Annotated in this window: 51 protein-coding genes and 1 pseudogene (1 of these 52 running past the window's edge); 24 read left to right on the forward strand and 28 right to left on the reverse strand. The window is 53.5% G+C overall.

Going from position 1 to position 57,671, the window contains the following annotated elements; translation table 11 throughout:
• The first annotated feature begins 62 nt into the window (after window positions 1-62).
• Window positions 63-716 (forward strand): annotated as a pseudogene (locus tag VE954_RS40835) (tyrosine-type recombinase/integrase).
• A 412-nt stretch (window positions 717-1,128) separates the two neighbouring features.
• Here the strand turns inward: VE954_RS40835 and VE954_RS40840 are convergent.
• Entirely contained in the window at window positions 1,129-1,698 is a 570-nt protein-coding gene (locus tag VE954_RS40840) for a hypothetical protein (protein ID WP_324964082.1), read from the reverse strand.
• Between the two features lie 185 nt (window positions 1,699-1,883).
• On the opposite strand from VE954_RS40840, the gene VE954_RS40845 reads away from it, so the two are divergent.
• Together VE954_RS40845 and VE954_RS40850 are read left to right on the forward strand one after the other, a co-directional pair.
• Window positions 1,884-2,465: a PilZ domain-containing protein gene (locus VE954_RS40845; RefSeq protein WP_324964084.1), complete on the forward strand. Its 582-nt coding sequence runs from the start codon at window positions 1,884-1,886 to the stop codon at window positions 2,463-2,465.
• Window positions 2,466-2,515: 50 nt separating this feature from the next.
• The gene (locus tag VE954_RS40850; RefSeq protein ID WP_324964086.1) at window positions 2,516-3,724 is read left to right on the forward strand and encodes a hypothetical protein; all 1,209 of its coding nucleotides are present in this window, start codon (window positions 2,516-2,518) and stop codon (window positions 3,722-3,724) included.
• A gap of 127 nt (window positions 3,725-3,851) precedes the next feature.
• On the opposite strand, the gene VE954_RS40855 is transcribed toward VE954_RS40850, so the two are convergent.
• The 5 genes from VE954_RS40855 to VE954_RS40875 form a co-directional block, all read right to left on the reverse strand.
• Window positions 3,852-4,433, reverse strand: coding sequence for a hypothetical protein (locus VE954_RS40855; RefSeq protein ID WP_324964088.1), 582 nt, complete (start codon window positions 4,431-4,433; stop codon window positions 3,852-3,854).
• Complete coding sequence (locus VE954_RS40860; protein ID WP_324964090.1) at window positions 4,433-5,335, reverse strand: hypothetical protein; 903 nt, start codon at window positions 5,333-5,335, stop codon at window positions 4,433-4,435. Before VE954_RS40860 ends, VE954_RS40855 begins: the two co-directional genes overlap by 1 nt.
• A 15-nt stretch (window positions 5,336-5,350) precedes the next feature.
• Window positions 5,351-6,715, reverse strand: coding sequence for a 16S rRNA (cytosine(967)-C(5))-methyltransferase RsmB (gene rsmB / locus VE954_RS40865; RefSeq protein ID WP_324964092.1), 1,365 nt, complete (start codon window positions 6,713-6,715; stop codon window positions 5,351-5,353).
• 99 nt (window positions 6,716-6,814) lie between these two features.
• Complete coding sequence (locus tag VE954_RS40870; protein WP_324964094.1) at window positions 6,815-7,150, reverse strand: hypothetical protein; 336 nt, start codon at window positions 7,148-7,150, stop codon at window positions 6,815-6,817.
• Between the two features lie 243 nt (window positions 7,151-7,393).
• Window positions 7,394-9,154: a 30S ribosomal protein S1 gene (locus VE954_RS40875; protein ID WP_324964096.1), complete on the reverse strand. Its 1,761-nt coding sequence runs from the start codon at window positions 9,152-9,154 to the stop codon at window positions 7,394-7,396.
• Between the two features lie 157 nt (window positions 9,155-9,311).
• Between VE954_RS40875 and VE954_RS40880 the strand changes: the two genes are divergently transcribed.
• Window positions 9,312-10,481, forward strand: coding sequence for a DUF3108 domain-containing protein (locus VE954_RS40880; protein WP_324964098.1), 1,170 nt, complete (start codon window positions 9,312-9,314; stop codon window positions 10,479-10,481).
• Window positions 10,482-10,495: 14 nt separating this feature from the next.
• Here the strand turns inward: VE954_RS40880 and VE954_RS40885 are convergent, their stop codons facing one another.
• Entirely contained in the window at window positions 10,496-11,392 is an 897-nt protein-coding gene (locus VE954_RS40885; RefSeq protein WP_324964099.1) for a DnaJ C-terminal domain-containing protein, read from the reverse strand.
• Window positions 11,393-11,525: 133 nt separating this feature from the next.
• Here VE954_RS40885 and VE954_RS40890 point away from each other — a divergent pair, with 133 nt between their 5' ends.
• The 4 genes from VE954_RS40890 to VE954_RS40905 all read left to right on the forward strand — a co-directional run bounded on the left by VE954_RS40890 (window position 11,526) and on the right by VE954_RS40905 (window position 16,753).
• Window positions 11,526-12,002: a hypothetical protein gene (locus tag VE954_RS40890; RefSeq protein ID WP_324964101.1), complete on the forward strand. Its 477-nt coding sequence runs from the start codon at window positions 11,526-11,528 to the stop codon at window positions 12,000-12,002.
• Window positions 12,003-12,097: 95 nt separating this feature from the next.
• Window positions 12,098-14,764, forward strand: coding sequence for an ATP-binding protein (locus VE954_RS40895; RefSeq protein ID WP_324964103.1), 2,667 nt, complete (start codon window positions 12,098-12,100; stop codon window positions 14,762-14,764).
• 85 nt (window positions 14,765-14,849) lie between these two features.
• Complete coding sequence (locus VE954_RS40900) at window positions 14,850-15,908, forward strand: COX15/CtaA family protein (protein ID WP_324964105.1); 1,059 nt, start codon at window positions 14,850-14,852, stop codon at window positions 15,906-15,908.
• Between the two features lie 8 nt (window positions 15,909-15,916).
• Window positions 15,917-16,753 (forward strand): hypothetical protein, encoded by an 837-nt coding sequence (locus VE954_RS40905; protein WP_324964107.1) that lies wholly within the window; start codon window positions 15,917-15,919, stop codon window positions 16,751-16,753.
• Window positions 16,754-16,823: 70 nt separating this feature from the next.
• On the opposite strand, the gene VE954_RS40910 is transcribed toward VE954_RS40905, so the two are convergent.
• From VE954_RS40910 to VE954_RS40920, 3 genes are read right to left on the reverse strand one after another with little or no spacing between them, the layout of a single operon-like run.
• On the reverse strand, window positions 16,824-19,361 hold the full coding sequence (locus VE954_RS40910; RefSeq protein ID WP_324964109.1) for an ABC transporter permease: 2,538 nt from the start codon (window positions 19,359-19,361) through the stop codon (window positions 16,824-16,826).
• Window positions 19,362-19,376: 15 nt separating this feature from the next.
• Window positions 19,377-20,045 carry an ABC transporter ATP-binding protein gene (locus tag VE954_RS40915; RefSeq protein WP_324964111.1) on the reverse strand — a complete coding sequence of 223 codons (669 nt, stop codon included), beginning with the start codon at window positions 20,043-20,045 and terminating at the stop codon, window positions 19,377-19,379.
• A 26-nt stretch (window positions 20,046-20,071) separates the two neighbouring features.
• Window positions 20,072-20,695 (reverse strand): arylesterase, encoded by a 624-nt coding sequence (locus VE954_RS40920; RefSeq protein WP_324964113.1) that lies wholly within the window; start codon window positions 20,693-20,695, stop codon window positions 20,072-20,074.
• Between the two features lie 137 nt (window positions 20,696-20,832).
• Between VE954_RS40920 and lysA the strand changes: the two genes are divergently transcribed.
• Both lysA and VE954_RS40930 read left to right on the forward strand, forming a co-directional pair.
• Window positions 20,833-22,071, forward strand: a complete 1,239-nt coding sequence (gene lysA, locus VE954_RS40925) for a diaminopimelate decarboxylase (RefSeq protein ID WP_324964115.1) — start codon at window positions 20,833-20,835, stop codon at window positions 22,069-22,071.
• Between the two features lie 59 nt (window positions 22,072-22,130).
• Entirely contained in the window at window positions 22,131-23,114 is a 984-nt protein-coding gene (locus tag VE954_RS40930; protein ID WP_324964117.1) for a YhdH/YhfP family quinone oxidoreductase, read from the forward strand.
• Here the strand turns inward: VE954_RS40930 and VE954_RS40935 are convergent, their stop codons facing one another.
• The 4 genes from VE954_RS40935 to VE954_RS40950 form a co-directional block, all read right to left on the reverse strand.
• Window positions 23,115-23,534 (reverse strand): hypothetical protein, encoded by a 420-nt coding sequence (locus tag VE954_RS40935; RefSeq protein ID WP_324964119.1) that lies wholly within the window; start codon window positions 23,532-23,534, stop codon window positions 23,115-23,117.
• Window positions 23,535-23,661: 127 nt separating this feature from the next.
• Window positions 23,662-26,274: an aminopeptidase N gene (gene pepN / locus VE954_RS40940; protein ID WP_324964121.1), complete on the reverse strand. Its 2,613-nt coding sequence runs from the start codon at window positions 26,272-26,274 to the stop codon at window positions 23,662-23,664.
• 31 nt (window positions 26,275-26,305) lie between these two features.
• Complete coding sequence (locus VE954_RS40945; protein WP_324964123.1) at window positions 26,306-27,718, reverse strand: CFI-box-CTERM domain-containing protein; 1,413 nt, start codon at window positions 27,716-27,718, stop codon at window positions 26,306-26,308.
• A 161-nt stretch (window positions 27,719-27,879) separates the two neighbouring features.
• A complete protein-coding gene (locus VE954_RS40950) occupies window positions 27,880-28,899 on the reverse strand; it encodes an MBL fold metallo-hydrolase (RefSeq protein ID WP_324964125.1) in 1,020 nt (339 codons plus the stop codon).
• 262 nt (window positions 28,900-29,161) lie between these two features.
• On the opposite strand from VE954_RS40950, the gene rpsP reads away from it, so the two are divergent.
• From rpsP to trmD, 3 genes are read left to right on the forward strand one after another with little or no spacing between them, the layout of a single operon-like run.
• Window positions 29,162-29,431 carry a 30S ribosomal protein S16 gene (gene rpsP, locus VE954_RS40955; RefSeq protein ID WP_324964127.1) on the forward strand — a complete coding sequence of 90 codons (270 nt, stop codon included), beginning with the start codon at window positions 29,162-29,164 and terminating at the stop codon, window positions 29,429-29,431.
• A gap of 6 nt (window positions 29,432-29,437) precedes the next feature.
• Entirely contained in the window at window positions 29,438-29,968 is a 531-nt protein-coding gene (gene rimM / locus VE954_RS40960; RefSeq protein ID WP_324964129.1) for a ribosome maturation factor RimM, read from the forward strand.
• Window positions 29,965-30,654: a tRNA (guanosine(37)-N1)-methyltransferase TrmD gene (gene trmD / locus VE954_RS40965; RefSeq protein ID WP_324964131.1), complete on the forward strand. Its 690-nt coding sequence runs from the start codon at window positions 29,965-29,967 to the stop codon at window positions 30,652-30,654. The genes rimM and trmD overlap by 4 nt, the downstream gene beginning before the upstream one ends.
• 134 nt (window positions 30,655-30,788) lie before the next feature.
• Here trmD and VE954_RS40970 read toward each other — a convergent pair whose 3' ends face one another.
• Window positions 30,789-32,144: a class I SAM-dependent methyltransferase gene (locus VE954_RS40970; RefSeq protein ID WP_324964133.1), complete on the reverse strand. Its 1,356-nt coding sequence runs from the start codon at window positions 32,142-32,144 to the stop codon at window positions 30,789-30,791.
• On the reverse strand, window positions 32,137-33,282 hold the full coding sequence (locus VE954_RS40975) for an ABC transporter substrate-binding protein (RefSeq protein ID WP_324964136.1): 1,146 nt from the start codon (window positions 33,280-33,282) through the stop codon (window positions 32,137-32,139). The genes VE954_RS40970 and VE954_RS40975 overlap by 8 nt, the downstream gene beginning before the upstream one ends.
• 28 nt (window positions 33,283-33,310) lie before the next feature.
• On the opposite strand from VE954_RS40975, the gene VE954_RS40980 reads away from it, so the two are divergent.
• The 5 genes from VE954_RS40980 to galE are packed head-to-tail and all read left to right on the forward strand — an operon-like array spanning window position 33,311 to window position 39,461.
• A complete protein-coding gene (locus tag VE954_RS40980) occupies window positions 33,311-34,039 on the forward strand; it encodes a methyltransferase domain-containing protein (protein WP_324964138.1) in 729 nt (242 codons plus the stop codon).
• Between the two features lie 2 nt (window positions 34,040-34,041).
• Window positions 34,042-35,970: an NAD-dependent DNA ligase LigA gene (gene ligA, locus VE954_RS40985; RefSeq protein WP_324964140.1), complete on the forward strand. Its 1,929-nt coding sequence runs from the start codon at window positions 34,042-34,044 to the stop codon at window positions 35,968-35,970.
• A gap of 6 nt (window positions 35,971-35,976) precedes the next feature.
• A complete protein-coding gene (locus VE954_RS40990) occupies window positions 35,977-36,819 on the forward strand; it encodes a prephenate dehydratase (protein ID WP_324964142.1) in 843 nt (280 codons plus the stop codon).
• Window positions 36,820-36,857: 38 nt separating this feature from the next.
• A complete protein-coding gene (locus VE954_RS40995; RefSeq protein WP_324964143.1) occupies window positions 36,858-38,447 on the forward strand; it encodes a thioredoxin family protein in 1,590 nt (529 codons plus the stop codon).
• A gap of 21 nt (window positions 38,448-38,468) precedes the next feature.
• A complete protein-coding gene (gene galE, locus VE954_RS41000; RefSeq protein ID WP_324964145.1) occupies window positions 38,469-39,461 on the forward strand; it encodes a UDP-glucose 4-epimerase GalE in 993 nt (330 codons plus the stop codon).
• Between the two features lie 52 nt (window positions 39,462-39,513).
• Here galE and aguB read toward each other — a convergent pair whose 3' ends face one another.
• From aguB to VE954_RS41030, 6 genes are all read right to left on the reverse strand, one after another.
• Window positions 39,514-40,401, reverse strand: coding sequence for an N-carbamoylputrescine amidase (aguB, locus tag VE954_RS41005; protein WP_349263873.1), 888 nt, complete (start codon window positions 40,399-40,401; stop codon window positions 39,514-39,516).
• A gap of 17 nt (window positions 40,402-40,418) precedes the next feature.
• Window positions 40,419-41,477, reverse strand: coding sequence for an agmatine deiminase family protein (locus tag VE954_RS41010; RefSeq protein WP_324964150.1), 1,059 nt, complete (start codon window positions 41,475-41,477; stop codon window positions 40,419-40,421).
• 170 nt (window positions 41,478-41,647) lie between these two features.
• A complete protein-coding gene (locus VE954_RS41015; RefSeq protein WP_324964152.1) occupies window positions 41,648-42,079 on the reverse strand; it encodes a hypothetical protein in 432 nt (143 codons plus the stop codon).
• Window positions 42,080-42,100: 21 nt separating this feature from the next.
• On the reverse strand, window positions 42,101-44,395 hold the full coding sequence (locus VE954_RS41020; RefSeq protein ID WP_324964154.1) for a bifunctional (p)ppGpp synthetase/guanosine-3',5'-bis(diphosphate) 3'-pyrophosphohydrolase: 2,295 nt from the start codon (window positions 44,393-44,395) through the stop codon (window positions 42,101-42,103).
• Between the two features lie 68 nt (window positions 44,396-44,463).
• On the reverse strand, window positions 44,464-45,117 hold the full coding sequence (gmk, locus tag VE954_RS41025) for a guanylate kinase (RefSeq protein WP_324964156.1): 654 nt from the start codon (window positions 45,115-45,117) through the stop codon (window positions 44,464-44,466).
• Window positions 45,118-45,152: 35 nt separating this feature from the next.
• Window positions 45,153-46,073, reverse strand: a complete 921-nt coding sequence (locus tag VE954_RS41030) for a YicC/YloC family endoribonuclease (protein ID WP_324964158.1) — start codon at window positions 46,071-46,073, stop codon at window positions 45,153-45,155.
• 209 nt (window positions 46,074-46,282) lie between these two features.
• Here VE954_RS41030 and VE954_RS41035 point away from each other — a divergent pair, with 209 nt between their 5' ends.
• Together VE954_RS41035 and VE954_RS41040 are read left to right on the forward strand one after the other, a co-directional pair.
• Window positions 46,283-46,708, forward strand: a complete 426-nt coding sequence (locus VE954_RS41035) for a hypothetical protein (RefSeq protein ID WP_324964160.1) — start codon at window positions 46,283-46,285, stop codon at window positions 46,706-46,708.
• A 14-nt stretch (window positions 46,709-46,722) separates the two neighbouring features.
• Complete coding sequence (locus tag VE954_RS41040) at window positions 46,723-47,742, forward strand: hypothetical protein (RefSeq protein WP_324964162.1); 1,020 nt, start codon at window positions 46,723-46,725, stop codon at window positions 47,740-47,742.
• Here VE954_RS41040 and VE954_RS41045 read toward each other — a convergent pair whose 3' ends face one another.
• The gene (locus VE954_RS41045) at window positions 47,743-48,657 is read right to left on the reverse strand and encodes an alpha/beta fold hydrolase (RefSeq protein WP_324964164.1); all 915 of its coding nucleotides are present in this window, start codon (window positions 48,655-48,657) and stop codon (window positions 47,743-47,745) included.
• 87 nt (window positions 48,658-48,744) lie between these two features.
• Here VE954_RS41045 and VE954_RS41050 point away from each other — a divergent pair, with 87 nt between their 5' ends.
• Both VE954_RS41050 and VE954_RS41055 read left to right on the forward strand, forming a co-directional pair.
• On the forward strand, window positions 48,745-49,188 hold the full coding sequence (locus VE954_RS41050) for a hypothetical protein (RefSeq protein ID WP_324964165.1): 444 nt from the start codon (window positions 48,745-48,747) through the stop codon (window positions 49,186-49,188).
• Between the two features lie 101 nt (window positions 49,189-49,289).
• A complete protein-coding gene (locus VE954_RS41055) occupies window positions 49,290-50,228 on the forward strand; it encodes a serine/threonine-protein kinase (RefSeq protein WP_324964167.1) in 939 nt (312 codons plus the stop codon).
• 3 nt (window positions 50,229-50,231) lie between these two features.
• Here the strand turns inward: VE954_RS41055 and VE954_RS41060 are convergent, their stop codons facing one another.
• Both VE954_RS41060 and VE954_RS41065 read right to left on the reverse strand, forming a co-directional pair.
• A complete protein-coding gene (locus VE954_RS41060) occupies window positions 50,232-51,845 on the reverse strand; it encodes an ArnT family glycosyltransferase (RefSeq protein WP_324964170.1) in 1,614 nt (537 codons plus the stop codon).
• 15 nt (window positions 51,846-51,860) lie between these two features.
• A complete protein-coding gene (locus tag VE954_RS41065) occupies window positions 51,861-54,077 on the reverse strand; it encodes an ATP-dependent RecD-like DNA helicase (RefSeq protein ID WP_324964172.1) in 2,217 nt (738 codons plus the stop codon).
• A gap of 269 nt (window positions 54,078-54,346) precedes the next feature.
• Between VE954_RS41065 and hpf the strand changes: the two genes are divergently transcribed.
• Both hpf and mobA read left to right on the forward strand, forming a co-directional pair.
• The gene (gene hpf, locus VE954_RS41070; RefSeq protein ID WP_324964174.1) at window positions 54,347-54,757 is read left to right on the forward strand and encodes a ribosome hibernation-promoting factor, HPF/YfiA family; all 411 of its coding nucleotides are present in this window, start codon (window positions 54,347-54,349) and stop codon (window positions 54,755-54,757) included.
• A 115-nt stretch (window positions 54,758-54,872) separates the two neighbouring features.
• A complete protein-coding gene (gene mobA, locus VE954_RS41075; RefSeq protein ID WP_324964176.1) occupies window positions 54,873-55,496 on the forward strand; it encodes a molybdenum cofactor guanylyltransferase in 624 nt (207 codons plus the stop codon).
• Here the strand turns inward: mobA and VE954_RS41080 are convergent.
• The 3 genes from VE954_RS41080 to VE954_RS41090 all read right to left on the reverse strand — a co-directional run.
• Window positions 55,450-56,097: a hypothetical protein gene (locus VE954_RS41080; protein ID WP_324964178.1), complete on the reverse strand. Its 648-nt coding sequence runs from the start codon at window positions 56,095-56,097 to the stop codon at window positions 55,450-55,452. The two genes, mobA and VE954_RS41080, sit on opposite strands and share 47 nt — an antisense overlap.
• A gap of 138 nt (window positions 56,098-56,235) precedes the next feature.
• Window positions 56,236-57,159 (reverse strand): DMT family transporter, encoded by a 924-nt coding sequence (locus VE954_RS41085; RefSeq protein WP_324964180.1) that lies wholly within the window; start codon window positions 57,157-57,159, stop codon window positions 56,236-56,238.
• Between the two features lie 7 nt (window positions 57,160-57,166).
• Window positions 57,167-57,671, reverse strand: the 3' end of a protein-coding gene (locus VE954_RS41090; protein ID WP_324964182.1) for a pitrilysin family protein. It continues 902 nt past the right edge of the window; only the last 505 of its 1,407 coding nucleotides appear in the window; its start codon lies off the right edge, out of view — the gene reads right to left on this strand; the stop codon is at window positions 57,167-57,169.

Below are 57,671 nucleotides of genomic sequence, written 5' to 3' on the forward strand. Positions count from 1 at the left end.
ACGTTGCTGTTCAATGGGAGTATCTAAAACAGAATCCAGCTGAAGGTATCCCTCAAATTAGGGTGCCTGAGCAAGATTTTCAATTCTGGACTTTTGAGGAGAGAGACAAATTTCTTTCTTGGGCCAAAACCCACGACCCAGAATTATACGATATCATTGCAACCGCTGTTTACACAGGTCTGCGCCGTGGTGAAATGGAAGCGCTGAGGCGGGATTGTATCGATTTGGAACGACGCTTCATTATTGTGAAGCGCAGCTACTGCAGCTCAACTCGAAAGTTTAATGAATACACGAAGAGCAAGAAAATCCGACGGGTTCCTATGAACGACTGAGTGTTTCGGATTATGCAGCAACGGGCTTTTTATCCATTGGAGCGACTCGTACTTGAAGCTGACTACAGACACATCGTGCAGGAATGGTTTGGACCAGCAGAAAATGATGCTGGCGTGTCGCAGATAACATTCCATGATTTACGTCATACCTTTGCATCGCATATGGCTATGTCGTCGGTAAGTCCTTTTGATATTCAAAAACTGATGGGGCATAGCGATATCAAAACCACAATGCGCTATATGCATTTGGCTCCAGATCATCTTTCAGGTCTGACTGACGTGCTTTTAGCGCAAAAACAGCGCATTCAATTTTCTTCAACAACACAGCCTGAACAGTCAGCTGTTCAAGGGAACCAGCTAGTGTTCACTCAAAGTTCATTCTGATTGATTTGAAATAGAATTTCTTAGTGATTTCAGAGGCTTAAAAAGCGATCGCGCCAGGATTCGAACCTGGGACCACAGGATTAGCGTACACACTTCGACTTTCGCCGCCCCCGAGGGGTTCGTGGTCTGGACTATACCTTCACCGTATCCGAAGACTTAGGTGCACCCCGTCTAGTCTCTACACCTTCCTTGTTGCCAAGGCTTGGCTCGGGATTGCCAGGGACCATGGTCCCGAAGGGTTCCCCGAATTTGAGGTGAGCAGCTCAAAACCTTTCAGCCTTGAGAGTCCTATTTTGGGCCTATTCAGCCCGGCTATCAAATCCTGTGCTCTATCCAACTGAGCTACGCGACCGTTGGAGCGGGCATACTATCCATTGTCACCCCTTTGGTCAACATCTTCACAGTCGCGTCTTTATCGCATGGCGAGTCGTGTCCAGTACCGCGCGGTGGCGGGCGAGGTGTGGGCGAGTTTGTGGCCCAGGGTCCGGCTTTCGGTGCCACCGATCTGTTGGATCGCGTGGAGAATACGAAATTGCACGTAAAGTGGGTCTTTGCCCTTTTTGTTCTGTTGAACGGCGTAGGCTGTGGCCAGGAGGCGCAGGGCTGGGGCATGGCCGGTGTTGGCAAAGCGTTCGCCCATGCTGCTCGCGGCCTCGGCGCGGACCACCAGAGCGCGATCAAAGAGCCCATGCTGCAGAATATGCCCACAGAGTTTCGAGGACCGGCGTGTGCAAACCTGAATCCAACCCGTTCGCCATTCCCAGCTGAGCTTTTCAAAGGTGTAGCCGCTGGTTTTCAGGCTTTTCCAGGCCGCATTGTGCTCAACCTCGCTCATTTTCATGAAGGTTTGCCAGTCCCTTTTCGCAGGACTTTGGCTCCAATTCCAGGTGGCACGCGAGGCCGCCTGGGCCTCCCAGGACCCGATAATCAGGACAAGAATTAAGCCGATTTGGTAAAACTTGGCAAAACAGCTGAATACCATGGTTCGACTCCATCTTAAAGGGGTAGGCTAAGCTCCTATAATCCCTATAGGTTTTTCTGTAACTTTAAGCTTGGTCTAAAGCGCCTTGGTTAAAATGCCGATCCACTTTCATGTCCCACCCATATTTCCCTGGGGGGGCTTGTCAGGGTGCCCGAGGCCGGGTGCCTAGGAGTTGAGGAGTCGCTATGAGCGAACAGGTTTGGTACCTCTATCAAAACGGACAACAGGTTGGACCGTTTGAAACACAGCAGGTTTCCCAGCTGTTCCTGAATAACATGATCGCTAAAGATGGCTACATTTTCAAGGTGGGTTGGAAGGATTGGCGACCCATTGAAGAAGGTTATGAAGCCCTCGGGATTCCCAATCCCAACAATCCTGCACCCGTTTCGCAGGATGAGTACAAGAAACAGGTCGAGAAACGACTGGAAGGGGCCCCACGTGCTTCGATCAATGGTCGAGTGGTGGTGCACAACAACGGTCAGCTCACGATCGGTCAGGGCGTGAATATCTCTGTCGGCGGTATCTTCGTGGAAACCGGCGATCAGATCTTCACCATCGGCGAATCGCTGAAACTTTCCGTGCGCTGTGATGGTCTTCCCAAAGCGTTTAACGCGGAAGCATCCGTTATCCGGTTTAATCAGGATACCCGTTTTCCAGTGGGCTATGGGCTTAAATTTACCAAGATTGAAACCCAGGCTCAGGGCACGATCCAGCAGTTGGTGGACGACGCCAACAAACGCGGGGACCGTGGCCGCTTTGTGAAGTAAGACAGATCAATTAGAGGCGCTGCAAACGTCGAGAGAAGTGAGGGAGAGGTATGTCGGAAGTTGTCCAGGAAAACTCCAGCAGTTGGAAAACGGTGGAATCTTTGGAGGAAGCCAAACATCTGGTGGATCTGGGGGCCCTTCTTATCTGGAAGGACTTTAAACAGTTGCGCAAAGTGCTGGATGACAACCAGCTAAAAGACCTCGTGCGCTACTGTGCAGGACGTTTGTCGGAACGAGTGGAAAGCCGCTTGCCGGAAGAAATTCTGATCGAAACGCTGCTCGTGATGTTCGCCAACTGTCAGAACGAAGATATTCTGGTGGCCTTCCTTCAGGAAATCCTGGAGCAACCCAACCGAATGGAAGCATGCACAACGTTGGTTGAGCTGGCGATCACGGCCGAGGTTTCCGATGCGGAGCACTCCGAGGAAATCTTCGCCATCGCGGTGGCTCTGATCTGCGAGCTGGGCAATATGGTTCGCCAATTTCAGCAGGAAAGTCCTCGTGAAATGGGTGTGCCGGCCCTCCGACTTCTGGATCGGATCTCGACCTACCTTTTGTCGGTCAGCAACAGCAACGACAACTGCATTCGTCTGAGCCTGCTCCATTACTTCGGTACCATGGAAAAAGGCAAGGCCAACAAAACCGGTTTCAACCGCATCATGGGCCGCTTTGGGCACACGGTGCTGGAACATCTCTTTACGCTGCTCTTCAACAAGAAGACCGAAGCGGTGGCCCTGCAGTTTTTGCTGGAAAACATCCCGCATATTCTGGAAGCTGACGATCACGCCCAGACCATACTGCAGGAAACCTGGAAGCACTATCTGCTGAAAAAACCGGAGCGTTTCGCTCTGTTCATTCAGGCCCTGACCCATTATCTCCTGGCCATGCCCGATGAAGAGGCCCGTATTTGCCGCAAGACCTACCTGCAGCACCTGGCCTTGCTCCTCAAAAAGGTGGCTGAAGTGGATCATCGTGAACTCGGTCGTGAGATTCTGGGTGCGATGGCGAGCTTCTGCCGGGAGCCGTTCTTCAAGGAACTCGTGCCGATGATCGTGCGTGATTCCTCGATCCGGGATTCCTTCCGGAGCCTGGTGGCGAAGATGGCGAATACTTCGGATGTGGAATCAGTGTTGGAAGAAGCGGATTCCTTCCGTTCCTCGAAGCGCGGCCGCAAGCCGAGCTTTGCCAAGACTGATAAAACTCGGGTGATCTATCAGGTGAAGTTTTTGGGCACGCAACAGACAGCCAAAGCGTCCTAGGGTCCCTGGGCACGCAGCAGACTGCAAAAGCGTCCTAAGGACCTACCCTCGGTTCAAAACTAAAAGCCGCTCCAGACACACGTTCTGCGAGCGGCTTTGGTATTTTAACGCCCGATGGCGGAAGGACTTAAGGAGTGGCAGGAGCAGGCGTAGCAGCCGGGGCAGGGGTGGCTGCCGGAGGCGTTTCCTCGGCCGGACCGGGGTCGCTGCCGCCAGCCGCAGGCTTGATCTCATCACCCAGGATGAAGTCGATCGAGGTCTTCTTGCCCAGAACGTCGGCGATAAACCAGGCGCCATCACGTTTCACGACCGAGACGGTGTTTTCCGTGGTCGTTTGGGGAGCATTTTCCAATTTCGCCGCTTTATCCGGGCCAAGGTTTCGGTAGCTCAGATAAAAGGTGATTTCGGTTTCACGCGGAGTACGGTCGCGACGTTCGACCACCGAGTAACGATCGAGTTTGAAATTCTGTTTGATGAACGCCGAGGTCACCACATCATCCGAGGCGCCTTCCAATGCGTTTTTCAGATTGCCCGTGGTCAACTTCAAGAGTTCCTGCTTCTGGCCGATTTCCGTCATGTTGAGGGAAATGTCGAGATAAGCCTGAACCACCTCTTCAGGTGTCATGGATTCACGACCGGAACTGCACATCTTCGTACAGCCCATAAGAAGCAGAAAGCTGAAGAGGGACACGAGTCTGATCTTACGCATTAGGGCTGCTCCTCCGGAAGTTGGCCTGTCGGTGCGGGACTATCTGGACGCGCGGCTTCGACCGAAGTCGGGGCTACAGGTCCAGGTTGTGCGCTGCTGTCCGCAGGGACAGGCAGCATGGGTGTGATCGGTGGCGGCATGTTCTGCCGAATGTCACGATTCTTTTGCCAGACAGGAACCTTGGGCAATTTGGTCGGTATACCTTCGGGAGCCCGTCTGGACAGAGACGATCGATCGTAATTATAGGAACCGTCGTCTTCACCATTATATTTCGAAACCGGCGTTCCTTCATCAGCTGCACTGGATCGACGGCTTTCCGCAGGACGACTGCGGGACCGGCCCACCTGCAGCTCGGGTCGCATGACCGCGGCTTCTGGATATTCCAAAGCATCGCGGAACCAGCTGACGAAATTTTTCACGTCAGCAGGGGACGCTTGCGCGATCTGGGCTTGTCCAATGCGCGCGAGCGAGTTGAGGTCACGATTGATCGTGTAAAGCTTTTGATCCACAAACACCAGGGTCGGCGCGACGAAGCCATGCTCGGGACGGGTGAAAACAGGGATATTCTGCGACTTCAGGTAGCTGAGGCGCGAGAGATATTGATTCTGTTTCGTGCGGCCCAAAAACACTTTGACGTCAACCTTTCGGTATTTTGCCAAAAACAGCGCGGAAACCACATCACCATCCGTGAGATAGTCCGTGATCAACCAAACGCGTCTTTTACTTGATCCTATGAGCTCTAAAACATTATGACGTAATTCATCAAAGTTTGCAGTATTTTTGAGGGAAAACCCCGGAACAGGAACCGGGGCTTGTGGTGCGTAGATCGATTCTTCGGTAGCGGAAAAGCCCGGCTGTGTCAGAGCACAGAGGGCGATCAAAGCAGTCCGTAGGAGACGCATGGTGTCCATCCGTTGTTATTTTTTGCGGATGATGAAAGCCCCAAATCCATCCATATCATCCTGGTTACCCGCGTAAACCGCAAAAAGGTGTTCACGCGTGACGTATTTCTTGTAGTAATCAGGCAGACGAGGCAGTGGGGACACGACCTCTATCTTATCACTGAATTGGTCCTTCAGTCTCTGCAGATGGTCCTCAGTTTCCTCGCTTTCAAACGAACAAACCGAGTAGATCAGCTCGCCACCGGGCTTCAGGATCTCCAGGGCATGCTGGATCATCTTCCACTGCTGTTCGGCCAGAGGAGCCACGATATCATGCTTCTTCTGCCACTTGCCTTCCGGATGCCGGCGCAGGACACCTAGGCCCGTACAGGGGGCATCCAAAAGGATCTTATCGGGTTTGTTGTCCGGATTCCAAGTCAGGAAGTCTTCGAAGACCCACTCGACCTTCTCATGCCCGAGGCGATGCATGGTGTCCCGAGCCCGATTGTACTGGTCCTGATCCTTTTCGACGGCGATCAGCTGGATCTTTTCCTTGCCGAGTTCATAGACATGGGAAAGTTTACCGCCAGGACCGGCACAGGCATCGGCCACGACCTGGCCCTCGCCAGGGGCCACGAGGTAGCCGATCAGCTGCGAAGCTTCATCCTGGATCGTGTAAAAGCCGCGTCCAAAGAAACCTTCGGTTCCGGTATCCGGCGAATGATCCAGGTGCAAGGCCGAACGCAAAGGGCGACGGTCGCTCTTCATTTTTTCCTCGCGCAGAAGGTCATCCTGCAGCGAGGCGGCGTTTTCCACGGGCGTCTTGAGGGCATTGATACGCACGGTCACGGGTGGTGGCTGATTGTTGGCCGACAGCATCCCCTCCATGCGTTCAAAGCGGAAGCGCTTGTACCAGCGGTCCACCAGCCACTGCGGATGGGAGAACTGCAGAGCCAGGTATTCACGCGGCTTGGCCACTTTATCAGGCTTGGCAAAGTATTCGGCACGTCGCGCAATTTGTCGCAGAATGCCATTCACAAAGGTACAGGCATTATGCTGACCTTTTTTGCGGATATATTCGACGCTCTCGTTCACCGCGGCGCGGTCCGGAACGCGGTCCATGTAATAAATCTGATAGGTGCCGCAGATCAGCGCGGCCCGGATTTCCGGGCTCGACTTCTCGAGGTCGCGCTTGGAGGTATTCTGCAGAATCCAATAGAGTTTGGCGTTCCAGCGAAGGCTGCCGTAAACAATTTCTTTGATGAAATTGCGGTCCAGACGCTTCAGCTTGGCATCATTCTGCACATACATTTCAGCCAGGACTTTTTCCGGCTTTTTACGTTGCTCCATGACCGCAACAAAGGCGTCATAGGCGAGTTCACGGGCAAGGGATAGGCTCAAGTCAGGAAACCTCCTGAAAAAGGGAATAACAGCCAGAAACATGGCTGCTGCCAGGATATATAGCAAGGCTCTGGTGAAAACCCTATGAGGGAGATTGCGTCAGAGCGAGGGTTCGCGACGTGGGGTGGTGTCCGTGTCGTCTTCCAAAAAGCGGCTGACTCGGCGATGAGGCTCTTGATGGGCACGGGATAGAGCGCGCCGGCTTTGATGGACTTCAAACGATTTCCGGAAAAAATCATAGCCGAAAAATACGGCTGCAAAGGCAGCACCCAGGATGAAGCATGTCAAAAAAGCCAAAAAACCCGCCACCCGATATTCCCCAAAATAGGGAACGTTGACGTAAACCTTATCCATATTCAGAAAACCAAAATAACCACCATAGCCAAGGAAGATGAGGACCACCAAGAAGCTGATCAAACGGCGCAGATAACTCATACCTGGTTTCCCCCGGTGGGCAAAGAAAAAACGGGCCAGTTCATTGTAACTGGGCCCGTTCTAGCTATCAAGGGCTGCACTGGCCCGATATTGCGTAACTCAAGCCTGGAAGTTGGCGCTACCCCTGGCCCCCAAAGCATGGGTGGGGGTGGGGCAACTGAAGCTGCCGTCACGACCGGAGGTCGCTCAAGGAGCTTAAGAACTCCCGTCACGACCGGAGGTCGCTCAAGGAGCTCAACACAATCACTTCTCTTGCTCTTTCGCCGCTTTGGCCTTCGCAAATGCATCAGCCAAGCCGGTTTTAGGCTCAACATTGCTGATGTACTGACGAAGTTCGTCGCCTTGCAGCTGACGGAGCAGGGCTTTACGAGAAAGCGAGAACTTACGCTCTTCGCTGTCGCTGGAAAGAACCACGAATTCAACTTCGTCGCCTTCTTTCACAACATCTTCCACTTTCGATACGTTCTCGTCAGACAGTTCGGAGATATGGATCATACCTTCGACGCCTGGGGAGAGTTCAACGAAAGCACCGAAGTCCACAACCTTGGTCACGCGGCCTTTGCCTTTGGTACCGGCATTGAATTCGCGCGAAGCTTTGACCCATGGGTCATCGCCAAGTTGTTTGATGCCGAGGGAGAAGCGCTCGTTTTCTGCATCGATCTGCAGAATCTTGGCTTCCACTTCATCACCCTTCTTGAAGAGATCACCAGGGTGGTTGATCCGTTCGGTCCAGGAAATGTCGGAAATATGGATGAGGCCATCGATGCCGTCTTCGATGCCGACAAAGATACCAAAGTCAGTGATGTTGCGGATTTTGCCGCGAATAACGTCACCTTCCTGATATTTTTCTTTGACGATATCCCAAGGATTGGGCTCGATCTGCTTCATGCCGAGGCTGATACGGCGGTTTTCAGTGTCCATGGCCAGGATGACCACTTCAACTTCGTCACCAACCTGAACAACCTTGGAAGGATGTTTGATGCGCTTGCTCCAGCTCATTTCGCTGATGTGGATCAAGCCTTCCACGCCCTGCTCCATTTCGACAAAGGCGCCGTAATCAGTCAAGCTGACAACAGTTCCTTTAGCGCGCGAGCTGACGGTGTAACGTTCAGCCACGGTGAGCCAAGGATCGTTTTGCAGTTGTTTGTAGCCAAGGGATACGCGCTGACGAGCTTCGTCATACGACAGAACCTTGACTTCGATTTCCTGGCCCACTTCGAACATCTGGGAAGGATGGTTGATCCGGCCCCAGGACATGTCGGTGATGTGGAGAAGGCCATCGATGCCGCCGAGATCGATGAAGGCACCGTAATCGGTGATGTTCTTCACGATACCTTTGAGAACAGCGTTCTCTTTGAGGTGCGACAGGGTTTCGCTACGCAGCTTTTCGCGATCTTGTTCGAGAAGGACGCGACGGCTGAGGACGATGTTGCCGCGTTTCTTGTTGAACTTGATGATCTTGAAGCTGAGTTTTGCGCCGATAAGTTTGTCGAGGTTGCGCACAGGGCGCAGGTCGACTTGCGAACCAGGCAAGAAAGCTTTCACGCCGATATCGACCGACAAACCACCCTTAACGCGGGCGATCACGCGGCCTTCGACGATTTCACTTTTCTCATAAGCGTCTGAAATGCGATCCCAAGCGCGGAACATTTCTGCTCGCTCGCGGCTTAGAACCATTTCGCCATCGTTGTCTTCGAAGGAGTCAAGATAGACTTCCACGACATCGCCTTCCGCAACGGAAAGCGTACCATCCGGCTGCAGGAATTCCGACTTGGGGATCTCGCCTTCCGATTTGTGGCCGATATCAACGATCACAGAGTCGTCGGTAAAACGAACAATGCGGCCGCTCACAATCGAGCCTTCTTTCACTTCGCCGGTGCCTTCTTCTGAATTCAGCATAGCGGCGAATTCTTGGCTTTCGCCCTTTTGATGGTCGAAACCGGTATCTTCATCCTCCCAGCGGATGTTTCCGATACCTGCAAGCTTGGATTCGTGTAATTGCATAAATGTGGTTAACTCCTGATACTGTCCGCCCATCGGACATATTTTTTTGCTCAGAGCTTGAATCGTTATCACGCGGGTCTATAAAAGTCAATGAAAGCACGCTAAGATGGGGTCTGCGACCAGAATCCCCTGGTGCAGCAGCTTACAGGAACATGGGATGACGATAGCCAACAGCACCGTGCGATGTTCATACTATCTTGTCTTAATAGTCTCTCTCGGCCTTACCGGCGTCGCTTTCCCAGCTGAAACCGTCACCGCGCCCAAAGAAGCAGCCGCTTCGACATCAGAGCCCGCCAATACGGCCAAACCTAAGCCAGCCCCCAAGGCCAAAGGCGACGAATTGCCACCGGCCCAGGGTGATTGGATGGCAAAACCGTCTGCGTCCAAGCCCGTACAAAATGGCAAGGCTTCGCCAAGCGCAACACCTGCGGTCGAAGCCAAAACGGCTCCGGCACCGGCCGCTCCTGCTGCCCAGCCGTCCGAACCCGTCGTGGCCGCGGACGGAAGCGAGACCTGTCCCGCGAATCCTGAACCGGCGCCCAACCTGCCCCGTGCCGACACCTACAAGGGTATGCCCTTTCAGTCAGGAGAGGAAGCCCGTTATATTTTAAAATACGGCCTCGTCAAGGTTCACGTCGGCTATGGATTTCTGCGTGTCATGCCACCGGCGAAGCACACGATGCCGGTTGCCAAAAAAGATGGTGCGGTCATCCAGGAGCCGCGCTGGCACCGGGTTTTCGCGGCGGAAGCTTATACCGGCGATTGGTACAAGATGATCTTTGCCGGTCACGATAAAATGCAGGCTTTCTCGCGGCCCTGGGATTTTGGAGTGACCAAATTCTATATCAGCCAGAACGAGGAAAAGCCTTTCGTTCGCCGCTTTCACCAGGAGAAATGGTTGGATTTCGATCACGTCTCTTGCAAGGTCACCGAGCGCACGGTGGATCATAAGAAAAAAAGAGAGAAGAACACGGAACATTTTCTGCAGCCGTCAGCCGATGATGCCTTGGGCGCACTTTACAAGCTGCGGACGCATACCTACGAGCTGAACAAGACCGAGCGCGTGCTCGTCTATACTTCGGAAAAAAACTGGTGGCTGGAAGCAACGCCGGTCGCGATTGAAGATGTGAAGACCGCTCTTGGGAATTTCAAAGCGTACAAACTTGCTGTGAAAACCTATCTGGGCAAGGAGCTGCAGCAACGCGGCAAGCTGTTCGTATGGATTGCAGCGGAGCACCCCAACCGGCCCATGATCAAGGTGGAAGGAGAAGTCACCTTTGGTTCGATTTATTTGGAATTGGACCGCTATACGCCGGGGGCTGGCTGAGCCCCCGTTGGGGCTTAGAGCCCAGACTCAGCAAGAGTTTCGATGGCCTTCTTCTGTTCCTGGGAAAGTTCCCGTGGAATTTCCAGATCGACGACCGCAAAGAGATCATGCTGATGGCCCTGCTGATCGGTGAAGCCAAGTCCTCGAAGGCGGATCTTGGTCCCTGCTTTCACGCCGGCCGGAACCTTTATTTTTTTCGGACCTTCCGGTGTATTCACCATCTTGCTGCAACCCAGGAAGGCTTCCGAAACTTTCAATTTCAAAAGCGCTTCAATATCATCATCCACCCGTTTGAAATCCGGATGATCGGCAACCTGCACGATAATGAAAAGATCGCCAGGGGCTCCTCCAGTCCGTGAGGCGGCACCACGTCCGCTGACGCGCAAGCGCGCTCCGGTTTTCACACCTTTGGGAATACGAACCGTCAACTCCCGCTGTGTGCCATCACTCAACGAAAAATTCACGCGACGTTCGGCGCCGTTATAGGCCTCCATGAATCCGATGGCCAAAGGATATTCCACATCCTGACCTTTTTGAGGCCCACCAAAACCTGGGCCACGACCAAAGCCGCCGGGTCCTGCGCCGCCGCCGAAGATGCTTGAAAAGAAACTGCTCCGACCGCCCAGGCCCATTTCCTCGAAAATGGATCCGAAGTCGGTTCCACGGAAAATGTCTTCCGAGCTGTACTGCTGATGAAAGCGCTGGTCACCAAACATGTCGTATTGCTGGCGCTTTTTTTCATCCGATAGAACGGCATAGGCCTCATTGATCTGCTTGAACTTTTCCTCGGCCGCCTTGTCCCCCTGATTCCGGTCAGGGTGGAACTGCATGGCGAGTTTCCGATAGGCCTTCTTAATCTCAGCCTCGTTCGCCGTCTTCGGGACGCCTAATATTTCATAATAGTTTTGCACGGTTAACCCCAAAATAGGACAGCCCAAGTTCCTTTATAAAGATGAGGCCTGAACTGCGAAAGTCAAGTCCCGTTCCTGAGGCTGTGATAAAATCATGGATACCCTGAAAGCATCCGTAAGAGGATAAAAATCTTTGCGAAGTATTACCATTCAAGGTTGTCTTGGCCTGGCTCTGGTCGTCTGCACCTTGGCTGGTCTGGGTTACGTCGGTTTTCGTCAGCTTTCCATGCGCGGCACACAAGCCGAAGCCCGGCTCATGCTGAGTTACATGCAAACCTTGCAGAATGTCTATCACATCGAGCAGGGGCAATTCGCGCGTTTTGATCAATTTTATGGGGCCCCGCTGCATGGCGAGGATCATTGTGAGCAACCCGAAGGTGCAGCCCGACTTGGCTTTCTGCTTCACGGCTGTCACGATTTGAAGTCCCCGGCGCCTCGCTATGCCTATCGCAGCCTGCCTCAGATCAAACCCAAAGCCGGCTATCGTCTGGAAGCGGAAGGTGGAACGGACGCCCAGGACCGCAGCCTCGTGTGCTTTGGAGCGGACGACAGGGAACTTTGGGTCGCTGAACAAAATACGGAGATAGTCGCCGTCCAATCATGCTGGTAACACCCTGGCCTCAACTCCGGCTCCAGGCTCAAGTTTAACTTCCCATACTTTCCCGCCGAAATGCTCACTTGGATCTCTCGAGTGAAAAGGCGGGCATGAGTCAGGACAAGCAGCCACAGATAAAAGCTCCCAGCAGTTTGGGTTTCGTTGCCGGAACTCTGATTGTTTATGCTTTTGTAGCTGCGATCTGGGTTTTCATGCTGGGTGAAGCGATGATTCGCATCCTCGGCCTGCTGCTCAGCTTTGCCGCCATCATCATGGTGGCCAAACGCTGGTGGGAAAGACGCCTGGCAGCCTACGATCAGGCTCAGGAAGCGGTGCAGGAACGAGCGGTGCCGCCGCCTTCGATGCTGATGTCCGAGGGCCTGCAGAAATTTGTAGTCGAAAATCTCCGTTTCGCGGTTTTCACCGTGAATGATCAGCTGCGCATCCGGCTCGAAACCCCCATCTTCCCGAAAAGTCTGAGTACCGTCGAGGATCTGGATGGCCGCGATCTGATCGAGATGCTCGGTCTGGTCACGAGGCTGACGCAGGACGAGCTGCAGATGCTGAAATTCCAACTCAGCCATGCCTATGGCATGAATAAAATCCAATGGACGGCCACCTCCTTCAGTCTGCCTCAGGAAGCACCACTGAAGCGCGCCCCGACAGCCTTTGCCCGGTTGAGTTACATTCCCGTTTATGACGACGGCAAGCTCAGCTGTGTGCACCTGATCATGCAGGATATCAGTGAAATCAAGGAGCGCGAGGTCAAAGCCGAGGCACAGCGCAAGGATATGGAAAAATTCTTCGCCCTTCTGCAGGTTTCCGATTCGCTCTTCGAGCTTTTCATGAGTGAGACCCGTAAGCTGTTTGAGGATATCAAGTTCGATCTCAAATCCTTGCGGGAAAATGGCAGTGCCGCCCCACTCGATACGGCCAATCGCATGTTCCGTGCGGTCCATACCATCAAAGCCAACGCTAAACTCTTTAAATTGAATTCGATTCAGGACGTGGCTCACTCGGTGGAAAGCTTCCTCGAGGAATTGCGGACCGGCAAACGCACCTTTACCCCGTCCGTCGTTGCGGAATTGACCCAAAAGATCATGGCCATCAGTGAAGAGGTCTATTCCTATGCAAGTTTGCGTAAGGAAATTCTGAACACCTCGGATCGCGGTTCAGCCTTCAATCTGAAATATCGCGTGCAGTGGATCCGTTCCCTGATGAATCAGTTCGCCTCGATTCTGCGCGACCCCAAGTTCGAGCAGAGGCATCTGAAGCTCATTCAAAAGGAATTCGGTCGCGCGCTCTCCAGTTTTGATAAGGCCTCGCTGCGGGAGTACCTGCGCGGCTACAATCAGATGCTGCAGGAAGTCGCGGCTTCCATGGGCAAGGAAGTGATGGAGATCGAAACGGACCTGGAATATCACCATTTTGATTCCAGTACTCTCGCCCGCATCAACGATATTCTTCTGCACTGCCTGCGCAATGCCATCGATCACGGGATTGAAACCGTCGAGGAACGGGTGGCTTCAGGGAAGCCTCGGGCTGGTGTGATCCGGCTGTCGACCAAGGAACTGGACGGCACGGTGAGTATCGTCCTGTCGGATGATGGCCGTGGCCTGGACCTTGAGAAGATTAAATCCAAGGCCGTGGAAATGAATCTGGTGACTGCAGAAGCGGCCGATCGCATGTCGGAAAAGGAAATCATTCCCCTTCTGTTCCACACCGGCGTCTCAACAGCGGCCGCGGTGACGGAGATTTCCGGCCGTGGTCTCGGGATGGATGTGGTTCGCGATTATGTGCAGGGACTCAGCGGCAGTTTCGCGCTGAACTTTGTCAAAGGCCAGGGAACGACCATCTCATTCTGGATTCCCGCCGCATCCGAGGATTTTATTTCCCCCCTCGGTATTCATGATCTGCATGATGTGCTGGATGAAGTGCTGCGCGATTATCTGCACTATGCCCAGGATCGATTCGTTTTTGAATACACAGACCTGTCCCGCATCACCATTTTTACCGATAAAATCAGCCTGATCGAAGTGCTGCGTATGATGCTGACCGACATGCATCAGCGTTGCCCGACCGGCTGCCGCATTCACTTCATGGTGGAAGAGCACATGGGCCGCCGGCGGGTGGATAGCTTTGTCTTCTATCGCCTGAAAGCCACCCTGATCGGGGAATCGATTCCACCCAGCTGGACTTTCGAAAAGGACAGCCAGGCCATGGATGCGGCTGGATCCATGCTTCGCAAAAATGGGGGCTCGCTCTACATGCGTCAGCCTCAGCAGCTGGAAATCAATATTCCATCCAACATACCCGTGCGGTTTGCGCAGTATGAATTCAAGGTCCTGATCTTTGCCAACCGCCTCGACAATCTCCCCACGCAGATCACCAACTTTTTTGAAAAGGTGATGGGCGGCTGGATTTTCAAATCCTTTGTGTATCCCTTTGGTGAAGAGACCATGCAGGAGCTAAAAGGCTCGGCCTGTCTCGTGCTCCTGGATAGCGCTATGGTCAAGGCTTACGTCGATACACGTGATGAAAGCGATCGCAAGAAGGACGGCGTGGTTCTGTTCCCTGAAGAGGAGCTGGATATCGACGCTCTGAATGGTTCGGCCATCCTTCCTGAGAATATCCTCTTCGTTCCGCCATCGTTCGATGAAAAACACTTTCATCGCTGCCTCGCGGGCGTGATTTTCCGTCGTTTCCTCAAGGAAATGGTGCGGGATCAGACCGCCATGAGTCACCGCGATAAAGACCTCCTGACCCGCGCCTCTTAAGCCGGGATGCCATCAATTGACAGTCGCCGCGGTCCAGAGTATGGATGGAAGTCCTCAGTGATGGCTTGCCTCCAGGAGATCCGCGATGGCTCAAACTCAATCAAATTCAGGGATTCGCATTTGGCTTTTGATCACCGCGTTCATGGTTTTTTCAATGGTTGCTGTCGGCGGCCTGACTCGATTGACGCGCTCGGGGCTGTCGATCGTTGAGTGGAAGCCTATCAGCGGCGTTTTGCCGCCCCTGACCGAGGAAGCCTGGAACGCCGAATTTGAGAAGTATAAGCAGTTTCCCGAGTATCAAAAGGTCAATCATAAGATGGAGCTGGATGAGTTCAAGTTCATCTTTTACTGGGAATATGGACATCGCCTGCTGGGACGTTTGATTGGCTTTGTCTTTGCCATTCCCCTTTTGATCTTTGCCTTGCAGAAAAAGGTTCGTGGCAGCCTGGCCCGTAATCTGGTCATTGCGCTGGTTTTAGGGGGCGCGCAGGGCGCTTTAGGCTGGTATATGGTGAAGTCCGGATTGGTGGATCGACCCAGCGTGAGTCATTTCCGGCTGGCTGCCCATTTGCTTTTGGCCCTGTTTTTAATGTGTTTTCTCTATTGGCTGGCCCTGGATCTTCGTGAACCTTTGCGTAAGCAGCTGCAGGGATCGCGATTGAAACCGCTTAGCGTGGCTTTTCTGGGTCTTGTCAGCTTGCAGATTTTTTACGGAGCCCTGACCGCCGGCTTGCGTGCAGGCCATATGTATAATACGTTTCCGACCATGAATGGCCTGTGGATTCCGCAAGGCATCGGCTCGATGGGGCTGGTCCTCGATTTTCTGGAAAATCCTGTGACTGTTCAATTCGTGCATCGCTGCCTCGGCTGGCTGGTGCTGGGCAGTGCCATAGGCCTGTTCATCATAAGCCGCAAGCACACGGATCTGACCCCACGGCAAAGGTGGAGTTTTCAGGCTGTGCTGGTGATGGTTCTGCTCCAGTTTACCCTAGGGGTGTTGACGCTCCTTTATATGGTTCCCGTTGCATTAGGCTCGCTCCACCAAATGGGAGCCTGCGTTCTGTTATTGCTCACTGTGAATGCAGTGCATGCCATGCGTGAAGGTCCTGCGGCCCTACGTGTTATCAATCGTGCCGCAACTTGAGGTTCTTTATGTTCCGTTTCAGTCTGCTTGTGTCCTTGTTTTTCAGCGTTGCCGGTGCGGCTCAGGCCTCTGGTTATTATCAGCTGAATGAGCGCGATGGCGTCCATTCCTTGCGTCCTCTCAGTCGGGACGCTGATTGTCCGAAGGAGAATGGCAGAAATGCTTGCTCCAACGTTACCCTGGAATTGCCGGAACGCTGCAGTTTTGAATGCAAGAATGCTTTGCTGTCAGGCCAGGGCACGGCCATTATTAAAGGCAGTTTTTCCCAGGAAACGGCGCAATTTGTCGCCCTATCCGGCTTTGATACCTGGCGTGCGCGTAGTCTGCCAGCCCCGGTTTTGAAAATCACGAGTCAGGATGTGACCTGTGAAGGGAATCGTTGCCGCGGCACCTTGCAGATGGAGAATCTGAAGACCGGTCAGCGGTCCAGCCTCAAAGAAATTTCCTTTGCCGAGGCCGATGATAAGAATTATCAGCTGGATGGAGCGCGGGCACAGAACGATTTGAAAAGTGCTGATGGCCTTTTGGTAACCGGCAGCACCAAAAAGCAGGTCCTTAAGGTCCGCTACGTGTTTCGCGTTTGGATTTCCGAGGCTGCTTGTGATGCCTTGAAACGTGTTCAGGAACTGATTATGCCTGCAGGTGACCCGGAAGCTTTGTTCAATCTGATTCAGAATGAAAACGAGATCGTTTTACCGGCTGATGGCCGCACGTTGTATTGGGCTCAGCAGATCGAATCCGATGTGCAGTCGGTGACCTATAAAACCGGCATCAACGATCTCTGGTCGCAGATTGTCAGCATCAATCTCACCACCTGTGCCGCCACCGTCCTCGCTGAGCATTGATCGCCTGAATCCATCTTGAGTATCCCAGCGCCAGTCGAATCGTTCATTCGACTGGTGAACCCGCCACCGTTCAATCCTCCACATAAAGCACAGGTTTCTCACCCAATATGCGCCGCGTGGCGATGTAACTGGTCAAGAGGCAGACTGCCACCAGAGCCAGGGTCACCGTTACGGGAATAAGCAAAGACGGCTGCCAGAGCCCTTTGAAGATAACCTTGCCGGTGATGAACGAGGCCAGTAAACCGAGGATGGAACCCAGAACTGCGGCGCCCGCACCCAGCCAGCCAAATTCCTTCATGGTGGCTTGCAGAATCACCTTGAAGTCGGCGCCCAGGATCTTCAGCAGATTGCTATCCCAGCGTCGGGCCAGGGCTTGGTTTTGGGCTATGGAGAAAATCACCGCGTGCCCGGTCAGGACAGTGAGCCAGCCCATGACGATCAGAACCAGCGACATCTGCTCGATGAGTTCGCTGATTTTGGCGACGAGTTTGCTGACATCGATAATGGAAATGTTAGGGAAGGTATCCACGATCTTTTTTTGCAGCTGCAATTTTTTGTCAAATTCAATGGAGGGAAGTGTCATCAGGAATGTCTTCGGCGCGTCATCCACCAGTCCAGGCTGGAGCACCAGGAAAAAGTTAGGCTGAAACGTATTCCACTTCACGGTGCGGACACTTGTGACAATGGCGGACACGGGCAAACCTTGAACATCAAACGTCAGCGTATCCCCGAGTTTCACGCCCAGGCGTTCGGCATAGCGCTGCTCGATGGAAAGTTCTCCAGGTTTGCCCGAGGCGTCCTGATAGGGGCCCTGAAATAAAACGCCCTCTGTGATGGTTTCCGCATCAGCCAGGGTCGATCGATAGGATAGGTTCACACCACGATTGCGTGAACGCTGCTCCTGCTCCTCTTCCCGCGTCACCGCCTGATCATTGGCCCTTTGCCACGGCCGGCCGTTGACCTCGCTCAGGCGGGCCATAATCATGGGCGCCACAGCTTTGGGTGTGACGCTTTCTGCGCGAACCAGGGATTCGATGGTTTCGACCTGATCCTCCTGAATGTCGAACAGAAAGAGGCTGGGCAGACCATCGCCATCGGGTCTTTGCAGTTCCGACTGAATACTGTGCTGAATTTGAGGAATCAGGTTGATCAGGGCGGCCCCGATGCCCAATGCTATGAACGAATTCAAAGAATGACTCTGCTGCGAACGCAGATAAGTGATGGCCAGCCGCGAGCTGAGCGAGCCTCGCCGTGAACGCAAGGCCAGAAATTTAAGCCCAGACCAGGCAATGAACGCAAATATCAGAGCCAGGCCCAGAAGCGTGGCACAGAAGAGAGTGCCGACTTTGAAGGAATGAGCCTGCCACAGGCTCAGTGCATAGAAGGCTGCAAAACTCGGCACGTAACTGGCCCAGAGCGCTGCCGTCCAAAGTCGATCGCCACCGGAAAATTCCTGGAAGAGCACCGAGGGATTCAGCTTGCGGATCCGCAAAAGTTGCGGCAGGCAAACCAAAATCGAGCCGGCAATGCCCAGACCAAAGGCCAGGGCGAAGGAGGGCCAACCGACTTCAATCGAAAGAGGCACCGGCGTCAGGGTTTTCAAAAGGCCGGATGCCAGAGGCACGAGCAGCATTCCGACCAGACTCGCGAGCACCGCGCTGACCGCTCCCAAAAGCGTCAGCTGCACGACATACAGCATCATGGCTTTGAAATAGGTCAGGCCAATGCTCACGAGGGTGGCAATGGCGGTTTGTTTACGATCCAGGTACATCCGGAAAAGGTAGGAGGCGCCCATCGCAGCCAAAGCCAGTGCCACCAATGAGACAAGGCCGAGGTAATCGGAGAGATAGGCCAGCATGCGACCATTGTCCTGGCCTGATTTATGATAGGCCGAGACCCGGACGCCGGCATCATCGATGGCTTGATTCACACGTTGCTCCACCTGATCGATGCTCTCACTGGCCGGCAACTGAATGAGGCGCGTGTGCGTCGTGGTTGCTCCGAATTGAATCAATCCGCTTTGCGTGAGCGTATTTTTTCCCACATAGATGCGAGGCGCCATGGAAGCGCCGATCATGGCGGCGGAACTGTCGTCCTGAATCACATCATCGATCACAAAATCAAGGCTACCGATGCGAACGCTTTCGCCAGGCTTGACATCGAGCTGCACCAAAAGCTCGGGAGCCACCCAGACCTTGGGCGCTGTCACGAGATCGAGCGGCTGCTTGCCTTCGTAAAGACCCTTTTTTTCCAGCGTGATCTGGCCGTAATAGGGAAAGCCCTGATCAATGCCTTTGAGTTCGACGAGGACACTGCGTTTGGCGCTGGTGACCATCGAATAAAGAGTCAGGATTTCGAGCTGACGGGTGCCATCAGGCAGAGCTGCGTTCAACTTTTCCATTTCATCAGGGCGCAACGCGCGTCGTGCCGAGACGGAGAGATCCGCAGCGAGCATGTTCTTGGCTGATGACTGCAGCTTATCTTCGAAGCTGCGTTTCATGGCATCAAGCGCGATGAAACCGGTCAGGCCCAGGGTCATATTCAAACAGAACAGCAGGCAAAAACGCGGGCTGTTGCGCAGTTCACGAAAAGCGTAGCGGAGCAGCATCGAGGCATTCCTTGTTCAAGGTGTTTGCAGTTGGCCCTGAACCAAAGGCAGGCGGTTTTTGCAGCGGGACGCGAGCTGCATATCATGCGTCACCAGGATGAGAGTCATGCCGCGCTGGGCCACGGCATCAAAGAGGAGATTCATCACCTTTTCCCCGGTGGCCGTATCAAGGTTGCCACTCGGTTCATCGGCGAGAAGGATGCGTGGCTCGACCACAAACGCACGGGCAATCGCAACCCGTTGGCATTCACCGCCGCTGAGCTGCTGCGGCAGATGTTTAGCCCGTGCGCCAAGGCCCATCAATTGCAGAGCATCCATGGCCCTTTCTTCGGCGTTGGACATGCCGAGAATATCCAGAGGCAGGAGCACGTTTTCCAGTGCCGTGAGGCTGCGCATCAGGTGAAACTGCTGGAAAATAATGCCAATGGAGCGACCTCGAAAACGGGTCAATTCATTTTGATTGAGCTGACCAAGGCTTTGGCCGTCAACGGTAATGGTGCCCTGAGAGGGCTGATCCAAGCCAGCCAGCAGCGATAGCAGCGTGGATTTTCCCGAACCCGACTGACCCACGATTGCCACCGTTTCCCCGGATTCGACGCCAAAGCTCAAATTCCGCAGCACGGGAATCACCGTTTCGCCTTGCTGAAATTCCTTTGATACCTGCCTGACTTCCACAATCGCCATAGAGGGTCCTATTTCCATTTCAAGTGTTACAAAAGTTCTTTCACTTTGGGATAAATCAAGGACAGGACCTGCTCATAGCCCTTTTCATTCGGATGAATGCCATCCGCCTGGTTGAGGTCGGGCTTGCCGGCGATCCCTTCCAGAAAGAAGGGGACAAAACTGGGTTTGTACTTGTCTTTGACCTTGGTAAAGCTGGATTCAAAATCCTTGGGAAATTTCTCGCCGTAGTTGGGTGGGGCTTTCATGCCCAGGAGCAAAACCTTGATGCCCTGCGCCTGGATCATGTCCATCGCGGCACTCAGGTTTTTGTGAGTGGTCGCCGGATCAATGCCGCGCAAACCATCGTTGGCACCGAGCGCATAGATGATGAGATCAGGCTTGCCGCGTTTCAGATGAAATTTCAGAGTGGAGAGTCCAAAGGCGGTTGTGGCGCCGCTGGATCCGGCGTTGATCACTTTCACCCCGGGATGGCCTTCGGTCTTGAGTTTGTTTTCAAGCAGGGCGGGCCAGGTCTTATCCACGGGCACGCCGAGGCCAAAGGTCAAGGAATCACCGACCGATAGAATGACAGGCTTGGCCGCCAGAGGACTGGCAATTGCGGCCAAAGCCACGCTGATCATGAGGGACAACCTTCGAAAAAGAAGCAGCATGAACATGTCTCCGCATTAACGTTTTGACCTTGTGTGAGGCCCTCGCTATTATCACCAACGCTAGCAAACTGATCCATCACTGATTTCAGAAAGCGACGCACAACCCAAGCCCCTTGTGCTTTTGCAGGAGACGAGAAATGCCAGCATTCCACGACCGAAACGACCAGGCCTATTGCGAGGACCTGGCGCTGTCCACAATCGCCAAGGACGTGGGAACACCCTGTTACGTCTATTCCAAGAGCAGCATCCTGGATCAATGTCGCAGCATTCTTGCGGCCTTTTCGACCTATCCAACGCTGCCCTGTTATGCGGTGAAAGCCAACAGCAACCTATCGATCCTGAAAGAAATTTTCAAAACCGGCTTCGGTGCGGATATTGTGTCTCAGGGCGAGATGGAGCGGGCGTTGCGCGCTGGCGTCGATCCGAAAAAAATCGTGTATTCCGGTGTTGGCAAGCGCGCCGATGAAATCGCCTCTGCCTTACGTACAGGAATACTGGCGTTCAACGTGGAATCCTCGGCCGAACTTGAAACCATCGCCAGTCTCGCTGCCGAGCGCGGTTTGGTGGCACCGGTTTCCCTGCGGGTGAATCCCAATATCGATGCGCGCACCAATCCCAAAATTACCACCGGTCTTTTCAGCACCAAATTTGGTCTGGTGGAGACGGAGGCCCGGGCCTTGGCCGAAAAGGTCAGGCAGCTGCCCTCGCTGCGACTGGTTGGAGTGGGCTGTCATATAGGAAGCCAAATTGTCGACGTTGCTCCGCTGACGGAAGCTGCGGTGCGCATGAGTCAATTTGCTGCCGGCTTGCGTGAACTTGGTCATCAGCTCGATTTTATTGATCTGGGCGGGGGTGTGGGCATTCGTTATCAGGCGGAGGTGCCGCCGACCATGGAGAGTTATGCAAACGCCATCCTGGGCGCTGTGAAGTCCACCGGGCTCAAGCTCCTGATCGAGCCGGGCCGCGTCGTGGTCGGCAATGCGGGTGTGCTCGTATGCTCGGTTGTGTTGACCAAGCGGACCCCGGAAAAAAACTTTTTGATCGTCGATGGCGCCATGAACGATCTGGTGCGACCCACCATGTACGATTCGTATCACGAGATCAAAGCCGCAAAAACCACACACGGGCCCTTGCAGACCTATGATGTGGTCGGACCGATTTGTGAAACGGGTGATTACTTTGGCAAGGATCGGGAGCTTCCAGCCTGTGCGCCTGGGGATTTGATTTATTTGCAGAGTTCAGGCGCCTATGGTTCGGCCATGGCGTCCAATTATAACAGCCGCCCCCGTGCTCCTGAAGTGCTGGTGGATGGCAGCAATTATCGAGTGATTCGTCGGCGCGAGACGTTGCAGGATCTTTGGGAATTGGAATTGTAAGCCACTTACCATAACCAAATTTTTAGCTCGGAGCCGCCGCACCAACTCAGGGGACAAACATGACATTCCGCGCGCTTCGTGTTCTGAAAGATGGTCTCAATCAAAGTCAGCTCGTGAATTTGGAAATCGATGCGCTGGCTCCCGGCAATGTTTTAATCGAAGCGGCCTGGTCGAGCATCAATTACAAAGATGCTCTGGCCATCACGGGCCACGGCAAAATACTCAAAAAATTTCCCTCGAATCCTGGCATTGATGTGGCCGGTGTCGTGAAGCAATCGGATGACGCGCGTTATCCTGTGGGCATGCCTGTGCTGGTCACCGGCTGCGGGCTAGGGGAAAACCAGGATGGTGGGCTTGCTCAGTATGTGCGCGTGCCGGCCGAATGGGTGATTCCCTTGCCTGGAAATGTCAGCCCGCGTGATGCGATGATTTATGGAACAGCCGGATTTACCGTGGGCATCTGCCTGCATCGTCTCCTTTTGAATGATCAAACTCCCGATAAAGGCCCGATGGTTGTCACGGGAGCCAGCGGTGGTGTGGGTTCCCTGGCTGTGGCCATGCTCGCCAAATTAGGGTTTGAAGTCATCGCCGTGAGCGGCAAGGACGCCGAGAAGCAGCGACTCCTGGAACTGGGCGCCGCCCGCGTGATGCGACCGGAACAACTCGAATTGGGGCAAAAACCCCTGGAAAACGTCCGTTTTGGTGGAGCCATCGATAATGTCGGCGGTCCACTTTTGGAGGGGCTGCTCAGGCATGTGAACCTTTGGGGAAATGTCGCGTCGGTGGGCCTCGCCGGAGGCCACGCGTTTCAGGCAACGGTTATGCCCTTTATTTTACGTGGCGTGAGCGTTCTCGGCGTGAGTTCGACCAACTGTCCACGACCTTTGCGCGAGCAAATCTGGAGCAAGCTGGCCAGTGAATGGAAGCCGCAGTCGCTTGATGTTTTCGTCTCGCGGGAAATTGATTTGGCCGAGGTTCCGAAAGCGGCGGCGCAGATGCTGGACCGGCAGACCACCGGTCGCACCCTGGTCCGCTTACGCTGATTATTTCAAGGTTTTTTGCAGTCGCAGGAATTTGGGACCAAAACGATCCGAGAATTCGAGACTCAGAGCGTTCCCATCCTGCTGGATGCTATGGATTTCCAAATTCATCACGAAGAGTTTGCGTTCCGCGTAGAGGTGCAGAAAACCATTTTTATGCGACCACGTCCCCCAGCCATCACCCAATCGTTTGAGGTGATAGAAAAATCGCCCATCCTGGTACAGCTGCAGCTGGATAGGGTACGACTGATCTTCCAACACAACCGTGGCTTTGGCATCGACGTCGTCGGTACTGCCATTCAGGAGCGGTTGGAAAAATTCCTGATCCTTTTCATAAACTTCGTAGTTCCGCTCCGCTTTGTACAGCGGTTGGCAACCCACCATCAGCAAAACGGCTAAAAAACCAGTCCGTAAACGCAGCATGATTGACATCCTATGGCTGGACCATTTTGATTTATGATCGCATGGATCATAGCATCCCTGGAAGAGGTGCCAAGTTCAAAAGCAGGCCTGAGCCGGGGAACGGCTTCAGGCTGCACATCGGAACGATTCAGGCCAGAGATTTGGAAACAATCTCGAAAACGTCGCGGGATAGTCCGTCCTTGGCCGCAATCTGCTCCAGATGCTGACGGATCTTGACCTGGCGCGGGGCATCGAATTTCCGGAAACGGCTGAGAACAGTGGCCAGAACAGCCGCGACCTGTGGATTCGTGGCATCGATACGCAGGATGTAATCGGCAGCCAGCGCATAACCTTCACCACTGCGATGATGAAAGCCATTGGGATTGCTCTTGGTAAAATGCCGGAAGACGGAATAAACCCGATTCGGATTGTTGATGTCAAAATCAGAATGGGTGAGCAGACCTTTAACATGCTGCAGCACATCGGGATGCTGGGAGCTTGCCTGCACCTGGAACCACTTGTCGATCACCAGGGCGTCACCTTTCCAACGGCTGTAAAAGTCCTGCAGGGCGGCTTCACGGGCTGGCGTTTTCAGATGCACGAGGGCACTCAGAGCTCCGAAACTGTCTGTCATATTCGTGGCGGTTTTATAGTGTTCCTGAATCAACTGCGAAGTGGCCTCGGTGGGATGAGCCGCCATGAGCAACAAACTGGCGTTATTCAGTTCGCGCCGACCAATGGCTTCCTTGCCCGTCTTATAGGTGACCTCACGTGTCCTCTGATAGCAGGCCAGCAGTTCTTTGGAACAGTGTTCGGCAAGCTGCTGCAAAAGCCAGCCACGGGCCTGGAAAATGGCCTCCATATCCGCGTTGTCTTCGCGATTGATGATGTAATCCGTGGTTGGGGCCTGAATGGAAATCGCCACCAGTCGGGGATCCACAGTCGTATCATTCAAAAGCGTTTTGAAGGCTGCGATATATTCGGGGTCCAGCGCCTTGACTGTGCCGTTGGCTCGGCCCAGGATGGTTTGCACGGCCAAAGTTTGACCCGCTTCGTAGCGATTGAAAGGGTCAGTGTCCGCACGCAGAAGGGTATAGAGTTCCGCATGGCTGAGATGGGCATCCAGAATTACAGGAGCCGAAAATCCGCGCAGGACAGAGGGAATGGGCTGCTCCGTGACATCCTGGAAATTAAATTCTCCACGCACCTGATCGAGCAACACCAGATGCTCATGTGATTTTTTGCCAAGATACGTGGTATCCAAAGCCTTGCCACTCGCGCCGATAAAGGCCACACGCAAAGGAATGAGCTGCGGCTTCTTATTCACCTGTCCTGGTGTCTCTGGCAGTGTCTGCTGAACGATTAGCTTCAAACTCCGGGAACTGGCATCGTAGCTACGCTGCACATCCACCTGGGGTGTGCCGGCCTGCTGATACCAGAGTTTGAACTGGGTCATGCTTTGACCGGATACATCCTCAACCACCGTAAGGAAATCCTCGACCGTGACGGCCTGGCCGTCGAACTGGGCGAAATACCGATCCATCGTTTTACGATAGGTCTCGGGCCCGATCATCGTATGCAGCATGCGGATGACTTCCGCCCCTTTGTGATACACGGTCGGGGTATAGAAGTTATTGATCTCGATATAACTTTCGGGACGGACAGGATGGGCCATGGGGCCTCCGTCCTCGGGAAACTGCTGCTCGCGAAGGAGGCGTACGTCAGCGACTCGCTTCACAGCGCGCGATCCTTCATCGGACGAAAATTCCTGGTCGCGGAAAACAGTCAAGCCTTCCTTCAGACTCAGCTGAAACCAGTCGCGCAGGGTCACCCGGTTGCCGGTCCAGTTATGAAAATATTCGTGACCAACGACACCAAGGATTTTTTCGAAGTCCTCATCCGTGGCAGTCTCGGCGCTGGCCAGAATGTATTTTGAATTAAAGATATTGAGGCCCTTGTTTTCCATGGCGCCCATATTGAAATCACTGACGGCTACGACCATGAAAAGATCCAGGTCATATTCCAGCCCATAAGCTTTTTCATCCCAGGCCATCGCGCGTTTGATGGCATCCAGGGCAAAAGGAGTTTTGGGGAGATTCACATCCTCGACATAAAGATGAATGTCGACTTTGCGACCGGATTTGGTGGTGAACGTAGCACTGGCCCGACTCAAATTGCCGGCCACCAGAGCAAAGAGATACGAGGGCTTGGGAAAGGGATCGTGCCAGACCGCAAAATGCCGACCATCAGGCAAGGAACCTTGCTCCATCAGATTGCCGTTGGAGAGCAGCACCGGGCACAGCTCTTTCGAGCCACGCAGTGTGGTTTCGTATTCGGTCATCACATCCGGGCGATCGAGGAAGTAGGTGATGCGCCTAAATCCTTCCGGCTCGCACTGGGTATAATAATTATTGCGCGAGAGATAAAGACCTTCATAGGCCAGGTTTCCACGCGGGTTGATCTGCGTAACCAGTTCGAGCTCAAATTCATCCGGCAGAGAATTCAGCTGCAGATGGCTGGGGCTGTAATCCAGAGTCTTGAGATCCAAGGACTTTTTATCGAGAGACGCCTCCAGCAGTGTAAGCTCCGAAGCTTCCAAGCGCAGGGAGCGAGGCTGGCCCGGGTTAGACTGATAGCGAATGCAGGAACGCACCACAGTTTTATCAGGATCCAGATCAATCGTAAGCTTGACCCGCTTCACCCAGTACGATGGGGGTGTGTAATCTTTTAAGAGGATAGCTTGTGGAGCTTCTGCTTTCATAAGGGTCTTCCGATTCATTCTGGAATATAAATTATACCGACGCTCGCAGCGAACGACGACGGAGAAACAGCAGCAGGAACGTGCCGCACATCGCTGATAGGGTCAGCAGCAGCGACGGACGTTCACGCCAGAATTCAATCACGATCACCGGTAGCCACAGAGCCCCACGCGTGACCGTTCGGAGAGTGGGGCGGGTAGCAATGAATTCGGCGAGTGGGGGACTGTAGCTATAGTAAAGATTCACAAATTTTTGGCCTGCGCTTGTCACAAGCAGAACGTTATCGCGAAACCAGCGCAAGGTATGAAGATGCGGATCAAGGGGTGAACCATAAGCAGCGGTTGCAATAAAACAGCGGGGATCTTTCACGACGGGTTCAGGGCCGCCGCCGAGTTCACTCAGGGTCACAGCGTCTGAAGGTTGGGCAATTTTACAGGTGCGCTGCAAGCCGTCGGGCTGGTTCTGCAGGACGAAGGCATAGGTCGTATCATTGTCGAGATCCACAATAGAAATATTGCCCGTATTGCCTGATTCGAAAACATTAATTCTAGCGGCTTCCAAATCGTCGACTTTGAGATAGTAATGGGTTGCGCCGGTCGCGCCGGGACACACGACACTGCAGTCGGTTTCACTGGTTTTATCAATATGACAGGCGTTAGGAATCGTGGTCTCGGCATTCGGATCGGCTTCGTTATAAGTGCGAAGTGGAATCGTGTCAGCGTCCCAATTGCTCTCCTCGACGACAAAAGCAATGGCGCCATCGGGTGGCGACGTGCTGTTATCAGCCCGGCTAATGGCTTCATCGGTATTCCAAATCCCGTCCAGCCTCCCTTTGGAGGCTTGTACTCTGAACGATGCCACGACGCCTGTCGCGGCCACGGCGAGCTTGGGATTCACTTCCTGATCCAAAAAGGTGGACGACGTCGTTGAATTTCCTGGCAGAAGGCGGATGGCAATGAAATCTTTAGTCTTAAATTGTTTATCGCCCGATGCGGTGAGCACTATCGTAACCTTGAGACGGCGGTACGTGCCCGTTGGGTCCGTCTCCAGCTTCTCAAAGAGTGGACTGCCTGCGGGAAAGCTGGCGACATAATCCTGGGGCCAACGCTGATCGAGGGGTGTCGTGTCTAATTCCGAAAACGTCTGATAGCCCACTTTAAGCGGGTCGAAGCCCGCCACACAGCCTTTACCGACACCATCATTCACACAAATGTCGAGATATCGAACGAGAGACATCATGCCTTCTTCGGCGGTTTCGCCAGCTCCCATCCCAAACGTTTGGAGATCTGCCGGAGCAATATTGTTCAGGGTAAAACTCATTGTGATTTTCTGGTAATTGCCACGCTGAAGGACAGCCGTGGGTTTATCCATAGAGACGGTGGCGTATCCATTCTGCGACGCGAGTGTCAGCAGGAAAATGGTGAAGGATAAGAATTTTCTAAACACGTGATTTATCTCTCATTGATGGGGGAAAATCCGACTTCACGCATCATCGCCAGGAAGCCCTTCGTCTGTCAAGCTTGGAGGGACATATTACGGGCCGAAAAAGCAGAAAGCTGATGCCCCATAAGGGTATCAGCTTCATTTTTATCAGACTTAGGATTTTTTTAGGGAGTTTTGCGGTATTTCGGCAGCTGGGGCCTTGGAGTCAGTCGAGTCACATCGAATTCCAATCCATCATAGGCCAGTTGGATGCGAGGTCCTTCCGGCTGGCCAAGGCTCGTCCAGAGATCTTTATGGAATTCCAACTGCTTCTGGCAGTGATTCATTGCCTGCTGCAGCATGCGTTCTTCTTTGGCTTCACCGGCTCGTGGATCATGATGGGTCATGATGATGTTGCGAATTCCTTCGCGCATGGCGAGATCGACGCCAATGGGAGGCGAGCAGTGACCCCAATCATAGCGGCTTGCCAGCTCATCCATCTCATATTGACCATCAAAAACCAGCAGATCCAGGTCCTGATAGTAAGGCAGATCCTTGCCCAGGGCTTCCGGCGTGATGCGTTTATATTCACCATCGACACCGATCAGCAGCGAGCAGCCAGCGGCATCGAAGCGGTAACCAAAGGATCCGCCGGGATGGTCCAAAGCCATGGGCGAAACCGTCAGGTCATCAAATGTCAGCTGATCGTAGACTTTGATCTTACGGAATTCAACCTCAGCACCCAAATCCTCCCATTTGACGGGAAAATTGATGCCGTTGAACTGGATTTTGATGAATTCGGGGGCATGGGGATGCACGTGATAAATCACGAGCTTGGTGCCAGGAATATAAATCGGCACAAAGAACGGCAGACCCATGATGTGATCCCAGTGCAAATGGGTCATAAACACGGTGAATTCCGTACGGCCCTGGGCCATGACTTCCGCTGACGCTTCGGCGAAGCCCGTTCCCATATCGACGAAGAAACGATGATTTTTAAAGATGATTTCATTGCAGGAGGTATTGCCGCCATAAACCAGAGGGCGTCCCAGATCACCATCGCGGAGTGCATTGCGGAACTCGCTGATAGTGCTCAAGCCCGCCTTTTCCGCACGCTTGGCGTAGGAGTCGACCAGATTCACAAAAGTGTCATGGGTAATTGCGCGCGGCAAAGAGCCACGGGTACCCCACATGCGTAGCTTCACGGATTTCCCCGACAATGAAGGTTCCTGAGCTTTATCTTATCAAACTGGTCCGGCTGGTGCTATATGTTGGAATTCTGACGGTTTCCGGGAGAGCGCAAGTTCGGACAAAGGTCCTTTTGGCAGCTTTCGGGGAAGAAGCATGGAAATTTGCTCTGGAAAGTCCCTCCGATCTTTGTTATAGCAAGTTTCCTTAAACTAGACACGGCTCGATGTCTCCAATCGGCCTGTGCAGGAATTAAGCTCATCGGAGAATGGAGTAGGAATGCTGACCTTACGTTTACAGCGACACGGCGCCAAACATCGTCCTTTTTACCATATCGTTGCCACCGATTCGCGCAATGCTCGCGATGGTCGCTTCATTGAAAAACTGGGCTTTTACGATCCCACACGTGAACCTTCTGTCATGGAAGTGAACGCCGAGCGCCTGTCCTACTGGTACGGTCGCGGAGCCAATGTATCTGAGGCTGTCGCCACCATTCTGCGCCAAAAGAAGATCGTTCTTGAGCGCGCAAAGACTCATAAGCAAGCCTAAGTTCCCGTGAAGAACACATGGCTTCAAATCGGCATCGTTGGCAAGGCTCAAGGCCTCCGCGGTGCTTTTTTTGTTGCCCAACGTGATGAAGATTGGCCTGAAGGCCTCGATCGCATCGTGGTGGGCCCTGATCCGGATAAGGCCAAAGCCTTGACTGTGGTCGAAACACGTCGATCAGGCGACCGTCCGGTCCTTCAATGCCGGGAGCTCACCAGTCGCGAGGCTGCGGAATCCCTTAAAATGCAGCCTATTTGGTGTGATCGGTCGCTGGTTCCTTTGCAGGAAGATTCCGAATACCTGTGGTCGGATCTTGTGGGCAAGGACGTGTTGGATTCCGACGGGCAGCGTTTGGGTCGCATCAGCGCGGTTGGCAACTTTGGAGCCAGTGATGTCGTTCGCATCGATGCAGACGACGGACAATGGATCGAAGTGCCCTTTGTCTCCGCCTATTTCAATATGGAATTTCGCGCCGATGCCGCGGATTTGCGCATGACGGTGCCGGCGGATACCTTCGCCGAGACTTGGAACAAAACGTGAGCCGCAGTCTCTCCTTCATCAGCATTCATCCGCAATTCATGGAAGCCTATTTTCGGTTTGGTGTCTTCAAGGCCGCCACCCGTATGAATATGGAATTTCATTCCATCAATCTGCGGACCTATGCGGTCGATAAACATGGATCCATTGATGACAGTCCCTTTGGGGGCGGTGACGGCATGGTCATGCGCGTTGAGCCTTTGGCTGCTGCGGTACGGGCGTTGCCCAAACCTGGTCGGGTGATTTATACGAGTCCGAGTGGTCGTTTGTGGACGCAGCAGGATGCTGAGCGTTATGCGGTTTTGGATGAAGACCTGATTTTCATCTGTGGACGCTTCGCAGGAATCGATCAAAGGTTTGTGGAAGAATTCGTTGCGGATGAAGTGTCGATTGGTGATTTTGTGGTTTCCGGTGGGGAATTGCCGAGCCTTTTGATTGCGGATTCCATTCTGCGCCAGATTCCAGGTGTGCTGGGTAACGAACGCAGTGCACCGGATGATTCCTTCGGCAGTGGCATGCAGGGCATGCTCGAATATCCACTGTATACGCGTCCGCTTGAATTTGAAGGGCACAAGGTTCCTGATGTGCTGCTGTCCGGTGATCATCAGAAGATCAAAGCGTGGCGTCATGCCGAAGCATTGCAAAAGACCAAAAGGTTACGGCCTGATCTGCTTTCCCATAAATCCTAAGGATCTGAGTTGACCACGGCCTGATCTGCTTTCCCATAAATCCTAAGCATCTGGGTTGACCACGGCCTGATCTACTTTCCCGTAAATCCTAAAGGTTCCGGGCTGGCTACGGCCTGATCCGCTTCTCACAAATCCTAAAGGTTCTGGGCCCGCCACAACCTTTCCCTTATCAAGTTCATACGCGCGAGCGGCAACTTTTTCTCGATGAGAATGCGTTCCAACTGCTTCTGCAGCTCCGGGATATCCGTGAGCGCTCGAGCCCTGGCCAACGTGGGCGTTTCCATGAAGGTTTGCATGGGCGCATGTAAGACTTTTTTCAATTCACGGCTTTGCAACTGATCCGGAAATAAAGCTCCCAATCGACTGAGTCGCTGCAGGGATGGATGTTCCACCCGCAGGGCCCAGCGATCCAGAAAGGCACTCTGACCCTGAAAATTACGGGTGAGAAATGCTTGCCAAAGCTGCCAAAGCTTGAGCCTGCCCAGTTTTCTCGTTTCCGCATAGCGTTGCCAGGCCAAGGGCGGCAACCGACGCCGCAGACTCAGAGGTGCAGGATAGGATAGGGTTCCGGCCTCCCCTGATGATTTCTTATAAAGGTAAAATTCCAAATTGTTTTCAAATCTCAGATCATCAATACGAGCCTGAAGCTTATCCTGCGTCGGCATCTCCAGCAAAGGATTGGGCATATCATCCAGCTCCGCGTAGCGATCCATAAGTCCCAGAATGGAAAGCCCGGCCGCATCGATCGCCTTCAACCAATAATCAAGGCCAAGTCGCGCTTCCCGCTCGTGAAAAAAAGCATCCACCAGACGGGCCGGCTCCTGAATAATGCCCTGCATGCCTTCGATACGTTCCTGAAGCGCCGGCAGGGTCCGCGCCAGCGTCTTAAGCAGCTGGGCCGTCTGCCGCAAATCCCCTGGTTGATAGGGCGATAAACCGAGCAAGGCCAGCACTCTTGAAATCTGGAACATCCATTGCCGGGCCCGACTGTTGTAAACCATGATGCGCATCGTACCGCCGGGGAGCAGCGAATGACTCAAGGTTTGCAGCCCTTGCGAAGGATTGGCCAAATGATGCAGCATGCCGTAAGCATCGATATGAAAGTAAGGCTGGCCAAGATCAGCCGACGGATCTTCAAGATTTAGCACCTTGAGATCCATAGGCCTTAGGAGCAAGAGACTCCGCAGGCGCGCTTTGCGCAAACTCGGACGGGACAGATCCACACCTGCCACGCGATGAGCCCGCGGTTCCCAACGACTGATGATAGCCGCCTGGACATCACCGCAACCCGCAATCAAAATCCGACCTGCGCCTTGGCCGAGGCTCGTCAGTCCTGTTTCTTGCTGAACCAAACGCTGCGCAAAAAGAGATCCGCTGGCATAGGCCTCCTGCCAACGCAAAGGCAGCAGGAGTCCATAATTCGGATAAGGAAAAGCCTCGTACATCGACTGCACAGCAAGATTGATGCTTTGCGCGGCATTCTCATTCATCCAGAACAACCCGTGACATCAATCGCGCCTGGCCACCTGTGGTAATCATGACCGGATAAGGCCGCAGGAACACATGATCCTTGCCGAAGTGTCCCGCTCCGTAAATGCTGGGAAACCGCGCCCCCTCAAAGGTTTTTTGCAGATTCGGAGTCTGGGCCGATTTCGCAATCACAAAGGCCTGCAGCGCGGATCGCACGGCGTCATATCCCAAAGCGGCAAAGACATCAGGTTTCTGGCCAAAGGTGGTTTCATATTCCGTAACGAAACTTTGAACGCCAGCCTGAGGATCGTTATTATGAAAATACGAAAAGTAATACTGACTGCCGAGATCGCCTTGTTTATACAGATCCACATGATCCCAGCCATCACCACCGACAAACGTTGCCTTGACTCCAGCTTTGCGAGCTTCCGTCAGGATGTTGGGAACGCCTCGGTAAGATCCGGGAAAAACCACAATATTGGGCTGCGCGCTGGCGATTTTGGTCAGAACGCTTTTTAATTCTTCGCTGCCACCTTCGCTCCATTGACCCAGCATCTGGCCTCCGCCTTGGGTAAAGGCTTCGGCAAAAGACTTGCCGATGACTTCGCTATCGGGCGAACGCGCATCCACCAGCACGGCAGCCCGATCACGCCTTAGGGATTTGAGCGCGAATTGCGAGAGCATCCGTCCCTGTCTTTTGTCAGTGGCGCTCATGGAGTAAACATAAGGATAGGCCGTGAGGTCGTCTTCGGTACCGCGTGGCAGAAGTAAAATCACATTGGTTTTACTGCTGACGGCGGCGATCGCCTGGTTGGCCACATTGCTCAAGGACCCGATCAGAATATCGGCCTTTTGCTGTTGAACCAGGCGAAGGGCGGCTTTTTCAGCCTCCGAAGCCAGTCCGCGATCATCGGCTGCGATCAGGGCCACCTTTTCAGCGAGCTGCGGATTTTCACTGCGAAATTGCGTCAAACCCAGTTTGACTCCCTGCGAGAGGGAATTCCCATAGGATGCCAGGGGCCCACTGCGCGGGTGGATAAATCCAATCCGATACAGCACATGGTCCTTGGCAGGTTTGGCGATCAGCGACGACGATGCCGAACAGACGAAACAAGCGATTAAAATCGCCCAATATGGAGTTGGATTCCAGGCTTTCACAAAATTTCCTTTTCTGGCAACGTGACTTTTGCCTCAGCGCATAGATGCCAAGGCTACCCGCATTCCCATGACGGGAAAAGCTGCAAATTATCCTGAGATTATATTAAGTCAAACGGACGGTCGCGAGGAAGTTATGACGCAAAGCCAGGTGGAAAAGATTGAGCCCTGGAGGGAACGGTGGTTGGTGGGGCAAACCGGTTGGGATCAAGGAGGACCTCACAGTCAGCTGGATCGACTCCTGCGCCATGCAACCCAAGAGGGGCGACTGCCTGCCGGCGCACGGATTTTTTCCGCAGGCTGTGGCCGTGCCCATAACGAAGCCTGGTTGGCTGGGCAGGGCTATCGGGTGGATGCCGTGGATGCGGTCCCCGAAGCGATCGAAGGAGCCCGCGCCCTTTACGGGCAAGTCGCAGGCCTGAACCTTCAGGTGTCTGATGTTTTTGCCGCAGTCGAGCCCGAGCCTGCCTATGATGCCGTTTTTGACAGGGCGATGCTGTGTGCGATCGAACCCCGGCATCGGCCGACTTATATCCAGGCGATCCACCACAAGCTGAAGTCCGATGCTTTGGTCCTCGCTATTTTGTTCCGACGCACGCGCACCCCCGAGGGGCCTCCTTTTGCGGTGAATGAAGAGGAGGCGCAGCGGCTGCTGGCGGAACATTTTGATCTTGTTCATGCCAGCCTTTGTCCGCCACCGGAAAATCCACGGAATGTTTTGGAAGAATGGCTTTGTATTTGGCGTAAGAGGAGACCTTGAGCATGTCCCCATCCGCACAGAAATCGAATCGTGTGTCCGAGCTGGCTGCCATGATTATGCATCACAAGCGGCTTTATTATGCGGGCAAGCCCGAAGTTGCTGATGCTGTTTATGATCGTCTGGAACAGGAGCTTCGTTCGCTCGAACCTGATCATCCGGCGCTTCTCTATGTGGGTAGCGCCCCGAGCAGCACGGGGGCCAAGCGGCAGACACACGATATTCCGATGCTCTCGCTGAATAAAACCTACAAGGAGGAAGACCTTGTCACCTGGATGGGGCGTGAACCCATTGTGGGCACCCCGAAAGTCGATGGCAACAGCCTGAGTTTGATCTATCGTCAGGGTGTTTTGGTGATGGCCAAGACGCGCGGTGATGGACGGGTGGGCGAGGACGTGACAGACAAGGTGCGGTGGATTCCTGATTGTTTAAAAAAACTCGATCAACCCGTGGATCTGGAGGTTCGCGGTGAAGTCTATTGCACCACCCACCAGTTTGCTGGTCTGGTGCAGGAAATGCTGGACCGTGGCCTGGAGCGGCCGAATAACCCGCGCAATATCGTAGCCGGGCTTTTAGGTCGGAAGGTGCATGTGGACCTTTGCCGTTTCTTCAATTTCTTTGCCTTCGAAGCCCTGGGTCCTGGTGTGGAAAAGATTCCAACCGAAACGGAGAAATTCGATTGGCTGGGTCAGCACGGATTTCACGTGCCGCCCCATAAGATCCTGCAGACCGGCGAAGAAATCAGCGAATACCTGGGCGAAGTCAAACGCATGATGGAGGAAGGCGAAATCGCCTACGACGGTGCGGTGTTTTCTTACAATCGTTTGAGTCTGCATCAGCAGCTGGGTGCTACAGGGCATCACCCGCGCTACAAATTGTCCTTTAAGTGGCAGGGCCAGACAGCGATTGCGGTCATTGATGAAATCGTCTGGGCCACCTCGCGGCTCGGTATTATTACGCCTGTGGCGGTCATTGAACCCGTGAATTTGAGCGGCGCCCGCATCACCAATATTACGCTGCACAACGCCGAGCATGTGAAGGCCTACAATCTGAAGAAGGGCGATCAGATTGAAATCGTTCGCTCGGGTGAAGTCATTCCGAAATTCCTGCAGGTGGTCCAGGCGAAATCCGGTAACCATCGCTGGCCGGAACTATGTCCCTCGTGTCAGGGCAAGGTGGAATTCGATGGCGTGCGCCTCAAATGCATCAACGTGGACGATTGCCCGGCGCAGAGATCCGGTTTTATTTTGAACTGGATCCGCGCGGCCGAGATCGATGATCTGAGCGAAAAAAGGCTGGAGCAGCTGATTCAAGCCGATCTAGTGGAACACGTTGCGGATCTTTATCGACTGACGGAAAAGGATTTTCTGAAACTGCCGGCCACCAAGGAAAAGATGGCAGCCAAGCTCTACACGAATATTCAGGCGAGCCGTCAGCTCCCTTTAGCCAAATTTCTCAATGGCCTTGGGATCGAAGGCGCCGGCATGCGCACCTGGGAAAAATTGCTGGAACACTACCCGAGCCTTGACGCTATATTAGGCATGACGGCTGCCGAGCTGATTGAAATTGAAGGTTTCGCGGAAAAATCCGCGGAACAAATTGTTCATGGTTTGAAAGTTAAGAAAGCCGTGATCCAACGTCTTCTTAAAGTGGGCGTGCAGCCACAGGCTCCCCAGCGCAAGCATGCGCCTGGCAGTGGGCCTTTGGCTGGTAAACAATTCGTGATTACCGGGGCCCTGTCGCGACCGCGTGAGTCCATTGAAAAGGCCATACGCGAAGCCGGTGGCAAGACCGGTTCGAGTGTTTCCAAAAATACCTTTGCACTGGTGACCAATGAAACGGATACCGGTTCGTCGAAAATGAAAAAAGCCAAGGAGCTTGGAATTCCTATTTGGAGTGAAGACCAGCTGATGGCAATGATGGAAGGACAATAGAACAACATGGCAAGGATCGTCGGATTTCAGGGACTGCCCGGAGCTTACAGTGAATTGGCTATCATGCAGTATTTCGGCAAGAAAGCAGCCCTCCGATTTAAACCCTTGCCAGCGTTTGAAGCTGTCTTCACCGAACTGACCAAGGGTCGCATCACGGACGCTCTCTTGCCGGTGGAAAATTCCCTGGCCGGAACGATTCATGAAAATTTCGACCATCTGGCTCGATTTCCTGTGCAGATTGCCGGCGAAGCCATCCTTCGCATCCAGCACTGTCTGCTCATCCCAGCAGGCACACGTGCTGCAGACGTCACCACGGTCATCTCACATCCTCAGGCTTTGGCGCAATGTGCTCAGTACATGCGGGAACGGGGCCTGACCCCGCAATCGTTTTTTGATACTGCGGGTGCTGCCGAGCATCTGGGCCAGCATAAGCCTCCTCATACCGCGGCGATAGCCAGCTTGCAGGCCGCCAAACTCTATGGACTCAAGGTGATGGCTCGGGATATAGCGGACCGTGGTGAGAATTACACCCGCTTTCTGCACATCCGCAAGCACACTAAAAAAGCTGAAAAACCCGAGGCCAAGGGCGGGCGTACCATGAGCCTGATTCTTCTCAATTCCGGCGAAGGTTTCGCCCGGATCGGTCCGCTCTGCGGGATTCTGCAAAGTCTGGGGATTGAGCTGGTGCATTGTGAGGCACGGCCGACCAAGGATGCCGCCTGGACCTATTATTATTATCTGGAGGTGGCAGCCGGTCCCGAACACCCAGCCTGGGACCTGGCGCTCAAGACCTTGGCTTCGATGACGCGAACGCTGAAAGTGCTTGGCACTTACTCGTCGCAGCGCTAATTTAAGGAACCTTTTTCCATCGACCCGAGGAGCTCTGCATGAAACTGACTCAGATCGCGCCTATTATTTTGCCTATCGGGCTGCTTTTCAACGCCTGCGCGACAACGCCCAAGGCGGACAGTGAAGGCAAAGATAAAGAAAAGAAGGAGCATGTTTTGCAAGGTCAACCCCAACCCGACGTTTGGTTTCAAGGTCGTCCGGAACAGGCTTTTGCCCAGGCCAAAGCTGACAATAAACTCTTGTTTGTGTACTGGGGCGCTGCCTGGTGTCCACCTTGCAATGAGCTCAAATCGGAAGTTTTTTCCAAACCCCGTTTCGCTGAACTGATGAAAAATTTCATCCCGGTTTACCTGGATGGTGATACGGACCAGGCTCAGGTTTGGGGCGAGCGTTTATCGGCTTCCGGGTATCCCACGGTTTTAGTTTTGACGCCGGATGGGCGTGAACTCTATCGTTTGAGCACGAGTCTCAATGAAGACGAATTTCATGCGGCTGTTCAACCCGTGCTGAAGAATAATCAAAATTTCGCGGAAGCTTTTTCCCGTCTGGAAAATCGTGATGCCAAAGATGACGATTGGAAAGTCCTGGCCTACACCAGCTGGGATCAGTTGCCGGAAGGCCGGTATACGGTCGATCGCCTTGTGAATGCAGCCAAGCGTGCCGCTGATAAGTGTCCTGCCACCATGCCTAAGGAAAAAGCTATTTTTGCCGCTAATCTTTTGAATCTGGCTGCGCTCAATAAGGACAACAAGGAATCTGCCAATAGCCTGGCTGACATCAAGATGGAAGCAAAACGCTATCTGGATGCGATCTTTGCCAGCAAGGAAAGTGTGCAGGGAGCGCGTGGTTTCATCAATTACAACGCCAAGCAAACGGCTGTGTTCCTGTATGGAAAACCCGCGGGCAAGGGCTATGAGGATCTGAAAAAGCGCTGGCTCAAGGCAGCGGGCGACATCGCAGCCAATCCAGCCAATTCCGTGGATACCCGCCTGGCCGCCTGGAATCCCGCCATCGAATTTCATAAGCTTGAGGCCCCCAATGGCCCGGTTCCTGCAAAATTGAAAGCTGATGTGCAGGCTGCTGCCACTCAGGCTGACAAAAATGCCGGGACTGCTTTCGAGCGGCATGCTGTTATTTCTTCGGCGGCCTATATGTTGCGTCAAGTGGGTGATTTTTCAGGCGCCCGCCAGCTTCTGGAAACCGAAGCGGCGAAGACCGACACCCCTTGGTACTACTATAGCAGTCTGGCCTCACTGGAGCAGGAATTGAAAAACGAAAAGGCCGCGCAAACCTGGGCAGCCAAGGCACGCGAATCCGTGGTGGGGCGCGCGAGCAAGATTCAGTGGATTACCAGCGATATCGTTCTGAACGCCAAGATCAAGAATGCAGACCAAAAGGCCTACATGTTGAACCTGACCCGGGAATATTACGATGTCGCAACCAGTCTGAATGATGGTTTTTCAGGACGCAATTGGGCACGCGCAAAAAAGGTGAGTGAATCCCTGAAGGATTGGCAGAAGGATCCCGCCTTCACTGCATTGTTTTCCAGCTATGAAGCGAAATGCAGTGGACTTGAAAAGGAAAGCCAGAAAAACTGCCAGCAGCATTTTGCTGGTTTGAAAAACTAAAAATATTCTGAAGGGGTGGTCATGCGTTTTCTTGTCATCGGTGGAGCTGGGTATATCGGGTCCCATTTTGTATGGGAGGCTTTGCGCCAAGGTCATAGCTGTGTGGTGTACGATAACCTGAGCCGCGGCCACCGCGCATCGGTCCCTCGTGAAGTGAAACTCATCCAGGCCGATTTGCTCGACAAGGAAACGTTGCGAGCGACGCTGCGCGAGGATCACTTTGATGGTATTTTCCACTTTGCAGCGTTTGCCCTGGTGGGTGAATCAGTGACGGAACCGGATCTCTACTACGAAAATAACGGCGAGGGCGTGCGTTGTCTTTTGAACGCCATGCGTGCGGAGAAATCCACCGCTGGCCTCGTCTTCTCGTCAACCTGCGCGATCTTCGGCACGCCTCAGAAGGTGCCGATGGTCGAAAACGATCCCAAGGTTCCGATCTCGCCTTATGGTCGTTCCAAGTTGGTCGCTGAATGGTTGATTGAAGATGCGTGCCGTGCCTATGGCATCAAAGCCATGGCGCTTCGGTATTTCAATGCCTGCGGTGCGGATGCCAGCGGCGAAATCGGTGAGGATCATCAGCCTGAAACTCATCTGATTCCCAACGTTATTCTTTCCGCCATGTCTGGCAAGGAGCTGTCGATCTTCGGGCAGGATTTCCCGACCCGTGACGGCACCTGCGTCCGTGACTACATCCATGTTTCGGATCTTGCCGATGCCCACATTAAAGCCTGCCAGCATCTGCAGGCGCTGAAGCCTGGCGCTTTTGATGTGGTGAACCTTGGAACTGGGAATGGTTATAGCAATCTACAGATTGTGGAAGCCGTGGAACGCGTGCTGGGTCGAAAGATTGCCTATAAGTTTGCCGATCGCCGGCCCGGTGATCCAGCAGAACTTTATGCCGATAATGCCAAGGCCCGACAGGTCCTGGGTTATGTAAGCAAGCATTCAGATTTGGAAAATATTATCCGCACGTCCCTGGCCTGGCATAAATCGCATCCCAAAGGTTTTGCTTGATCTTGGTTCAGAACGGTCCCCGCGACCTCAAGCACGGATCGCGGGGATGATATTAAGACAAGGATTTGGATTGACCATCCAAAGTTAAAAGCCCCCGATAAAGATCGGGTCGGCGGTCGCGGAAAAAGCCCATGCCTGCGCGAAAGGTGCGGGCGGCTTTCAGGTCGATTTCAACCTGCAAAAGGCCGGCAAAATCGGCCTTTTTCTCGATCAGTTTATCACCACGGTAATCACAGATAAAACTGTGGCCATAGAAATCACAGCGACTGTTTTCAAACGTTTCCGTGCCGATACGATTGGCAGCAGCCACGAAACAGGAATTATGCACCGCATGCCCAATCATGGCTCGCTGCCACATATCAGGGGTGTTGGGTGTCTCGACCTGATCCGCTGGTTCTGAGCCGATTGCCGTCGGGTAAAGCAGCAGATCTGCTCCTTGCAAGGCCATGGCTCTGGCACATTCGGGGAACCACTGATCCCAGCAAATGCCGACACCGATGGAACCATAGCGGGTGTTCCAGGTTTTGAAACCCGTATCACCAGGATTGAAATAATATTTTTCCTCGTAACCAGGCCCATCGGGAATATGACTCTTGCGATAGACGCCCATCAGCGATCCATCGGCGTTGATCATCGCCAGACTATTAAAATGGGCCTGCCCCGCGCGCTCAAAAAAACTGATGGGCAGCACCAGCTGATGCTGCGCCGCAAGTTTTTGCATGCGCGCAAGGAAAGGATGCCCCTCGACCGGGTGGGCCCAGGAGAAGTATTCCTCACGCTCGAGCTGACAGAAATAATGGTTTTCAAAAAGTTCCGGCAGAAGAACCACCTGGGCTCCCTGCTTTGCGGCTTCCAGAATATAACGTTCAGCCTGGGCGACGTTGCCTGCAACATCCCGGCTCATGCTCATTTGGACGAGGGCCAATTGCAAACGACTCATGAGTTCTTCCTCCCGAATCAGCTGCGCGGCTGCTGCTGCGTCAGACAATGAAAACTTCCACCGCCCATGATGATGTGCCGTGAAGCCAGGCCGATCACCTGATGCTGGGGAAAGGCGCTGCGTAACACATCGAGGGCCAAGGCATCATTGCGGTCGCCATACTGTGGCACCAGCACGGCGCCGTTGGCTATATAAAAATTCGCGTAGGTCGGCGGCAACCGCGTGCCGTCGTCCAGGAAAAGTTTTTCCTCGGGCAGGGGCAGCTCGATCACCCGCAGATCCCGACCGTCCTTCAATCGTGTTCGACGCAGAATTTCCAAGTTCTCCTGCATCCGGGCAAAGTTCACATCATTGCGATCCGTAGTCACCGAAGTCAGGACTGTGGTGGCATCGGCAAAACGGGTGATGGTATCGACATGACCATCAGTGTGATCACCTTCCAGACCATCCTTGAGCCAGATCACCTGATCGATGCCCAGGTACTGAGACAATAATTTTTCCAGATCGGCTTTGCCCAGACTCGCATTGCGGGTAGGGGTCAGAAGACACTGCTCGGTGGTAATGCAGGCGCCCTCGCCATTGATTTCCAACGAGCCACCTTCCATCACGTAATTCGCATCGAAGCGCGGCAATTGCAGGATCTCAGCCAGGGCCAGCGGCACCTGGTTATCGAGCTCCCAATCGTACTTGCCGCCCCAGGCGTTGAAGCCCCAGTTGACGAAACTCAGGGCAGGTGCGTCGGCAGGGCTGCTACGTCCCTTCAAAAGGAAGATGGGGCCGTTATCGCGCATCCAGACATCGTTCAGCGGAATGCGATGCAGCGTGACATTGGGAACGCCTTCGAGTGCAGCGCGGGCACTGGCCTCGGCTTCCTCATCGCGGACGAGCAGATGGACCGGCTCAAAGCGGGCCAGTGTTTTGACCAATATGCTATATTCCTGACGCACCTGAGTCAGGTGGTCAAACCACATTTCTTCGTCAAAAGGCCAGCTCATCCAGGTGGCGCTGTGAGCCGCCCATTCCGCTGGCATGACAAGACCTAGATCACGGGGAAGACCGCTTAAAACCTGGGACATTTTAGGACTCCTCGGGGGTCAGAACCATCTTCAGCACATGGTCTATAGAGCGAGTTGGGGAGGCTTGCAAGGTCCAATTAGGCAGGGAGTGGGAAAATTGATTCTGGGAGGAGGCAATGCGAGGCAAAGGGTGCAGGCGCTGGCCCGAACGCCGGGCCAGACAGGAAAATTTAGTTTGTTTTCCAATCCAGGCTGCCTTTGTGCCGCTCGGTGTAGCAGGTCTTTTTATCAGTTGTGCAGACAAATGCCCGCACCATGTAGTCGACCTTGCCGGCCGGAGCTGCGCCGTCGAGTTCAGCTTTAACTTTAAACCCAGGGAGGCTATCGTCAAAGGTTAGGGTTGTGAACTTCCCTTCTTTCGTTTCCAGCTTCAGGCCTTTGGTGTTGATCAGCTCCAGCGTCCAAGGACCTTCCCTGCTGATCTGAACATAATCTTTCTCTGACTTCTTTTCCTCATTGAGAAGCTTGATTTTGAACGCGAGTTCCACAGTCTTGCCCTTGACAGAGCTCTGGGCTTTCACTTCGGAGTGCTTCACGCCCATACCAGTGAGAAAGAAAAAGCTGGAGGCAAGCAAAGCCACGGATCCAAGTTGTTTACGCATGATAAACCCTCAAATGAAACGTCAGTGCATCGAATTAAAGCGGCCTCGACGCAAAGCTCTTTTCTTGATGATATTCTTTCTCTGAACCGAAAGCACGGATGGCAAAGCTTCCAATCGTGAAATGACCGTTTCCAGATGCGCCAAGTTTCGAACGCCCAGCTCGAATTCCAGAATACCGGTCAGATCATTTTCAATTTTCACTTCGGCCTTGTGCACGTTCGCACCGTTGTTGCTCAACACGGTCGTCACTTCCGCCAGCACACCGGGTTTTTCCTGGGTGCGGAGACTAATGGAACAACGGTGATAAGCGGCTTCCACCTGCGCCTTCGACCACTCCACCTGCATCTTGCGGGCCGGATCCATATCCAGGGCCCTTGGACAGGTGCTGCGGTGAATCGTAACGCCACGGCCCCTTGTGATGAAACCAATGATCGGTTCACCGGGCAGCGGCGAACAGCATTTGCCAAGCGCGACCAGGACATCATCATAACCCGAAACAAGAATGCTGCCATGCGAGGTTTTGATCGGCTTGTCGGGTTTCGCCGGCTGATCAAGACCCTGGCGCTGAATTTGTTCCTGGATCGTTTCCTTGGGCTCAGGAGCTGGCAAAGCCTTGCTCAAAAGGTCCTTGGGATTCAGACGACCGTAGCCAATGGCAATCAGGATGTCTTCCAGGTTGCTTTCACGGCCCATCTTCACGAGCTTTGCGGCATCTCCGGATTTCTCCAGATCATCGAGCGTCATGCGACGCTTTTCCAGCTCCTGCACCAGGAGTTCGCGTCCGAGCTTGCGGCTTTTTTCACGCTGCTCGCTGCGCAGGAAGGAACGAATTTTATTCCGAGCCTTGGACGTGACGATGAACGCCAGCCAGTCTTTGCTGGGTCTTTGATGGGGCGAGGTCAGAACCTCGACGATATCCCCTGATTTCAGCCGCTTTTTGATCGGCGACATCTGGCCGTTGACCTTGACGCCGATACATTTGGTCCCGATATCACTGTGCACCGCAAAGGCAAAGTCCAGCGCCGTCGCATTCTGCGGCAAGGACAGCACGTCGCCCTTGGGTGTGAAGACAAAAATCTCTTCATCAAACAGGTCGACCTTCAGGGCTTCGAGAAATTCATCCGGATCCTTCAGCTCGTTCTGCCATTGCATGATCTGCCGCAACCACGAGAATTTCTGCGCGTCGTTGACATGAACACCTTTGTCACGATCCTTGTACGCCCAGTGAGCGGCCACACCGTATTCACAGGTCTCGTGCATTTCCTTGGTGCGGATTTGAATTTCCGCCGGTTCCCCGTTGGAGCGGATCACCGTGGTGTGCAGCGACTGGTAAAGGTTGGCCTTGGGCATGGCAATGTAGTCTTTGAAACGCCCGGGCATCGGCTTCCACATCGCGTGCACGACGCCGAGGGCTTCGTAGCAATCCTTGATGCTCGGCACGATGATACGGAAGGCGAAGAGGTCATGAATATCTTCGAATTCCAAATGCCGTTCCATCATTTTCTTATAGATGGAGAAGAAATGCTTGGGTCGACCATAGACCTGGGTCTCGGTGAACCCGTACTTGCGCAGCTCTTTTTCCAGCACCTCTTTCACTTCATTGATATAGGCCTGGCGCTGGGATTTCTTCGACGAAATCTTGCGGCGAATTTCCTGGTAGACTTCGTATTTCAGTGTGCGCAGGCAAAGGTCTTCCAGCTCGCTCTTGATACCGTAAATACCGAGGCGGTTGGCGAGCGGAGCATAGATGTCGAGCGTTTCCTGGGCAATGCGTTTACGCTTTTCAATGGTGAGATTGTCCATCGTCCGCATGTTGTGCAGGCGATCGCAGAGTTTGATCAGGATCACGCGCAGATCCTTGGCCATGGCCACGATCATTTTGCGAAAGTTTTCCGCCAGCTTTTCTTCATTGGAGCGGAATTTGATCTTGCTGATCTTGGTCAAACCATCGACGAGGTCGCGCACCTCGGTGCCGAAGAGCTGCTCGATTTCCTCGAGGGTTGCATTGGTATCTTCGACCGTATCATGCAGGATCGCAGCAACGATCGATGGGGTATCCAGCTTCAGCGTGGCCACGATACTGGCCACAGCCAAAGGATGCGTGATGTAAGGTTCGCCCGAGGCTCGTTTTTGCGGTGCATGGCATTTGGCAGCATACTCATAGGCCTTCTCGATCGGCTTTTTGTCGATCTGCGGCATATAGGTTTCGAGGCTCCGCAAGAGCCCCTGATATTCTTCCTCGGGAGTCGTTGGCGTCGGGAGCGGCAAAGTGCTGTTAGGATTAGGTATTTCTTTTTTAATGCGATCCGTTGTCATGCTCTCGACCTGGTCCCGGAATCTTTTATGGATTGCGTGACCTTAGGATGTTGCCGGGCTTCTGACATTCAGCCGCCCAGTTGCTGCTTAAGTCCCTTTATCCAATCGGCAGTTTTGAACTCTTCATTGAGTTTCTCACAGAGAAGCAAGCCTTCCTTCTGTCCCCTATGTTGAGGTTTATCACTCAGCACCAGGGTTTTCAACTCGGCAAAGGCTGTTTCAAGGTCGTGATTGACTAGAAACACATCGTAATCCTTGGCATTTTTTATTTCATCCAAGGCATTTTGAAAACGCAGCCAACGGTGGGGAAGGTGGTCCGATCCCCGGGATTCCAGCCGCTGCCAGAGGTCTTTTAAAGTGGGCGGCAGGATAAAAATACTGAACGCATTCCGAAGCAGAGGGCGGGCCTTATGCCAACCCTGAACGTCGATCTCTAAAAGTGGGTTTTTCCCAGCTTTTTCAATGCGTTGAAGCTCATCAATGCTGGTGCCATAAAGGTTGCCGTGGACCTCGGCCCATTCAATAAAAGCCTGGTTTTTTACCATGGCCTCGAATTCCGGACGCGAGACAAAGTGATAGTGGTCGCCTTCCCTTTCGCCTTTACGCGGGGCCCGAGTCGTGTGACTGATCGACATCTCCAGCTGGGGACATTCTTTCAGAAGCCGGCGATTAAGAGTTGTTTTCCCTGCACCCGATGGGGCTGACACCACAAATACTGTCATGATACGAAAATACTCCTGCGCAAGCTGTCTGCAGCTTATTCGATGTTGGCGACCTGTTGACGAAGGCGCTCAACAGCCTGTTTCAAACTCAGCGAATGCTGAGCGACTTCAAGCTGCGTGAGTTTATTGGAAATGGTGTTCACCTCTCTATGCATTTCCTGACATAGAAAATCCATGCGGCGGCCCACTTCTTCACCACCCTGGAGCAGCCTCTTGAATTCCACTTCGTGGGCGCTCAGGCGGGTCAATTCCTCTTCAATGTCCGAGCGGTCGATCAAAAGAGTAACTTCGGCCAGAAGTCGTTCCTCAGGAAGCATGCCGGTAATTTTCTGTCCCGTCTCTTCCAAAGAACTGAGCAGGCGCTCCAGCCGCTTTTTATAATTATCGAAGAGATGCTTTTGGATGACCTCGCGCTTGGATACGATGGCCTCCCGATCGGCCTGCATGCCTTCAATGATTTTCACAAACGCGGGTGTCAAAGCCTGGCCTTCGCTTTTTCTTTGCACCAGCACATTGCTCAAAGCCTTTTCCATGGCTGCGAAGATGCCGTCTTCATGCGCCCGCACCTGCTCTTCACTGCTGACTGCGAACTGATTTTCGAGAACGCCGTCGAGGCGCATGAGTTCGTAGGAACTCAGCGGTTTCATGGTGATGCCCGCGGCCTGCGCCAGCGCCTGGCTGGCCGCCAGATAGTGCGAGACGGCTCTGGTATTCAGTTGAGGCAGACCGGCTGCACGATCATTGGGAACCAGATCCAGAAAGACGTCGACCTTGCCGCGCATGATTTTTTCTTTCACGCGGTTGATCAAGGACGGCTCCAGGGCAATAAGGCTGCGCGGCATTTTGATTGAGATGTCGCAGAAACGTGAATTGAGAGTGCGAATCTCACAGCGATAGGTGGTGGTCGAGCTCGTTGACTCGCCGCTGCCAAAGGCTGTCATGCTTTTTAGGCTCACGATGGCTCCATGGGTGATTCTTTGAGGCGAGAATCGCAAAAAATCTCTTTCATTCGATCAACTTTTGGAAAATACCCGCCTGGAAGGCTTTGTTCAACCCATCTTTCGGCCGGCGACGGGGTGTTTTCCTGCTGGTCGGATGGGGTCGTTTTGAGCTACCATAATCGAAAGAGGCTTTTCAGGCCTGGGTTTCAGGAAAAGAGAGGAACGTGGTCAGTTTCAATCTCGTCTTTCACGTCGGGTCCGCGGTCGCTTGTTTGCTTCTCATCTATGCTTTGCTAAGACTGCAAAGCCTGGTCCGCTTTCATGGGCAGCTTTGGCAAAGCCTGGATCCAGCCCGCACCCTCGTTCAGCTGGATTGGCCGGCCTTGTTCCTGCAGCGGTTTGGCAAGGCTCTGGACATCCCGGTCGAAGGTTCAAGTGAGAAAGGGCAGCCATGCCGTATCCAGATGGGAGTTTGGACTGCCGCTCATCTGCAACTGCGCTTGACACGCATCGTATGGACATCAGCTCACGATGTGAGCGTTGAAGTGCGAAACCACGACGCAACTGGAACATGGTCCCGGCAGTTGGAAGATGCCCTTGGCGGGGCTGTGAACGTTCAATTGCAGACCAGAGAAATGAAATCAACGTAAGGAGTGTGATGACGATGGCTGGAACCTGGAGCCGTCTTACAGTGTTGGTGTGCTTTTTCGCAGCAGCGGGTTGCCAGACCTTGAATTCAGGCGCCCCCGTGGAGAGGCCTCAAATCACGCGGGACATGAAACTCGAAGACGCCTATCGCAATGCGGTGGCGTATGGCGACGATACGCTGCCGGTTCTTCGCGAATTGGCGCGCGATCGTAATCAAACCGCGGAACTGCACAAGATCGCCGAAGGTGACCTTTTGCAGGAATATGATCGTCTTCCCACACCTGTGCTTTTGAACGTGGCGCATATCTATCGCGTCACCGGCAGCTCGATGAATCCCGACGTTTTGAACCGCATGGCCCGTTCCCGCCAGGAAGCTGTTCGCCGCATCGGCTGGCGTTTGGCTGCGACGCGTCCTTCAGCGGAAATGGGACGAACGATTGAAACGATATTAAGTGAAGCCCTGACCAAGGGTCGTGAAGGCGACATGCTGGTGCCCGAGATGGCCAGTGCCGTTCAGGAAAATGGTATCAAGAGCGCGTATAGTTATTTGGTGCTGGGGCTGATGCAGCAGGGCGCTCCCGAATATGCGAATGCCATGCTGGCTCTGGACGCGGGCAAGGCTTCCACTCCTTTTATTGATTATCTGAACAGGGCTGATCTTGAAGATTTGCGGCAGCTGAATCAGAAGACAGTGAATCTTCTGACCTGCACGGTGATTTTCCGCTTTTTCTCGGAAAATCCTTTGCCTTTGAATCACCCTGGAATGCCGATCCTCTTTCAGTATGCGGTCTCGCGCAACCGAGCACTTTCCGAAATGGCTTTTGCCGTTTTGGAGAAACATATTCCTGACAATCGTTTGGCGTTGGCCGTGCTTCTGTCGCGTCAGCCGGTGCCCGTTCAGATTGCTTTCATTGAGAGTTCGCAGCGGGAAACGACGGCCAATATCCGCCTGTTTCTCGACAATATGAAAGAGGTGGCTCAGCAGAAGGAAGTTATCGAGGAGTTGAACGCGCAGCAGGGTGCTGTGGAGAAATGATCAGCCTCGAGGAGTTGAACGCGCAGCAGGGTGCTGTGGAGAAGTAACCAGCCACTCCATGATCAACATCCGCGCGTTGGGATTCAGGGGCAGAAGAAAATGATTGGCCCTTTGGATCAGCTGCGACGTACTTGAAAGTGTTTGACCATACGACCCTCTCGCCAATGAATCCCGACTTCCATAAATCAAACGGGTCGGGATCTTCAACTTTTTCAAAGCCTCTTTCACATCGACTGTTTTCAGCAAGTGTCCCACAAACTGCGGATAACTCAGGCCCACGTCAGCTGGCATCCGAATCGGAAAACGCGTCCGGCGGATCGGGCCGAATGCAGGAAAGCTGGCGTCCCAACCGTACCGCAGAAGCTGCTGCCACCAGCTTTTATGGGCAAAACTGCAAGCCTCGCCCACGATGAATCCTGTCGTCAGCTCCACCTGTTCCGGAAGCGCCATGAGAATGAGCGATGCACATGGCATCGTGCCGTTGGCTGCCCATTGCAAAGCAGCAAGCGCTCCGAGGCTATAGCCCACAGCTTCCACGTTTTGCAGCGCGGGCATGAGTTCGGGAAGAAGTTGAGGCAAAAACATTCCGGTGCGGGCAAAACTTGATGCACTCAGTTCCGTCGTGCTGCTTTGACCGTGACCGGGCAGATCGAAAGCGAAGACAGCGCGTCCGCTTTTCAAAAGATCAAGGATTAAATTCTCCCAGCAAAACAAAGCATCGTTTCCCGTGCCGTGAAAAAGGATGGTGCAAACCGCTACCAAAGTCGAACCGGGTTGAAAAAGATGCCAGGCAGTTTGGGACTGCGCATGCGGATCGTCGCAAAGTCCGCGTGTATAGGAAGCTCCCAACGCGTCCAGCTCGGCTTGCAAGGCTTTGGGGAGAAGCGTTCCCGTTCGCAGCAGGGTAGAGTTCAAGTTCAACCACTCCCAATTTCCTGGTGTTGACGAAGTCCACGATCCTCGCTAGCCTGATAAATATATTTTAAAGGGGCTGGACTAGCAATGGAGCGATGCAACGGTCCGTTACTTGAAAACTATCTGGCAACCTATGGCTGGACCTTTCGCAGTACGGGCGATCATGAATGGAAGACGGGATTCCAGGGGCAGGATCGAAGCTTCCCGCTGCGCATCAGTCTGACGGAAACCTGGATAGGCTTTCATATTGAGCCCTATTTGGGGCTTGAGATCGATTGGGAAAGCTGGCCGGAAATCGCCCGCTGCCTGCTGGAACTCAACGGCCGCAGCTCCATGGTCAGGCTTAGCCTTTGCGAACAGGGCCGGATTGAAATGGGCCTTGAAGTCCTCAATAAGCAGTTCTGCTATGAATCCTTCTGCACCTGCATTGGCCTTTTGGGCTTCTATGCAGACCAGTTCTATGACGAGATCCTGGGACGTCTCGATAGCATTGGTTTTAAGTATACGGAAAGCTTGAAACTTCTCACCTGATTCAACCCCTGTGCCAAACCTCTGCAACGGAAGTGGCTTCAACTTTATCCGGTAATCACCGATAGAGATGGAGATAATTTCCGTGCAGGAGCTTCAGGGCAATGTCGTCACCGGAACCTGTGACAAAAATTGGGCCCTACGTTGTTGAGTACGAGGTCGGCGCAGGCGGTCTCGGGCGCGTATTTCGTTCCACCGATCCTCGGACCGGTCGGGCGGTTGCGGTCAAAATTTTGCATGATCGTTATCAGGAGAGTCGCAAGTTCCTGGGTATATTCCACCGGGAGCTTTTGATCGTCGCACGTCTGAAGCATAAGCATATTGTGGAATATATTGATGCGAGCTTTGATCCACCCAGCTGCTATATCGTCACTGAATTTATCGATGGCTGGTCGCTCTATAAAATGATGCGACACTTCGGGCGCGTGCCACCACTCGTGGCTTTGTGCGTGGCTATTGATATTTTGCAGGGCATTGATTATCTGCACCTGCACGATACGATTCATTCGGATCTTTCCAGTCCCAACGTTTTGATTTCCAATACCGGTAAAGTCCTGCTGACTGACTTTGGTCTGGCCTGCAACGGTGAAGTGGAAAACTATAAGAACTATATGGTCGGAACTCCGGGGTACTACTCGCCCGAGCACGTGGTGGAATCTTCCATCACGCCGCAGTCCGATCTTTACTGTGTGGGCCTTCTGCTGTTTGAAATGGTCACCGGTGAAAAAGCCGTGAAGGCCAGCAAGAAGCGGGATGAAATTCTTTCATCCATGAAGAATATCGATTTTTCGGCGGTTCGTTGCGATGATCGCCGCATGCAGTCGATGCTGCGGAATCTCTTGAAGAAGGCGCTGAAGTATAAACTCGGCAGCCGCCATAAGAATGCGGAATCGATGATTGTCGATGTTTACAAGATCTTGAAACGCTTTGATATCCGTTATTCCCGCTATGCCATTCGCCAGTTCCTGGCTGATGGGGAACTCGCCGCGCCCTTGCCAGATAAATATGTGCAGGATATCTACGCGGGCTACGAGCGTAAGTAAGACCTAGCCTGCTTCCATTTTATAATGGGCCAGACTCCAGCGATGGACTCTTTTCTGGCAAGGCCTTGTGTAGGTCTCGCTCGAAAAGGCCACAGTCGTCTTCAATCCACCATCGAAGCAATCCAGGATTTCCGTCAGCTCCGTGAGTTGGGCCCCAGGAATATGATGCGGAACAAAATTATCCGTAATCAGATAGAACTCACCCACCTTCTGGAGATCCGACCAGCGCCATGGATTCATGGCTTCACGACGAATCAATTCCGAAGTTCGGGCAATGCCAGGCCACTGCTGAATTTTTAAAGACGGAGCATGAAACGCGAGCTGGCTGGCATTCTGATAGGTATCCATGAAAACGGGAGCGGGCAGAGCTTGCAGAAGGGCACTGAGTTCGCGATAGCCGTGTGTTTCTTTAAGCAGGCGATCCTTGTGTGGCTGTGTCCCAGGCAGAGGTTGATGATTGTGCAGAGTCAGCAGCAGAGTAAGGACCAGATTCGCAGCCGCAGCTCCAATCATGACCTTGGGTGACAGGCGATAGGATTGGGTGATCACAATCGCGGCCCCGACCAGGTACATGGCGGGCCAATTGGCTTCGATAAATTGAAATGGGCTCAGAAGGGCGAAAAGGCCCACAGGCACGATAAAAGCAGCCCAGGCGAGGGCTTTCAATTCCGGTTTCTGCCAAGCCGTAGGCACCCGTTGCCGCTTGATCATGGCGATCAGAAGTGGCACGAGCAGCAGGCCCCAGAGCCCGATTTGTCCACCGATATAGCCGAAAAAATTATTCACGCGTTTGAGCCAGAGAGGTTTGGGCGGCTTGGGCTTTTTTATTTCATCATCGGGCAGTTTAAAATAGTTGGCGAGACGCGTCTCAATCCCATCTTTGGGAGCGTCCACGGCCCGGGGCAGGTCGGTTCCGCTTTTCATATCGACCGTATAAACGCTCATGAGCCCGCGGCCAAACTGAAAGCGCAGAGTGATCCAATCATTTTGATTCAGCCACAGCAAATGAGGCAGCATGGTCAGTACACAAACTACGCCTCCCAGATAGGGCCAGACCTTGGTTAGATGTCGCGGACGAGCCAGCAGTCCAATCAAAAAAACCGGACCGATCAGCGCCATCGTATATTTTCCCATGAATCCCAAACCCGTGAAGAATCCGGCGCTGAGCCAGCGTTTGGGATTATCATCCAGGGCCGCGGCGGCTTCATGCAAGGCCAGTATCCAGCAAAAGATCATGGGTATATCAGGCGTCGTGATATACCCTTGAATGACCGCGGCCGCGCTACAGCTGGCGAGAATCAAGGCCTGGCCGAGGCGTGTGCTATCCTTAAGACCCATGCGGCGAAATAAACTGAAGAGCACCGGCAGGGAGAGCAGACTGAGAAGGAACGTTCCGAGCCTGGAGAATAAAGCCGAGCCTGGGACAAGATTCCCAGCGGCGGATAAGAAGGCCACCAGCGGCGGGTGATCAAAGTAACCGCCATCCAGAAACCGACTCCACAGAAAATAATAAGCCTCATCCTGAGCCGGCGGCAACCAGATCGCATTGATCAAGCGGGTTAAAGCCAAAGCGACCAATAAAACAATAAAAGCTGTGCGAGGCAACGCAGCGGACAAGTTGTCTTCCTTCCTTCAAAAAGAGGGCAGTCGGCGGATGAGTCGATGGATCAGCTGAGTCTGACGCTTGAGACTGGTTTGCGTGCGAACGGCCTGCGAAAGGGCTCCCGGCGTGCCGACCAAAATTGCCAGGCGGCGTGCGCGCGTCAGAGCCGTATAAATAAGATTGCGCTGCAGCATGATGAAATGCTGCATGCTGACCGGAATGATGACGACGGGAAATTCACTGCCCTGCGATTTATGAATGGTGATGGCATAGGCCAGCTTCAGATCATAGGTTTGATCTTTGGAATAGGTCACCTTGCGATCGCCAAAGTTCACCAGCACCTGCCCGCCATCGAAACCGGCATGTTCGATAAAACCGATATCACCGTTGAAGACGTTCAGTTCGTAATTGTTGACGGTTTGTATGACCTTGTCCCCGGGCCGAAAACTCGAAGTTTCCGTCTCCAGTTTTTCGCCAAATTTTTGCACGGGGTTCAATAGATTCTGAAGTTCTTCATTCAAAAGCGTTGTTCCCAAGGGTCCCTTATTCATCGGCGTCAGCACCTGCACGTCGCGCATGACGTTGTACGGAGTTTTTTCCGGCAGGGATTTGGCCAGCAGGTCCTTGATCGCTTCCTTGATGGCTTCGGGATCATTGATGGTCAGGAACTGGCAGTCGCTCGGACCCTCAGGGAAAACAGGGTTCTCACCACGGTTGATAGCGTGGGCCATCTGCACGATATGCGAGCCAGCCGCCTGGCGGAAGATGCGGCTCAGCTTGGTGAAAGGCACCACACCCGATTCAATCATATCGCGCAGGACGTTGCCGGGTCCGACCGAGGGCAGCTGATCCACATCACCGATAAAAATAATCTGGGCATCATCCTTCACCGCGCGCATCAGCGAGGCAGCCAGATGCACATCCAGCATGGAGGCTTCATCAACGATGATAACCTGAGCCTCGAGCGGTGTGACTTCATCGCGCATAAAGCAGTGTTCCGTGGCCGACCATTCCAAAAGCCGGTGAATGGTCTTGGCTCCAATCGCGGCCACTTCCGACAGCCTTTGGGCCGCGCGGCCCGTGGGTGCAGCCAGAGACACGGATTTATTCATTTTAATCAGCAAACGAATAATGGCATTGGCGGTGGTCGTCTTGCCCACGCCCGGACCACCGGTCAGGACAAAAACCCGGTGACTCACGGCTTTGCGCACGGCATCGAGCTGTTCCGCGGAAAAGCTGGCGCCTGACATGCTTGAATAGCTTTGCAGCCAGCGATCGATGCGCTCGGTCTGATCGCCCATATCCAAGTGGTGGCGAAGGAGGTCACTCAGTTTTTCAGCAACGCGAGTCTCGGCCTGGAAGGTGCGGGCCGAATAATAGATATCAAGCGTCGCGCCATCATCGAGAATGGATTCGTCAAAGACCAGACAGCCTTCCTCGATGAGTCCACCCAAAGCGACTTCCATCAATTCATCAATGCGCGGCTGCGGCAGGCGGAGGAGACGACTCAAACCTTCCGTAATCTGGACCCGGGTTTGATAGCAGTGGCCTTCCTCTTCGGCCTGTTCCAATTGAAATAGAATGGCCGCGCTGATCCGTGTGGGTGCATCCAGATCCAGGCCCATCTTCAAAGCGATTTCATCGGCGGAAAGAAAACCAATGCCATCGATGTCACGGGCGAGGCGATAGGGATCCTGTTCGATCACGGAACGGGTTTCATCGCCGTAACTTTGAATGATGCGATTGACAAAGTTGGGGCTGATGCCGAGTTCGGTCAGAAACATCTCGGTATCGCGGTGCCGCTTTCTTTCGTTCCAGGAGGCGATGATCTGCTTTTTCTTTTTACTGCCGATGTTCTCGACTTCCATGAGCCGCTCCGGATCATGGTCCAGGACATGCAAAGTCTTGAGGCCGAAGTGATCCACGATGCGTTTGGCCGTAACCTCGCCAATGCCCCGAATCAGACCGGATTTAAGGTAGCGCAGGATCCCGGAAACGGACGCAGGGCTGCTGGCTGTATAGCGTGAGACCTTGAATTGTTTGCCATATTTCTGGTTTTCGACCCAACTCCCCCACATTTGGTAGGATTCGCCGACCGAAATACGTCCAAATTGACCAGTGGCCGTGACCATTCGGTCATCGGCCTCGAGGCGCAGGCGAACCACGGACCAGCCGTTTTCCGTATTTTGATAAGAGATTTTCTGCAGTTCCCCCTGCAAAGACTCTCCGGATTCGTTCTCGATCACTCGTGCACCTTTTTTTGGAGGGACCTTTCGACCTGGGGGCCGTCCTAGTTTTTTAAAAAAAATTCACAAATTTCGCAAGTTGTGCCTCGCCGGGTCCCGGCTTTTAGGCTTTTTACGCAGGCAGGTTTAGGACCTTCAATCCAATCGGCCAATCAGCCGATAATAAGTGTATGAGCGGAGAAAAGGATTTCTTACCTCAAGGATATCCGGGCTTTCCCCCTAGGGGCAGCCAAGTCTCCGCGTGCAACCCGTTCTTTGGAGCCCAGCCTATGCAGTTTCGTTTCTCCTTCAAACACATGGAAACCTCCCAAGCACTGCAAAACTACGCAAAGGAAAAAATCAGAGTCGAGGTGGAGAAATTTGTCACCAAACCCATTGAAGCGCACGTGACATTTTCCGTGGAGCGTTATCAACATCAGGTTTTATGTTCCCTGGCTGGTGGTGATGGTTTTACAGTCAATGTCGAGCATGCCTGTGCCGACATGTACGGGTCAGTCGATCACATGATTGACAAGATGGTCACCCAGCTTAAGAAAAAGAAAGAGAAACTGAAAGACCATAAACATCCCAAAGCGGTCATTCCTTTTGGTTCCATCGAGCCTGCGGATGACTTTGAAGCCGTTGTTATCGATGCGGCTGATATCGTGAAATTCGAAAAAGTCGTCAAACAACGCCGATAATTCCGGAGCCGCAGCGCCCGCTGCGGCTTTTCCTGAACAATATCCAGCCCCTGCCAAGCCCTCGTTGACCTTTCTCACCACCGCCTGTACCGATGTCCATTCATGGGAGTTTGCAATGAGTGCACCTCAGGTCCAAGGACTTTTTCTGAGCGGCGGTCACAGTCAGCGTATGGGGACCGACAAGGGCCTCTTATGCTATGGCGGTCAGCAAACTGAAATTGAGCGCTGGAAAGCTGTGTTTGACCAGCTCCATGTGCCATTTTTTTGGAGCCAACGCCCGGCACAGTATCCCGCGGATCTTTTTCCGCACATCCCAAGAGTCATCGATAGGCATCCAGGTTCCGGACCTTTGGCCGCGCTCCTCTCGGCCCATCGGTGGGCACCGACGTCGGCCTGGCTGGTCCTGGCCTGTGATTGGCCCCTGCTGGGATTTGAGGATATGCAGCATCTTTTGCAGAATCGCCGGTCTGATCTATCAGCCACCAGTTATGTGCATCAAGGGCGCCGGGAACCGCTCTGCAGCCTTTATGAGCCCGACTTTTTACGTGCCGCCGAGGCCTCATGGCAGGCCGGCGAGTCAAGCCTCAACCGTCTGCTCCAGGCCGCAACGGCCTGGGAGATTCCGGCTCTTGATGCCAAGCGATGGATGAATGCGAATGATGAGGCGGCACGTCAGCACGCTGAGGTCACGGTCAGGCAGGCGACTTCTCAAAACCTTCCTCATCAAAATGCCCGCTGAAACAGGACTCTGTTTCCATTTTCGTGAAGTACATTTTTTTGCAGTACAGGCACTGATATTTGGCATCCATGCGGACCCAGGTCTTGGGAAAATCCGCCTTGGTTTTTCGGGGCGTCTGGTCCGAGGTTTCATTCGGAATCTCAACTTCGGATTCGACATGTTCCGCCTGGTCCAACGATTCCTCATGATCCAGTGGTTTGGAAACAGGACGGGTGGCCATGGTTTTCATGGCCACCAGACGAATGCGCGAAGGTCGATGCGTGGGCGCTTCCAGCGGTAGATCATTAAGCAGCTGTTCATGAACATGCAGTTGATTACGATCCCCCTGACAGCGGCGCGCGCAGCTCAGGGCATCACTTTCGTCCTTATAATCACGGCAACAGAAGTGACAGCGAAAGACCACATGACGGCCATTGAGTTTGCGCAGCACCACGGGGTAAAGGGTCTGCACATCATACCAGCAGTGGTTGAGGCAGTTGTTGGCTTCGACTTTGGTTTTGTATTCGCTGCGGCAAATGCTGCAGATATAGCAATCATCACGGCAGATCACCTTGCGGATCACCGGCAGAATAAGTCCCGAATTGGTAAGATGACGACCCATGAAACACTCCGAGTGTTTCCATCGGCACCCCCTGCCTGGCCTTGAGATATTTTGTAAAAATCTTTATAATTCTTAGTGAAATCAAATGGTTAAATCGTGGATCCAGCGCTTGGGTAAGGGAAGTCTGGGCGGCCCGCCCTAAGATTGCCGGTGCAACCGGCCCGCTTCCCAATAGGGCAGGGCCAATCCAAAAATAATGACCACCGCCATGCCCAGAAGCGAAACAGGCGGAATGGTTTCCTGGAGAAAAAAGTAAGCCAGAACTCCGGAAAACAACGGGGCTGAGTACTGGAGCGGCGCCACCTGCGTCGCCGGTGCCAGGCGGAAGGCCATGGTTAAACACAGCTGAGCGGCCATCGCGGGAAGGATGGATGCAATCAGCCAGATCCATCCCATGCGCGTGATGGGGAAGTGCTCGCCTTGAATGAGCAGCATCACAGCACTCAAAATGGTGCCAGCCAGGCCCAGACTCAACATGATCTGTTCGTTGCGCACACGCTTGAGCATGCGAATGGAAAAGTATGCGGCTGCAGACAGAGGACCACTGAGCATCGCGATCAGCACGTCGCCCACTTCGATAGCATGACCCGATCCACTGCGAATCCCAAGACCGACCAGAGCGACACCTGCGAAGCCTACCAGCAACGCCACCCCGCGTGTTCGCGTGACCGCCTCATGCCCCAGGAAAAGAGCCAGCATGGTGACATAAAGAGGACTTGAATTGGAAAAGAGAGAGGCCATACCGAGCGGAATATGCAGCACACCGTAGTAATATGCGGTCAGGCTCATGACACCGGCTGTGCCACGGGCCCAGATCCAAAGGTTTTCCTGAGGGGCGAGTTTTTCAGCGGGATACTTACGCAGAAGAGCCATGCAAAGCAAGGAAAGAGCCAGCGAACGCAGCAGCATGGGCTCCCAGGGCGTCAACTTAAAAGCCTGCCCCGAAGCCATGGACTCACCGCGTTCACTCATTCGGATCAAAAGGATATTGCTGCTGAAACTGAGCTGAGCCAACAGCATGTAGAAAAACGCCCGAAACGGGCGATCCGCTTTTATATCCACGATGCGATCACAGACGACCTTCCTGGGCGGTCACGATATCGGTTTTAATCACGCGACCATATTTCTTGGCAATATCCTGAATCTTGGAAGCCTGACCAATCAAAAGAATATCCAGGTTTTCCACCGGGAAATGCTTTTTGATCAGATCATTGGCCTGCGTCAAAGTCAGGTTGTTCACTTCCGCTTCGAAGTTATTGATGATGACATCCGAAAGATTGTAAACCCACATCTCCACCAGCAGGTTACTCAGCGCGGCGGATGTTTCATAACGTGGCGGGAATTGTCCCTTCACATAGGCTTTGGCTGAATCGAGTGTCGCTTTATCCACGCCGGCTTTCACAAAACCGGTATAAGTTTTGAGCGCCAGGTCCAGCGCCTGGCTGGTCGTCTCAGTGGCCGTAAACGAGGAAATCGAAAACGTCCCGGCGTTTTTTAGGCCTTCAAAGCGGCTGCGCGCCCCATAGGTCAGACCGGTTTTAACGCGCAGTTCCTCGTTCAGCAGCGAGGTGAAG

It is taken from the genome of Oligoflexus sp. (assembly GCF_035638955.1).
GTDB lineage: Bacteria > Bdellovibrionota_B > Oligoflexia > Oligoflexales > Oligoflexaceae > Oligoflexus.

What these genes read in the sequence shown, in the direction of transcription:
- VE954_RS40840 (WP_324964082.1), bottom strand. Translation starts at nt 1,698, where the DNA reads ATGGTATTCAGCTGTTTTGCCAAGTTTTACCAAATCGGCTTAATTCTT.
- VE954_RS40845 (WP_324964084.1), top strand. Translation starts at nt 1,884, where the DNA reads ATGAGCGAACAGGTTTGGTACCTCTATCAAAACGGACAACAGGTTGGA.
- VE954_RS40850 (WP_324964086.1), top strand. Translation starts at nt 2,516, where the DNA reads ATGTCGGAAGTTGTCCAGGAAAACTCCAGCAGTTGGAAAACGGTGGAA.
- VE954_RS40855 (WP_324964088.1), bottom strand. Translation starts at nt 4,433, where the DNA reads ATGCGTAAGATCAGACTCGTGTCCCTCTTCAGCTTTCTGCTTCTTATG.
- VE954_RS40860 (WP_324964090.1), bottom strand. Translation starts at nt 5,335, where the DNA reads ATGCGTCTCCTACGGACTGCTTTGATCGCCCTCTGTGCTCTGACACAG.
- VE954_RS40870 (WP_324964094.1), bottom strand. Translation starts at nt 7,150, where the DNA reads ATGAGTTATCTGCGCCGTTTGATCAGCTTCTTGGTGGTCCTCATCTTC.
- VE954_RS40875 (WP_324964096.1), bottom strand. Translation starts at nt 9,154, where the DNA reads ATGCAATTACACGAATCCAAGCTTGCAGGTATCGGAAACATCCGCTGG.
- VE954_RS40880 (WP_324964098.1), top strand. Translation starts at nt 9,312, where the DNA reads ATGACGATAGCCAACAGCACCGTGCGATGTTCATACTATCTTGTCTTA.
- VE954_RS40895 (WP_324964103.1), top strand. Translation starts at nt 12,098, where the DNA reads ATGAGTCAGGACAAGCAGCCACAGATAAAAGCTCCCAGCAGTTTGGGT.
- VE954_RS40900 (WP_324964105.1), top strand. Translation starts at nt 14,850, where the DNA reads ATGGCTCAAACTCAATCAAATTCAGGGATTCGCATTTGGCTTTTGATC.
- VE954_RS40905 (WP_324964107.1), top strand. Translation starts at nt 15,917, where the DNA reads ATGTTCCGTTTCAGTCTGCTTGTGTCCTTGTTTTTCAGCGTTGCCGGT.
- VE954_RS40910 (WP_324964109.1), bottom strand. Translation starts at nt 19,361, where the DNA reads ATGCTGCTCCGCTACGCTTTTCGTGAACTGCGCAACAGCCCGCGTTTT.
- VE954_RS40915 (WP_324964111.1), bottom strand. Translation starts at nt 20,045, where the DNA reads ATGGCGATTGTGGAAGTCAGGCAGGTATCAAAGGAATTTCAGCAAGGC.
- VE954_RS40920 (WP_324964113.1), bottom strand. Translation starts at nt 20,695, where the DNA reads ATGCTGCTTCTTTTTCGAAGGTTGTCCCTCATGATCAGCGTGGCTTTG.
- lysA (WP_324964115.1), top strand. Translation starts at nt 20,833, where the DNA reads ATGCCAGCATTCCACGACCGAAACGACCAGGCCTATTGCGAGGACCTG.
- VE954_RS40930 (WP_324964117.1), top strand. Translation starts at nt 22,131, where the DNA reads ATGACATTCCGCGCGCTTCGTGTTCTGAAAGATGGTCTCAATCAAAGT.
- VE954_RS40935 (WP_324964119.1), bottom strand. Translation starts at nt 23,534, where the DNA reads ATGCTGCGTTTACGGACTGGTTTTTTAGCCGTTTTGCTGATGGTGGGT.
- pepN (WP_324964121.1), bottom strand. Translation starts at nt 26,274, where the DNA reads ATGAAAGCAGAAGCTCCACAAGCTATCCTCTTAAAAGATTACACACCC.
- rpsP (WP_324964127.1), top strand. Translation starts at nt 29,162, where the DNA reads ATGCTGACCTTACGTTTACAGCGACACGGCGCCAAACATCGTCCTTTT.
- VE954_RS40970 (WP_324964133.1), bottom strand. Translation starts at nt 32,144, where the DNA reads ATGAATGAGAATGCCGCGCAAAGCATCAATCTTGCTGTGCAGTCGATG.
- ligA (WP_324964140.1), top strand. Translation starts at nt 34,042, where the DNA reads ATGTCCCCATCCGCACAGAAATCGAATCGTGTGTCCGAGCTGGCTGCC.
- VE954_RS40990 (WP_324964142.1), top strand. Translation starts at nt 35,977, where the DNA reads ATGGCAAGGATCGTCGGATTTCAGGGACTGCCCGGAGCTTACAGTGAA.
- VE954_RS40995 (WP_324964143.1), top strand. Translation starts at nt 36,858, where the DNA reads ATGAAACTGACTCAGATCGCGCCTATTATTTTGCCTATCGGGCTGCTT.
- galE (WP_324964145.1), top strand. Translation starts at nt 38,469, where the DNA reads ATGCGTTTTCTTGTCATCGGTGGAGCTGGGTATATCGGGTCCCATTTT.
- aguB (WP_349263873.1), bottom strand. Translation starts at nt 40,401, where the DNA reads ATGAGTCGTTTGCAATTGGCCCTCGTCCAAATGAGCATGAGCCGGGAT.
- VE954_RS41010 (WP_324964150.1), bottom strand. Translation starts at nt 41,477, where the DNA reads ATGTCCCAGGTTTTAAGCGGTCTTCCCCGTGATCTAGGTCTTGTCATG.
- VE954_RS41015 (WP_324964152.1), bottom strand. Translation starts at nt 42,079, where the DNA reads ATGCGTAAACAACTTGGATCCGTGGCTTTGCTTGCCTCCAGCTTTTTC.
- VE954_RS41020 (WP_324964154.1), bottom strand. Translation starts at nt 44,395, where the DNA reads ATGACAACGGATCGCATTAAAAAAGAAATACCTAATCCTAACAGCACT.
- gmk (WP_324964156.1), bottom strand. Translation starts at nt 45,117, where the DNA reads ATGACAGTATTTGTGGTGTCAGCCCCATCGGGTGCAGGGAAAACAACT.
- VE954_RS41040 (WP_324964162.1), top strand. Translation starts at nt 46,723, where the DNA reads ATGGCTGGAACCTGGAGCCGTCTTACAGTGTTGGTGTGCTTTTTCGCA.
- VE954_RS41050 (WP_324964165.1), top strand. Translation starts at nt 48,745, where the DNA reads ATGGAGCGATGCAACGGTCCGTTACTTGAAAACTATCTGGCAACCTAT.
- VE954_RS41055 (WP_324964167.1), top strand. Translation starts at nt 49,290, where the DNA reads ATGTCGTCACCGGAACCTGTGACAAAAATTGGGCCCTACGTTGTTGAG.
- hpf (WP_324964174.1), top strand. Translation starts at nt 54,347, where the DNA reads ATGCAGTTTCGTTTCTCCTTCAAACACATGGAAACCTCCCAAGCACTG.
- mobA (WP_324964176.1), top strand. Translation starts at nt 54,873, where the DNA reads ATGAGTGCACCTCAGGTCCAAGGACTTTTTCTGAGCGGCGGTCACAGT.
- VE954_RS41080 (WP_324964178.1), bottom strand. Translation starts at nt 56,097, where the DNA reads ATGGGTCGTCATCTTACCAATTCGGGACTTATTCTGCCGGTGATCCGC.